Source organism: Acinetobacter sp. I-MWF, from assembly GCF_025433935.1.
In the GTDB taxonomy this organism is placed as follows: domain Bacteria; phylum Pseudomonadota; class Gammaproteobacteria; order Pseudomonadales; family Moraxellaceae; genus Acinetobacter; species Acinetobacter guillouiae.
On the sequence record NZ_JAMBAR010000001.1, the window covers coordinates 3,631,251 to 3,688,921 of the forward strand.

At 39.0% G+C, this 57,671-nt stretch carries 51 protein-coding genes (1 of these 51 only partly in view); 13 read left to right on the forward strand and 38 right to left on the reverse strand.

What is annotated here, in order from left to right; genetic code table 11:
- From M2R48_RS16610 to M2R48_RS16630, 5 genes are all read right to left on the reverse strand, one after another.
- Positions 1 to 141 (reverse strand): GTP-binding protein (locus M2R48_RS16610; RefSeq protein WP_250621677.1); only part of this gene is annotated, 141 nt, incomplete at its 3' end.
- Positions 142 to 234: 93 nt separating this feature from the next.
- Positions 235 to 2,373 (reverse strand): elongation factor G, encoded by a 2,139-nt coding sequence (fusA, locus tag M2R48_RS16615; protein ID WP_004723654.1) that lies wholly within the window; start codon positions 2,371 to 2,373, stop codon positions 235 to 237.
- A gap of 187 nt (positions 2,374 to 2,560) precedes the next feature.
- Positions 2,561 to 3,031 carry a 30S ribosomal protein S7 gene (gene rpsG, locus M2R48_RS16620; protein ID WP_004655203.1) on the reverse strand — a complete coding sequence of 157 codons (471 nt, stop codon included), beginning with the start codon at positions 3,029 to 3,031 and terminating at the stop codon, positions 2,561 to 2,563.
- Between the two features lie 179 nt (positions 3,032 to 3,210).
- Positions 3,211 to 3,585, reverse strand: coding sequence for a 30S ribosomal protein S12 (gene rpsL, locus M2R48_RS16625; protein ID WP_004648013.1), 375 nt, complete (start codon positions 3,583 to 3,585; stop codon positions 3,211 to 3,213).
- Positions 3,586 to 3,732: 147 nt separating this feature from the next.
- Positions 3,733 to 5,214, reverse strand: a complete 1,482-nt coding sequence (locus M2R48_RS16630) for an EcsC family protein (protein WP_262086808.1) — start codon at positions 5,212 to 5,214, stop codon at positions 3,733 to 3,735.
- A 313-nt stretch (positions 5,215 to 5,527) separates the two neighbouring features.
- Here M2R48_RS16630 and M2R48_RS16635 point away from each other — a divergent pair, with 313 nt between their 5' ends.
- The 7 genes from M2R48_RS16635 (at position 5,528) to hemJ (ending at position 18,791) form a co-directional block, all read left to right on the forward strand.
- Positions 5,528 to 6,619, forward strand: coding sequence for an ATP-binding protein (locus tag M2R48_RS16635; protein WP_262086809.1), 1,092 nt, complete (start codon positions 5,528 to 5,530; stop codon positions 6,617 to 6,619).
- A 2-nt stretch (positions 6,620 to 6,621) separates the two neighbouring features.
- Positions 6,622 to 9,273: a DUF5682 family protein gene (locus tag M2R48_RS16640; RefSeq protein WP_262086810.1), complete on the forward strand. Its 2,652-nt coding sequence runs from the start codon at positions 6,622 to 6,624 to the stop codon at positions 9,271 to 9,273.
- Complete coding sequence (locus M2R48_RS16645) at positions 9,270 to 10,454, forward strand: VWA domain-containing protein (protein WP_151956472.1); 1,185 nt, start codon at positions 9,270 to 9,272, stop codon at positions 10,452 to 10,454. The genes M2R48_RS16640 and M2R48_RS16645 overlap by 4 nt, the downstream gene beginning before the upstream one ends.
- Entirely contained in the window at positions 10,451 to 12,604 is a 2,154-nt protein-coding gene (locus tag M2R48_RS16650) for a hypothetical protein (protein ID WP_262086811.1), read from the forward strand. Before M2R48_RS16645 ends, M2R48_RS16650 begins: the two co-directional genes overlap by 4 nt.
- 129 nt (positions 12,605 to 12,733) lie before the next feature.
- Complete coding sequence (locus M2R48_RS16655; RefSeq protein ID WP_262086812.1) at positions 12,734 to 16,576, forward strand: DUF4132 domain-containing protein; 3,843 nt, start codon at positions 12,734 to 12,736, stop codon at positions 16,574 to 16,576.
- A gap of 448 nt (positions 16,577 to 17,024) precedes the next feature.
- The gene (locus M2R48_RS16660; protein WP_004723663.1) at positions 17,025 to 18,257 is read left to right on the forward strand and encodes a beta-ketoacyl synthase N-terminal-like domain-containing protein; all 1,233 of its coding nucleotides are present in this window, start codon (positions 17,025 to 17,027) and stop codon (positions 18,255 to 18,257) included.
- A gap of 81 nt (positions 18,258 to 18,338) precedes the next feature.
- Positions 18,339 to 18,791 (forward strand): protoporphyrinogen oxidase HemJ, encoded by a 453-nt coding sequence (gene hemJ, locus M2R48_RS16665; RefSeq protein ID WP_004723664.1) that lies wholly within the window; start codon positions 18,339 to 18,341, stop codon positions 18,789 to 18,791.
- A 35-nt stretch (positions 18,792 to 18,826) separates the two neighbouring features.
- Here hemJ and M2R48_RS16670 read toward each other — a convergent pair whose 3' ends face one another.
- The 6 genes from M2R48_RS16670 to M2R48_RS16695 form a co-directional block, all read right to left on the reverse strand.
- Entirely contained in the window at positions 18,827 to 19,348 is a 522-nt protein-coding gene (locus tag M2R48_RS16670) for an SMI1/KNR4 family protein (protein WP_262086813.1), read from the reverse strand.
- A 5-nt stretch (positions 19,349 to 19,353) separates the two neighbouring features.
- On the reverse strand, positions 19,354 to 20,463 hold the full coding sequence (locus M2R48_RS16675) for an acyltransferase family protein (RefSeq protein ID WP_262086814.1): 1,110 nt from the start codon (positions 20,461 to 20,463) through the stop codon (positions 19,354 to 19,356).
- Positions 20,464 to 20,716: 253 nt separating this feature from the next.
- Positions 20,717 to 22,147, reverse strand: coding sequence for an amino acid permease (locus M2R48_RS16680; RefSeq protein ID WP_004723666.1), 1,431 nt, complete (start codon positions 22,145 to 22,147; stop codon positions 20,717 to 20,719).
- A 185-nt stretch (positions 22,148 to 22,332) separates the two neighbouring features.
- Positions 22,333 to 22,704, reverse strand: a complete 372-nt coding sequence (locus tag M2R48_RS16685) for a RidA family protein (RefSeq protein WP_004723667.1) — start codon at positions 22,702 to 22,704, stop codon at positions 22,333 to 22,335.
- Positions 22,705 to 22,714: 10 nt separating this feature from the next.
- Positions 22,715 to 23,839 carry an alanine racemase gene (gene alr / locus M2R48_RS16690; RefSeq protein WP_262086815.1) on the reverse strand — a complete coding sequence of 375 codons (1,125 nt, stop codon included), beginning with the start codon at positions 23,837 to 23,839 and terminating at the stop codon, positions 22,715 to 22,717.
- 84 nt (positions 23,840 to 23,923) lie between these two features.
- Positions 23,924 to 25,183: a D-amino acid dehydrogenase gene (locus M2R48_RS16695; RefSeq protein ID WP_004723669.1), complete on the reverse strand. Its 1,260-nt coding sequence runs from the start codon at positions 25,181 to 25,183 to the stop codon at positions 23,924 to 23,926.
- 139 nt (positions 25,184 to 25,322) lie between these two features.
- Between M2R48_RS16695 and M2R48_RS16700 the strand changes: the two genes are divergently transcribed.
- Positions 25,323 to 25,787 (forward strand): Lrp/AsnC ligand binding domain-containing protein, encoded by a 465-nt coding sequence (locus M2R48_RS16700; protein WP_004723670.1) that lies wholly within the window; start codon positions 25,323 to 25,325, stop codon positions 25,785 to 25,787.
- Between the two features lie 328 nt (positions 25,788 to 26,115).
- On the opposite strand, the gene M2R48_RS16705 is transcribed toward M2R48_RS16700, so the two are convergent.
- On the reverse strand, positions 26,116 to 26,763 hold the full coding sequence (locus tag M2R48_RS16705; protein WP_410004166.1) for an HAD-IA family hydrolase: 648 nt from the start codon (positions 26,761 to 26,763) through the stop codon (positions 26,116 to 26,118).
- Positions 26,764 to 26,865: 102 nt separating this feature from the next.
- On the opposite strand from M2R48_RS16705, the gene M2R48_RS16710 reads away from it, so the two are divergent.
- Together M2R48_RS16710 and M2R48_RS16715 are read left to right on the forward strand one after the other, a co-directional pair.
- On the forward strand, positions 26,866 to 27,633 hold the full coding sequence (locus M2R48_RS16710; RefSeq protein WP_262086816.1) for a hydroxymethylpyrimidine/phosphomethylpyrimidine kinase: 768 nt from the start codon (positions 26,866 to 26,868) through the stop codon (positions 27,631 to 27,633).
- 104 nt (positions 27,634 to 27,737) lie between these two features.
- Positions 27,738 to 28,283: an XAC2610-related protein gene (locus M2R48_RS16715; RefSeq protein WP_262086817.1), complete on the forward strand. Its 546-nt coding sequence runs from the start codon at positions 27,738 to 27,740 to the stop codon at positions 28,281 to 28,283.
- 108 nt (positions 28,284 to 28,391) lie between these two features.
- Here M2R48_RS16715 and M2R48_RS16720 read toward each other — a convergent pair whose 3' ends face one another.
- The 4 genes from M2R48_RS16720 to M2R48_RS16735 all read right to left on the reverse strand — a co-directional run bounded on the left by M2R48_RS16720 (position 28,392) and on the right by M2R48_RS16735 (position 30,347).
- The gene (locus tag M2R48_RS16720) at positions 28,392 to 29,048 is read right to left on the reverse strand and encodes a nuclease-related domain-containing protein (protein WP_004723674.1); all 657 of its coding nucleotides are present in this window, start codon (positions 29,046 to 29,048) and stop codon (positions 28,392 to 28,394) included.
- 35 nt (positions 29,049 to 29,083) lie between these two features.
- A complete protein-coding gene (locus tag M2R48_RS16725) occupies positions 29,084 to 29,566 on the reverse strand; it encodes a methylated-DNA--[protein]-cysteine S-methyltransferase (protein WP_154129607.1) in 483 nt (160 codons plus the stop codon).
- Between the two features lie 36 nt (positions 29,567 to 29,602).
- Positions 29,603 to 29,920: a quaternary ammonium compound efflux SMR transporter SugE gene (gene sugE / locus M2R48_RS16730; RefSeq protein WP_004723676.1), complete on the reverse strand. Its 318-nt coding sequence runs from the start codon at positions 29,918 to 29,920 to the stop codon at positions 29,603 to 29,605.
- Positions 29,921 to 30,029: 109 nt separating this feature from the next.
- Positions 30,030 to 30,347 carry a DMT family transporter gene (locus tag M2R48_RS16735; protein ID WP_004723678.1) on the reverse strand — a complete coding sequence of 106 codons (318 nt, stop codon included), beginning with the start codon at positions 30,345 to 30,347 and terminating at the stop codon, positions 30,030 to 30,032.
- 218 nt (positions 30,348 to 30,565) lie between these two features.
- On the opposite strand from M2R48_RS16735, the gene M2R48_RS16740 reads away from it, so the two are divergent.
- Complete coding sequence (locus tag M2R48_RS16740) at positions 30,566 to 31,057, forward strand: DUF6985 domain-containing protein (RefSeq protein ID WP_262086818.1); 492 nt, start codon at positions 30,566 to 30,568, stop codon at positions 31,055 to 31,057.
- Positions 31,058 to 31,107: 50 nt separating this feature from the next.
- Here the strand turns inward: M2R48_RS16740 and M2R48_RS16745 are convergent, their stop codons facing one another.
- The 13 genes from M2R48_RS16745 to M2R48_RS16805 all read right to left on the reverse strand — a co-directional run bounded on the left by M2R48_RS16745 (position 31,108) and on the right by M2R48_RS16805 (position 44,357).
- Entirely contained in the window at positions 31,108 to 32,034 is a 927-nt protein-coding gene (locus M2R48_RS16745; protein WP_262086819.1) for a copper resistance protein B, read from the reverse strand.
- Positions 32,021 to 33,883 (reverse strand): copper resistance system multicopper oxidase, encoded by a 1,863-nt coding sequence (locus M2R48_RS16750; protein ID WP_262086820.1) that lies wholly within the window; start codon positions 33,881 to 33,883, stop codon positions 32,021 to 32,023. Before M2R48_RS16750 ends, M2R48_RS16745 begins: the two co-directional genes overlap by 14 nt.
- Positions 33,884 to 33,938: 55 nt before the next feature.
- Positions 33,939 to 34,349, reverse strand: coding sequence for a hypothetical protein (locus M2R48_RS16755; protein ID WP_262086821.1), 411 nt, complete (start codon positions 34,347 to 34,349; stop codon positions 33,939 to 33,941).
- 409 nt (positions 34,350 to 34,758) lie between these two features.
- On the reverse strand, positions 34,759 to 35,445 hold the full coding sequence (gene rpe / locus M2R48_RS16760; protein ID WP_034613857.1) for a ribulose-phosphate 3-epimerase: 687 nt from the start codon (positions 35,443 to 35,445) through the stop codon (positions 34,759 to 34,761).
- Between the two features lie 290 nt (positions 35,446 to 35,735).
- Positions 35,736 to 36,860: a M48 family metallopeptidase gene (locus tag M2R48_RS16765; protein ID WP_262086822.1), complete on the reverse strand. Its 1,125-nt coding sequence runs from the start codon at positions 36,858 to 36,860 to the stop codon at positions 35,736 to 35,738.
- A 20-nt stretch (positions 36,861 to 36,880) separates the two neighbouring features.
- A complete protein-coding gene (locus M2R48_RS16770) occupies positions 36,881 to 37,987 on the reverse strand; it encodes a YjgN family protein (protein WP_004723692.1) in 1,107 nt (368 codons plus the stop codon).
- Positions 37,988 to 38,146: 159 nt separating this feature from the next.
- Positions 38,147 to 38,983 carry an S-formylglutathione hydrolase gene (gene fghA, locus M2R48_RS16775; RefSeq protein WP_004817613.1) on the reverse strand — a complete coding sequence of 279 codons (837 nt, stop codon included), beginning with the start codon at positions 38,981 to 38,983 and terminating at the stop codon, positions 38,147 to 38,149.
- Between the two features lie 122 nt (positions 38,984 to 39,105).
- The gene (locus M2R48_RS16780) at positions 39,106 to 40,524 is read right to left on the reverse strand and encodes a C13 family peptidase (protein WP_262086823.1); all 1,419 of its coding nucleotides are present in this window, start codon (positions 40,522 to 40,524) and stop codon (positions 39,106 to 39,108) included.
- A 121-nt stretch (positions 40,525 to 40,645) separates the two neighbouring features.
- Positions 40,646 to 41,464 (reverse strand): class I SAM-dependent methyltransferase, encoded by an 819-nt coding sequence (locus M2R48_RS16785; protein WP_410004167.1) that lies wholly within the window; start codon positions 41,462 to 41,464, stop codon positions 40,646 to 40,648.
- Positions 41,458 to 42,282 carry an undecaprenyl-diphosphate phosphatase gene (locus M2R48_RS16790; RefSeq protein ID WP_004817618.1) on the reverse strand — a complete coding sequence of 275 codons (825 nt, stop codon included), beginning with the start codon at positions 42,280 to 42,282 and terminating at the stop codon, positions 41,458 to 41,460. The genes M2R48_RS16785 and M2R48_RS16790 overlap by 7 nt, the downstream gene beginning before the upstream one ends.
- 32 nt (positions 42,283 to 42,314) lie before the next feature.
- Positions 42,315 to 42,980 carry a tRNA (adenosine(37)-N6)-threonylcarbamoyltransferase complex dimerization subunit type 1 TsaB gene (gene tsaB / locus M2R48_RS16795; protein WP_262086824.1) on the reverse strand — a complete coding sequence of 222 codons (666 nt, stop codon included), beginning with the start codon at positions 42,978 to 42,980 and terminating at the stop codon, positions 42,315 to 42,317.
- A gap of 169 nt (positions 42,981 to 43,149) precedes the next feature.
- Entirely contained in the window at positions 43,150 to 43,683 is a 534-nt protein-coding gene (locus M2R48_RS16800; RefSeq protein ID WP_262086825.1) for a gamma carbonic anhydrase family protein, read from the reverse strand.
- A gap of 59 nt (positions 43,684 to 43,742) precedes the next feature.
- Positions 43,743 to 44,357: a CoA pyrophosphatase gene (locus M2R48_RS16805; RefSeq protein WP_004817626.1), complete on the reverse strand. Its 615-nt coding sequence runs from the start codon at positions 44,355 to 44,357 to the stop codon at positions 43,743 to 43,745.
- A 125-nt stretch (positions 44,358 to 44,482) separates the two neighbouring features.
- Here M2R48_RS16805 and M2R48_RS16810 point away from each other — a divergent pair, with 125 nt between their 5' ends.
- Positions 44,483 to 45,031, forward strand: coding sequence for an NUDIX hydrolase (locus tag M2R48_RS16810; RefSeq protein ID WP_034613876.1), 549 nt, complete (start codon positions 44,483 to 44,485; stop codon positions 45,029 to 45,031).
- Between the two features lie 103 nt (positions 45,032 to 45,134).
- On the opposite strand, the gene M2R48_RS16815 is transcribed toward M2R48_RS16810, so the two are convergent.
- From M2R48_RS16815 to M2R48_RS16840, 6 genes are all read right to left on the reverse strand, one after another.
- A complete protein-coding gene (locus M2R48_RS16815) occupies positions 45,135 to 47,081 on the reverse strand; it encodes a hypothetical protein (RefSeq protein ID WP_262086826.1) in 1,947 nt (648 codons plus the stop codon).
- 10 nt (positions 47,082 to 47,091) lie between these two features.
- A complete protein-coding gene (filE, locus tag M2R48_RS16820; protein ID WP_262086827.1) occupies positions 47,092 to 48,384 on the reverse strand; it encodes a putative pilus assembly protein FilE in 1,293 nt (430 codons plus the stop codon).
- Positions 48,384 to 50,048 carry an OmpP1/FadL family transporter gene (locus tag M2R48_RS16825; RefSeq protein ID WP_262086828.1) on the reverse strand — a complete coding sequence of 555 codons (1,665 nt, stop codon included), beginning with the start codon at positions 50,046 to 50,048 and terminating at the stop codon, positions 48,384 to 48,386. The genes filE and M2R48_RS16825 overlap by 1 nt, the downstream gene beginning before the upstream one ends.
- Positions 50,049 to 50,061: 13 nt before the next feature.
- On the reverse strand, positions 50,062 to 51,285 hold the full coding sequence (locus tag M2R48_RS16830) for a hypothetical protein (protein WP_262086829.1): 1,224 nt from the start codon (positions 51,283 to 51,285) through the stop codon (positions 50,062 to 50,064).
- Between the two features lie 53 nt (positions 51,286 to 51,338).
- Entirely contained in the window at positions 51,339 to 52,172 is an 834-nt protein-coding gene (locus M2R48_RS16835) for a C39 family peptidase (protein WP_262086830.1), read from the reverse strand.
- 209 nt (positions 52,173 to 52,381) lie between these two features.
- Entirely contained in the window at positions 52,382 to 53,290 is a 909-nt protein-coding gene (locus M2R48_RS16840; protein WP_262086831.1) for a DUF6160 family protein, read from the reverse strand.
- 264 nt (positions 53,291 to 53,554) lie between these two features.
- Here M2R48_RS16840 and M2R48_RS16845 point away from each other — a divergent pair, with 264 nt between their 5' ends.
- Positions 53,555 to 54,898, forward strand: a complete 1,344-nt coding sequence (locus M2R48_RS16845) for an anthranilate synthase component I family protein (RefSeq protein WP_262086832.1) — start codon at positions 53,555 to 53,557, stop codon at positions 54,896 to 54,898.
- Here M2R48_RS16845 and hisC read toward each other — a convergent pair.
- From hisC to M2R48_RS16860, 3 genes are all read right to left on the reverse strand, one after another.
- Complete coding sequence (gene hisC, locus M2R48_RS16850) at positions 54,895 to 55,992, reverse strand: histidinol-phosphate transaminase (protein ID WP_262086833.1); 1,098 nt, start codon at positions 55,990 to 55,992, stop codon at positions 54,895 to 54,897. The two genes, M2R48_RS16845 and hisC, sit on opposite strands and share 4 nt — an antisense overlap.
- A 175-nt stretch (positions 55,993 to 56,167) precedes the next feature.
- Positions 56,168 to 57,469, reverse strand: coding sequence for a histidinol dehydrogenase (hisD, locus tag M2R48_RS16855; protein WP_262086834.1), 1,302 nt, complete (start codon positions 57,467 to 57,469; stop codon positions 56,168 to 56,170).
- Positions 57,470 to 57,597: 128 nt separating this feature from the next.
- On the reverse strand, positions 57,598 to 57,671 hold the end of the coding sequence (locus tag M2R48_RS16860) for a DUF4272 domain-containing protein (protein ID WP_262086835.1). The gene runs 589 nt beyond the window's last position; only the last 74 of its 663 coding nucleotides appear in the window; its start codon lies beyond the right edge, outside the window — the gene reads right to left on this strand; its stop codon occupies positions 57,598 to 57,600.

Genomic DNA, 57,671 nt, shown 5'->3' on the forward strand with positions numbered 1-57,671 from the left:
GTAGTCTTTAGCTTCACCGCCGTAAGTTTTTGCACAAATTGTTGCAATTGCAGCAGTTAAAGTTGTTTTACCATGGTCGACGTGACCAATTGTACCCACGTTTACGTGTGGCTTATTACGTTCAAACTTAGCCTTAGCCATGAGAGCTTCCTTTTTAAACTACTCATGCAGGGTCACTGCATGAGCACTTGGTTTTTAACTATGAATTAGTTTGGGCTTATAGTAATCGAAAGATTACTCGTCGTCACCTTTTTTACCGCCAGACTGGAATTTAGAAATGATGCCTTCAGCCACGTTACGTGGAGTTTCAGCATATTTAGCAAATTCCATAGAATATGTCGCACGACCTTGAGACATAGAACGCATTTGAGTTGCGTAACCAAACATCTCAGCAAGTGGAACTTCAGCACGAATTGCTTTAGTACCGCCAGGTAAGTCGTCCATACCCTGAACCATACCACGACGACGGTTTAAGTCACCCATGATATCGCCCATGTAGTCTTCTGGAGTTTCTACTTCAACTTTCATGATTGGTTCAAGCAAGATAGGATCTGCTTTCATGAAACCATCACGGAATGCGTAAGAACCTGCCATTTTGAACGATAATTCGTCAGAATCGACATCATGGTAAGAACCATCAAATAATGTCGCTTTGATACCCACAACTGGGTAACCAGCCAATACACCATTCTTCATACGTTCTTGAATACCTTTGTCAACCGCACCGAAGAATTCTTTAGGTACTACACCACCTACAACTTCTTCAGCGAATTGGTATTCTTTACCAGCTTCTTCAACATCCATAGGCTCTAAACGAACATATACATGACCGAATTTACCTTTACCACCTGTTTGACGTACGAATTTACCTTCTTGCTCAACACTCTTTTTGATTGTTTCGCGGTAAGCAACCATTGGTTTACCAATGTTCGCTTCAACGTTAAATTCACGCTTCATACGGTCAACAAGGATGTCAAGGTGAAGCTCACCCATACCCGCAATAATCGTTTGACCAGATTCTTCGTCTGTGCGTACACGGAACGATGGATCTTCTTTAGCCAAACGACCAAGAGCGATAGACATTTTTTCTTGGTCAGCCTTAGTTTTAGGCTCAACAGCAAGAGAAATTACTGGCTCTGGGAATTCCATACGCTCTAGTGTAATGATGTTTTTCTCATCACAAAGCGTATCACCAGTTGTTACGTCTTTAAGACCTACACATGCAGCGATGTCACCAGCGCGAATTTCTTCAACGTCTTGACGATCATTTGCGTGCATTTGTACGATACGGCCAATACGTTCACGTTTAGACTTAACTGGGTTATATACTGGGTCGCCTTGTTTAAGAACACCAGAATAAACACGTACGAAAGTCAAGTTACCTACGAACTTATCGTTCATGATTTTGAACGCTAATGCAGAGAACGGCGCTTCATCAGATGCTTCACGAATCGCTTTAGTTTCAGCTTTGTCGTCAAGAATACCTTCGATAGGCTTAACTTCTGTAGGCGATGGTAAGAATTCAATTACAGCATCCAACATACGTTGAACACCTTTGTTTTTGAATGCTGTACCACAAAGCATTGGTTGGATTTCGCCAGCCAAAGTTTGCGTACGAATACCTGCAACGATGTCTTCTTTAGAAAGATCACCTTCTTCTAGGTATTTGTCCATCAACTCTTCAGATGCTTCTGCAGCAGCTTCAACCATATTGGTGCGCCATTCTTCAGCAGATGCTTGAAGATCAGCAGGAATATCACCATATTCGAACTGCATACCTTGAGAAGCTTCGTCCCAAATGATTGCTTTCATTTCGATCAGGTCAACAACACCTTGGAAATTTTCTTCAGCACCAATTGGAATCACTACAGGTACAGGATGAGCACCTAAACGAGTACGCATTTGTTCAACAACGCGGAAGAAGTTTGCACCAGTACGGTCCATCTTGTTCACGAATGCTAAACGAGGCACTTTATATTTATTTGCTTGACGCCATACAGTTTCTGACTGAGGTTGAACACCACCTACAGCACAGTAAACCATGCACGCACCGTCAAGAACACGCATAGAACGTTCAACTTCGATTGTGAAGTCTACGTGTCCCGGTGTATCAATTACGTTGATACGGTGTTCAGGGAACTGCTTGCCCATACCAGACCAGAAACAAGTCGTAGCAGCTGAAGTGATTGTAATACCACGTTCTTGCTCTTGTTCCATCCAGTCCATTGTTGCTGCACCGTCATGTACTTCACCAATTTTGTGAGATACACCTGTGTAGAACAAAATACGTTCAGTAGTTGTAGTTTTACCGGCATCAATGTGCGCAGAAATACCAATGTTACGATAACGAGAAATTGGGGTTTGACGAGCCATGATTTCTTGCATTCCTAAATTTTGTTGTTTAAAACAGGACGCATCAATGAAGCATTGATGCGTACGGATACTCGATACGTAATGGGCAACTTAAATACCCGCAAATCCCCCACTTTGGTAGAGGGCGATGTTAAATCGTGCTGCAGTACGCATGAGTATTCTCCTGATTAGGGACTGTTTTAGCCGCTTAGAAGCGGTAGTGAGAGAAGGCTTTGTTAGCTTCAGCCATACGGTGCACATCTTCACGTTTTTTGATCGCTGCGCCTTTACCTTCAGCTGCATCAAGCAACTCACCAGCAAGACGTAACGCCATAGTTTTTTCAGAACGCTTAGCAGCAGCATCTACCAACCAACGCATAGCTAGGGCAGTACGACGGGATGGGCGTACTTCCATAGGTACCTGATAAGTAGCACCACCAACACGGCGTGCTTTTACTTCGACCATAGGACGAACTTTTTCAAGAGTAGTCTCGAAAAATTCAACTGGGTCTACTTTATTTTTTTCTTGAACGCGGTCTAAAGCACCGTAAACGATACTTTCAGCAATAGACTTTTTACCATCTTGCATTACGTGGTTCATGAATTTAGCGATTGTTTGGCTACTGAACTTAGGATCCGGAAGGATTTCACGAGCAGCGACTACGCGACGTCTTGGCATTTTAATCTACCTATAAATATGACACTTCAGGTTTATCCAGCATCAGCACAAAGTGTCGTGTGCTATTCGCTGGCCTTACTACACGTCGCTTGAATTTCACAAAATTAATGCAGAAATCAGACAAGCGAGACGATAAAGGATTGCGGCTCTATATTCTTAAGAAGCTAATCTTTAAAAGATTATTTCTTAGGACGTTTAGTACCGTATTTTGAACGAGACTGGTTACGATCTTTAACACCAGCACAGTCCAAAGAACCACGAACGGTATGGTAACGTACACCTGGTAAGTCTTTAACACGACCACCACGGATAAGAACAACACTGTGCTCTTGTAGGTTATGGCCTTCACCACCGATATAGCTAGAAACTTCGAAACCTGAAGTTAAGCGAACACGGCAAACTTTACGCATTGCTGAGTTAGGTTTTTTAGGTGTAGTTGTATAAACACGTGTACAAACACCACGACGTTGTGGACAAGCCTTCAACGCAGGAACTTTTGATTTTTCAATCAAAGTTGTGCGACCCTTACGGATCAACTGATTTGTTGTTGCCATATGGCAATTCTCCCGTTAATAAAAAGCCTCAAAAAATTACCACTTTTTGAGGGCATGCAATTGTAAGCCAAGAAGTAAAAATGGTCAACATTCAACATGGTGTCAAATATTGACCATTTCAAGCTTTGGCTAAATGAATGATTTAACTTACTCAGGCTTACTTTCTGATTTTGTTTCAGTAGCTTCTTGCGTTTTTTCAGACGCTTTTACCGCATTTTCTGTAGCAGCTTTGGCTTTCACTGGGGTGCGCTTTTTTGTTACAGTTTTTGCAGTTGTCGATGTTTTCGCCACATCAGTTGCTTTCGCTGTAGTGGTCTCCACTGCTGCGACTTTCTTTTGCGCGGTACGTCGAGGTTTTACGGGCGTCGCTTTGTCTTGCTGTTGAGTTGCATGTTTATCTTCAATGTGCGTTTCAGCCAGTTTTTGAATTCCCTGTCCAACTTTTTGCTCAGCATTGGGTTCATCAACAGTTTCACTGGTTTTTTCTTTCACTTCAACATGAGTAATTGCTTCATTTTCAACCTGAGGCTCGACTTTCTCTACAAGCATTTCTGCTTTGCTGTCTTCTAAAAGCAAGGGGTGTGCATCTGAGATCAATTGACTAAATTTTTCATAAGCATCTAATACATCAATTTTTTCATCAGAATGCTGTAGCAGATATTGCCTTGCGCCAGAAAATACGATTTGAGCTCTATCGGTTGCATCATCGACCAGTTTCCAGCTATATGCAGCGCTGATGCCCATCGTGGCTAAGGGGGTGAGTCGTGTCAACAGGCTAAAATGTGGAAGATTATTCATCCATGGCAACTTAAATGTGCCATCCTCATTTGCCACCCATTTTTTTAACAGCTCTATATCATTGCTTGAACCTAATAGCTGTTGCAATTGGCTCACATTGTGAGTTTGCAACACCCCTGCAAAAGTTCGTATTGCCGCCATCAATGCGTGTTTTTCAGCAACAGTGCCTAGATCAATTTGTTTAAAAATGTATTCAACAACAGCATGATCTTTTGCATTCAACTCAAAACCATGCGCTCGCCCAGTGTGATAAACACTTCGGAGTGCCAAAGCCAGTGAACTAGGTACATCAAGAATTGCGCCTAAGCCGCCAAACGCACCTGTCACTGTACCTTGAATTGCAGCAATAATTTTATTCTGATTCGCCAGCGCTGTACTGATCCGTTGTGAACGTTCAGGATCCTTAGCCAATTCTGCCAAGCTTTTTGCACCCACTTCTTTTAGAACAGCTTCTACAGAAGTCAGTTCTGAAACAAACTCATTGAGCTTATCAAAAATAAAATCAGACAATTTATCGTTTAAATCTGGTGAAATAAACGAAGCGACATTATTGATTTTTTTATAATGTTTCCCCAAAAGCTGCCCAGTTACATTAGGTAGATGTTCCCGTAGCATTTGTTGAGGATTTTCATATTGTTTACGTTCAAAAGCACTTTTTTCTTGAGCAGTACCTTGTACAACGGATTCATCTTTAGGACTGTGGCTCAATTTACTCACCGTACCAGGAGCAACATGATTGATCACACTTAAGCCTGTTTCGCTTAACTTTTTGGCCACGCCAAAAGCATTTGAAATAAATCCGCCTGATTGTTTTTTATTAGAATTTGCCATGTGCACCCTCGTAACTGTGGTTTTTCAAACACTAAAGCTTGTATTAAATAGTTTCTCAACGCTTACATTAATGTACTGATTCACGAATCAATACAATCACTATTTCACAAAATTTCAATACAGATCATCATACTATACAATTATAAACAATCTAACCCTAGTTCACTTGCAATTACAGCACTCAATTTACTTAAAAATACTTTTTATAACAAACAGATGTCACAATTTGTCGCGAACAACTTATGTACCAGTGGTCATCTCAGCCTTTGCCAGTTATGATAGATTCATTGGATAAAATATATATAGAATCATTATGAAGCAAAATTTTCAAAATCAAATTAAGCACAGTTCAGAACAAAAATATCAAGCGGAACTAGAACGCTTAAAAGAACAAGATCAACATAGAAAACCAGCAGGTTGGCAACTTTCTGCTTACGCTGTTCGCTCATTTATCTTGGGTGATGCCAAACTGGATATTCAAAAAAAGTTTTATGGTGATGATGCCTTAGTTGATCGTGCCTTGGTTACGTTGATGGGCAATCAGGGTTTGATGCTAGTGGGTGAACCAGGTACAGCAAAATCGATGCTTTCAGAGCTATTTAGTGCTGCCATTTCAGCCAATTCTCAGCTCACAATTCAAGGGACAGCAGGGACAACAGAAGACCATATTAAATATTCTTGGAACTACGCACTCCTTTTATCGGAAGGACCAACAGATAAATCACTGATTCCCTCCCCGCTCTTCTATGCCATGAAAAACGGACAAATTGCCCGCTTTGAAGAAATCACCCGTTGTCCACCTGAAATTCAGGATGTGTTGGTGTCTTTACTGTCTGAGAAGCAAATGATGATCCCTGAAATGGGACAAGATTTTAGTTTGCAAGCTACACAAGGATTTAACATCATCGCAACAGCAAACTTGCGTGATCGTGGCGTACATGAAATGTCAGCAGCATTAAAGCGCCGCTTTAACTTTGAAACAGTAAAACCAATTCGTGATCAAAAATTTGAAATCGAACTGGTGGGATTACAACTTAAGAACCAGCTTGCTGATTTATACAGTGAAATCCAAATTCGCCCAGAAGTTATCGAACTCTTGGTGACCATTTTCAATGAACTCAGAACAGGACAGAGTCTGCAAGGCGCAACACTTAAAACGCCTGATGCTGTTATGTCTACGGCTGAAGCGGTCAATATTGCCCATGCGGCGGGTCTACAAGCGATTTATCTCAGTGATGGAAAATTAAAAGCAGAACACCTCGCACAACAATTGATTGGGGTTGTGTTTAAAGATAATCCAGATGACGCTAAACGCCTACGTTACTATTTGGATACTGTGGTGAAAGAGCGTGCACGTAAAGATGCCGACTGGAAAAGTTTCTATGAAGCCAGCCGAGAGTTTTAATCATGCAGCTGTTGGATCGAAATATAGAGAGAGGTGAAATGCCTGAACGCTTAAAACAGGCATTTCAACTGAAACAGCAAATGGCGGAGCAAAACATTTTTTTTGCGCCAATCCGCCATCATAGCCCCGCTTGTGCATACGCGTTAAAACAATATATCGATGAACTGAAGCCCACTCACATTTTAATCGAAGCACCAACAAGTTTTGAGTTTTTAATTGAAAGCTTACAGAACCAAGCCACTCAGCCTCCTGTGGCTATATTTGCACAAGCACAACGCTCTTCAAATAAAACCTCTCCCAAAAAAGGCGCTGCAAATAAAGAGAATGCTCGCGAAGAACATGAAAGTGATGATGATGTTCAACCAGAAATCTTTTCTGCCTACTTCCCTTTTTGTGAATACTCCCCTGAATGGGTCGCCATCCAACAGGCAAAACTCATTCAAGCAAACATTAAATTTATTGACTTGGATTGGGCAAAACAAAGTGCCTTAAAAACGCAACCGTCCGATTTGGACTGGCAACAAAAAAGTTTGCTGTCTGAACGTTATTTTGCACATAGCCAATATATCCAAAAACTTGCTGAAACCATGCATTGCCGAAATCACGATGAACTTTGGGATCATTTATTCGAGCTGCAAAATGTTGAACAACTGCAACATGCTCAAACATTTTTTGATGATGTTTTTGCTTGGTGTTCATTGGCACGTCTGGATTATGAGCGTGAGGTACTCTTACAAGATGCTTCATTACATCGTGAAGATGTGATGTGGAATTGCATCCAAGACAGTATTGATCCCAAACATAAAATTTTGGTGATCACGGGTGGCTTTCATAGTCTTGCCTTAATTGAAAATCTAGCAGCCCCACAGCAAGCAGAACGTTTTATTGTCCAAGATCAAAAGCAAAACTGGCAAGAGCAAGCTTGGCTGATTCGCTATAGTTTCGATCGTTTAGATGCTTTAAATGGCTATGCTTCGGGTATGCCCTCACCTGCATATTATCAACAACATTGGCAAAATTTAAAATCTGCAAACAATCCAACGGTTGAACAAACGCAACTGCAATTTTTTCAATATTTAAATGAGTTATGCCATTTTTTAAACCAAGAAAATGCACTGGATGTAACGCCTTATATCGCACTAAAAAATACCGCTGAACTTGCTTGGCAATTGGCTTGCCTTCGAGGGCATTATCAACCGAGCCGTTATGACCTCCTCGATGCCTTACAATCCGCCTTAATCAAAGGGGAAATGGATGATGGACAACAGCATTTATTTACCCTGATTTTTCAGTTTTTAAGAGGGCAACAGCTTGGTAAGGTTGCTCAAAATCAGCACAGCCCTGCATTATTACAAAATACCTATCAACAGATTAAAGTCTATCGTTTTAATTTAAATGACACCATTTTACGCAATCGAAAACTCGATATTTATCGTAAACCTTTACATCAGGACATTAGCCAATATTTGCATTTACTGGAATTTGTCGGCTGTAATTTTGCTCAACGTATTTCAGGTCCAGATTTTGTACAAGGTGCCAGTCTGGATTTGCTGTTTGAGGAATGGCGTTATGCATGGACACCCAGTGTCGAAGCGCGTTTGATTGAACTGGCAGAAATGGGCAATCAACTCGAACAAATTGCACTGCTTAAAATTATTAAACTACAGCAAGAAAATGAAGCAAAAGGTGTCGGGCAATCTGCCTTTGAAACTGCCAAATTGCTGGCTTTGGCGTGTCGCTTAGGATTAAAACAACAATTAGAATTGCTCAGTCAACAACTCGATACTTTTTTAGAAAGTGATCAAAACCTTGCCTCGGTGATTGGTGCAGCACAGCAATTGTATTATTTGTGGCATGGTCACAAGCTGTTAAATTTACCCGAAAATATCGTGATACAAAGTTTAAGTTTTGCCGTCTATCAGGCCTGTTTTTTACTTGATCAAATTTACGATACCCATGAAGAAAAAATTGAACAAAATCTTAGCAACTTAAAAACCTTGCATGAACTGATTTTAAATATTAAACAACGAAATCTTTCACTACAGCATGCAGTTGTAAATGCACAAGATGTAGATTTACTGGAACTGATGTATAGCCAAATTGATCTGACAAAAATTGATGAATTTCATCTTAGTTCACTCAAAGGTGCGCTGCATACTTTGCAGTTTTTAGATCATCAAATTGAGCAAAATCAGCTTCAACAACAATTACAACTGGCTTTTGCAGTGGGAAGTGATCCTGAAGATACTGTGCAATACCTACATGGCATGTTTTTTATCGCGCCTGAAATCTTTGTGCAATCCAAGGTTGCAATTGATGCACTTCACCAATTGGTCAGTCATTGGACGGAAGATACCTTTATTCGGATTTTACCTGATTTACGCTATATCTTTAGTCAGCTCACCCCAAAGCAAAGCACCAAAGTATCGAAAATTATCGCAAAAACCACAGGACTTGGCGAGGATGTCATTCTCGATCAGGTGCTCAGTCATATTGGGGAACAGGATGTATTCCAAGGCATACAACTTAACCAGCAACTGCAAAAAATATTTGAATATGATCACTTAGATCGCTGGGCAAGCAATCGCTCAAAACAACTGAATCCAGAACAACAGCTTGAACAGCAATCAGAACAACAAGGAGTGAATAAATGAGTCAATTACCTCCTGAACCAAATCTTGATGAAAACTCAGATACCCCCGCTTCTCTTGATGCAATGGATCAAGCACGCCGTTGGCGCTTGATGCTCGGTCGCTATGCCGACCAGAATTTATCAGCAGCGGCATTGTCAGGCGATCAACTAAAACTTGAGCGCAACCTCGATTATCTCTACCAAAATGAATATAAACGTCGTGGTATCCAACAAGGGAAAAATCGCCATGGCGGTTTGGAAGCCTCGCAGCTTAACGCGATTAACTGGCTCAACCAAAGTCGAAAACTGTTCCCTAAATCGACCTTTGAACGTATGCAAAAACAAGCCATAGAACGCTATGAGTTAACTGAGTTATTTAAAAACCCAGAGCATGTAAGACAACTTGAACCCAACCCTGCAGTGGCTAAAGCTTTGCTGAGTATGCGTGGTCGTTTAAGCAATGAAATGAAAGATGCTATTCGAGAATTAATTCAAAAAGTCGTGGAAGAACTCTTACAAAAAATCCGCACACAATTTTTAAAAGCGCTACAAGGTCGTCGTAATCGTTTTAAGCGTTCACATCTTAAACAGGCACAAAACTTTGATTGGAAACGGACCATTCAAGCCAATCTCAAGAATTATCAGCCTGATTTACAAAAACTGATTATCCAAACCCCTTATTTTAATGCCCGTGTACAGAAACATTTGCCATGGGAAATTGTACTGTGTGTCGACCAAAGTGGCTCGATGATGGATTCGATCATGTATGCAGCAGTATGTGCCAGTATTTTGGCAGCTCTCCCTGCGGTCAATATGAGTCTGGTCCTGTTTGACACCCAAATTGTTGATTTAAGCCATTTGGCACATGACCCAGTTGAAGTCTTACTGACCATTCAACTCGGTGGCGGAACCAACATTGGTCAAGCTTTGCAATACTGTCAAAAGAAAATTAAACAACCCAATCGCAGTATTTTAGTCTTGATCAGTGACTTTGAAGAAGGTGCCTCCGTTCAACAAATGCTCAACACCACCAGCCAACTCAATCAACAAGGCTGCAAATTACTTGGGCTTGCTGCGCTGGATCAAGCAGCCAATCCTGTTTATGACATCAATATGGCACAAAAACTCCAAGAACGCGGTATGCAAATCGCAGCAATGACCCCTGAACATTTGGCAACATGGTTTGCAGAGGTGATGCAATGAGTTGGCATGTTTATACCCAATACGATGAAGACAGCCTAACCATGCACAGTAATGCTGGTCTTTTACGTCGTGCCCGTAAATCCTTAGATGCTGTTGAACTACTGCAACAAGAGCACGATCAACTGGTATTTAAAGTCGAAGAATGTGAAGTTAAACTGCCCCTTGAAGGCATCACCAAAGCACTGTGTAATTGTTCAGCACAAGGCTGTTGTAAACATATTCTCAGCAGTATTTTATGGGTTCAGGAACATGAAACACTACTGGCTACCGCAAATAGCCCAAGTGAAAATACCCCTAACAATAATCTAGAAAATGCAGTACCACTGACTCAACAGGAAACATCTCGACACAGTAAGATATCTGAGCAAGCAACAACATCAACCCTTGAAACTGTTTTAGAATTTGATCCAAGCAAAATCCAAAAACAAGCAGGCAAAGCCAATATTCGTTTGGCCTATGAATTTGTACAAAATTGGTTGCTGCAACCTGAATCCTGTCAAATTGATATTCAAGAACATAAAATCACGTTTCAAACCGATTTAAGTCCCAATCCAGTTGTTCTCTACCCTGCAACAGGGTTTGAAGGCATATTGTCAGAAATTGCAGACAAACAAAAAGTTGCGGGGCATTTGGCATGTATTGCTTATTTATTTCTGAAAAATGCCCCTGAAAAATGGCAATGGTCAATTGATACAACAGCGCAACAACACAATTCTACGCAGCAACTTTCGCCTGATGATCAGGTACTGATCCAAGAACTTAAACTCATTTGTCAAAACTTTATTCAGCAAGGTTTGTCACATCTGGCCAAAGAAATGGTCATGTCACTGCATATTTTAAATATGCAAGCACGCGCACAAAACTTACCACGTTTAGGGAGCTTATTGCGTGCCCTACATGGCTCAATGAAGCAGTTTTTGGAAGCAGATGTACAGGTAGATGAGCAGCAGATTTTTAATCAATTGGCACATTTGTATGCCTATTTGGCTGCACTGTCAGAAATTGAGCATTTAGATCCAGATGTTCAAGCCGAAGCATTGCGACAACTTCGTGGTGCTGTACAACGTGACTATCAACAAGAAAGCATAGCGCATCTGATCCCTCTTGGTTGTGAATGGTGGAATACAGAGAGTGGTGCACATGGTCTAACAGTGTGCTTCTGGGATGTAAAAGAGCAACAACTCAAAGAAGTGACTCAGGCACGTGCCAATCATTTTGATCGTACCTTTGATATGCACAGTGCAGCCAATACTGGAATTTGGGGAAGTTCTCTCAGCTTTTTACTCCAACATCAACTTGAATTAACCCATGCAAAATCCAGTTCAGAGACACAACTTAGTGCCAGCACAGATACTCGTTTTTTACCAAAAGGCTTGTTCAATGCACTTAGCCAATCTGACTTAGAACAAATGAATATTGGCATTTCAACATGGCAATCTTTACAGCAAATGCTTGTTCCGCATTCAAGCCTAGAACAGCTTAAATCACGTTATGTACTGCTTCGCCATAAAAGTATCACAGCACCTGAACTCAACGAACTAGAGCAATATTTTGAATACCGTATTACTGACGATGAAAATAGAGCACTCAAACTGGTCATTCCAATAGAACCAGAATACCGTGCACGAATTAAACATCTCACCCAACTGATTCATAATGAAAAAATTATCGCAACGTTGGTGCGTATCGAAGCAACACAGCAACAGATTCAATTCATTCCATGTAGTGTGTTTTTAACAACGCCAAAAGGTTTAAAAATATTCAGTCTGGATTATGATCATCCTATACAGAAGAAAAGTAGCTTGGTTGAGCTGATTACTGGTCGAATTGAAAAACTGCTCGAACAAAAAAAGCAATGGAAACATCAGCAACATTTATCTGCATTAGACCTTTTGATCTTGGAATCACAAGCCGTGTTTGAATTCTATGCAAATACAGGTCGTTCAAAACTGGATACGGATGATCTGGTTAAGCTGGATGATTTTGCTGAAAAGTTTGCAGATTTGGGGTTAAGCTTTATTCAAAACTCACTTAAATCAGATTCCACACAGCACAATTTAGCCAGTCAGCTTTTAAAATGGCGACATGTTTTATTACAACTACAACGCCTAAATCATAGAATCGCTTTAGAAGGACAAGTTACGTCGTGATAAATTAAGCTTGCTATTTAAATTGATGATATTTTTCTATAATTTTAGTGAACTACCAAGCACAGTATTAAAGCCTAAAGTATTAGCGCCTATAGAAAAGCAACAGCGAGTTGCTCAAAAGGAATACAGATGTTAAATAAACTTTTTTCAAAAATTGAGTCGATGTTTTTAAAGCCTGAGGATAAGGCAGTGAAAACGCAACAAGTAAACTCAACCGCTGATCATGACCACATTCAAAAACATAATGAAGATTTAAAAAATAAAGTTGAAAAACTCTACCATATTTTCCAGCCTTTGGCCGTCATTGAAGACCAACTTGATCAAAATGTGGTTTTGTTTATTTTGGATGGAGAAAATCCAGAAATATTACTTAAATTACAGCAATACCCGAATGAAAAAGCACTGCTTTTACTGGGAAAGCCAGGTACCTATAGCTGGTATTGGCCTCAAAATAATCAATCACTGGATAAAAAAGAAAATAAGCTTGCTGAAGCAGCACTAAAACTACGCCGACGTTATTATGGTGAGATCTTTGAAGAATTAGAATTTGAACAAATCATTCGTTTTGCCAAAGTGCTTGAAGCGGCAACACAACAGAAAAATTTTACCAATATTTATGAAAAAGTGCCCGCTTGGTTTATTTATCTCACGGTAGATACATTTATTACCGCTTTTGACAGCCAGCATTTTAGCGAAGCAGATCCGAATAAGTTGTTAAAGCAAAATTGGACCCAACAGAAACTATTTGATTTGCTTGAAAGTGATCAACAGGGCTTAGGCGATGAACTACTGCCTTATTTATTTGAACGCCAAAATATCGACAGTTATCATTCTAGTAAATTAGATAAAATATTATTACTCAAGGACACCCAAGACTTCATTTCAGCCCGATTAGATCAACTCAGAAAACTTATTCCAACACTGAGCATCATTGGACAAGAAAACTTTTTAGACTATATCGCCAAACAAACGGCATTGATCAAACAAATCCCCGACTTGATTGTAAAACTTTCTGTAGGTAAATCTAAAACCATCCGTACTAAAGCCACCAGTTTATTGACGAATTTAAATCCAGAAGATAGCCAAAAATATTTAAATCAAAATCTATTGGAAGGTTCAAGTCAGGAACGTGGCTTTTCTGCAGATCTATTGGCACGTTTAGGTGCTGACAATCTGACAGTACTAGAACAAGCTTTTGCACAAGAAAAACAAAAATCTGTACAACAAATATTACAAATGGCAATTCAGCGCTTAAGATCTGTTGATACTGCACAATTACAGCAAGATTTTGAAGCACCAACCTTTCAACCATTTGTTGAACAAAAAATTCCAGCAAGTTTTACCCAGGTTATTTTAGAAAATTATCAAGAAATTTTGGCAAAAGCTGAACAGAATGCTGCCGATGAAATTGAAGAGAATAAAACAGCAAGTTATAAAAGAACTTGGGCTCAAGATCATTTAAAGCAGCTTAAAAAAATCAATCATCAAACCTTAACGTCGATTGTTGATCAACTGAACGGTGATGCATCTTTTAAAAATGTCCACCAAGTTGAAAATATTATTACCCATAAAAATAAATATAAAAAATATCCTGAGTTTTCCATTAATCATGCCATGAGAATCATTGCAATACGCAATCGAAATTGGATCTATTGGCCTAATTTATTTGAAATGCTTAAACCTGAAGAATATGCCAATTATGAACTTCGCCATATCGTTCAGGCCTTAGATGCGGCTAAATTTAATAATCCAAAACGTAGAGTGGCTCAAGGGATACTAGCGGGATCATCCTATTATCAAAGTTTACAAGATCATATTTATGAAAAAGATAAAATTTGGCCATTTTTTGCGGAAAATCAAGAATATTTAACTGAAGCGCTGGGGCTTTCTCCATCTTTAGAAAAAAATGAATATCAAAGCTTTAACCCATCCGATGCCATCTTTGTACTTAAATGTTTCCCATCCTTACCAGTACAGTTTATTCCGCGCTTACTCGAATTTGCATTGGGTGAAAATAAGCGTTTGCGTTATGAAGCGCAAGAAACCTTACAGCACCTTCCTGACATTCATCAACGTGCCATCGAAGCCCTAGATTCGGGTAAACAAGACATCCGAATCACTGCAATTGAATGGCTAGCACGTCTACAAAATCAAGATGCAGTAAAACCGCTGAATGCTTTACTTAAAAAAGAGAAGAAAGAAATCGTTCGAGCTGCTCTTCTAACAGCATTAGAAAAGCTTGGACAGGATATTAGTGCCTATCTCAAACCAGAAGTGCTACTAAAAGAAGCAGAAGACGGTTTAAAAGGCAAACTTTCAAGCAGTTTTACATGGTTTGATTTTGACACATTGCCAAAAGTGAAATGGCAGAATGGCAAAGAGGTTGACCCTAGAATTGTCAAATGGTGGGTGATATTGGCTGAAAAACTAAAAGAGCCTAGAGCCAATGCCTTATTACAACGCTATAGTGACTTACTCGATCAAAAAGATCAGGTACAACTTGCCAATCATTTATTACACAGTTTTATTCATCAAGATACCTTACAAACACCATTGGATGAAGCAACGCAATATGCAACTACAGAAGCGCCTAGCCGTCTAAGTTCTTATCGGGATTCATACAAACGTTATGGTGAAAAATACCCTGAATATTATGCCAAATATGGCACCATCACCTTAGAAGAAGTGATTGAAGAGATTAAACGCGAACGTTTAGGACTTTATCTGGGTTCCGCGATCAAAAGTAAAGGTATGCTTTCACTGACTGCCAATGCACAAGGAAGTTTTGCAGTAAAACAATTGCAGAACTATATGAAACAACACTACCCTCGTCGCTCACAAATTGAAGCCATGATTAGTGCATTATCAATCAGTAATGATCCATTAATCATCCAACTGTTGCTTTCACTTTCACGTCGTTACCGGACTGCTTCGGTACAAACACTTGCAAACACATTGGTTGCTGAGATTGCTGAACGTAATCAATGGACAAGTGATGAGCTGGCTGACCGTACTATTCCAACAGCAGGTTTAGATGAAAATGCTGTGTTACAACTGCAATATGGCTCACGTAACTTTAGCGCCATTGTCGATGATAAAGACAAATTCATTCTTAAAAATGAAGAAGGTAAAGAGGTTAAAGCGCTACCCGCGGCCCGCCAAAATGATGATGAAAGCCTGATCAAAGAAGCCAAAGCACTATTTAGCACCAGTAAAAAAGAGTTTAAACAAGTCGTTGATATGCAAACAGGTCGTTTGTATGAGGCGATGTGTAGCGAACGTCAGTGGAATGTTGCTGAGTGGCAAGAGTATATCTTTGCCCATCCGATTATGAGACGCTTAATCCAAAAACTGATTTGGCTTGAAATCAAAACCAATGGTGAAAAAATCAGTTTTAGACCAAGTGATGATGGTGCATTACTGAATTTAGATGATGATGAAATCGAACTCAGTGCAGACAGTAAAATTCAAATTTCTCATGCGGTTTTGGTTGGTGAAAAGGAAGCCAAAGATTGGATTGCACACTTTAAAGACTACAAAGTGAAATTCTTATTTGAACAGATGACCCATCACCTACCGAAGCTTGAAGATGATAATGTCACTGAAATTAAGGATCATAACGGCTGGCTTACAGACACCTTTACCCTACGTGGTGTAGTGACAAAATTGGGCTATCAACGCGCCAGCATTGAAGATGGTGGTTCATTCGATCGCTATACCAAGCCCTATAAACAGTTGGGTATTGATGTAGAGATTACATTTAGTGGAAGCTATGTACCAGAGGAAAATATTCCAGCTGTCCTTTATGAACTGACCTTTAGCAAAAAAGCCAGCCGTTCTTGGAACAACAATGAACTTCCACTTAAACAGATTCCACCAATTTTATTGGCTGAGAGCTATGCAGATTATTTAAAAGTTGCTGCATCGACATCAGGTTTTGATCCAGAGTGGGAAAAGAAAACGCCTTGGTAATTCATAAAGACAAAGAAATTTTGTTGAGGCTTGCTACAAGCTATAACAGTTGTATTGCAACCGATATGATTGGTCTTGATGGTCATCATATCGGTTATATGGATAATTCAACTCAGCAGGTAAAGAGAAGACTTGTTCTACAATAGGGATAAAACACCATGCTCATTCCAGCAATTTAAAATTTATTTCAAAAATTAGTGCTTAAAACCATCTCTAGTTAGCCCTGCTTATGGATGGTTTTGCCTAATTGATGTAAATATCCATCATGAATTCATATTATTATAAAAATAATAAATATATTTATTTTCAGTTATTTAATTAACTTTTAAGCATACAATATATTGTTTTAAATGATGCGCAAGAATCAATATCTTTCGCCATTGAACTAAAAAAGTAAACGCGTTTAAATGTAAACATTCATTCTGTATTCTAAAATAAAGGACTTTGCATGAACCGTCGTGTTGTCATCACTGGTATGGGCATTAACTCATGTATCGGTAATACATTGGAAGCTGTTAAGCACTCTTTGGAAAATGGTATTTCAGGGACACGTCATAATTCAACTTACGAAGAACTTAATTTTAAAAGTCATGTCAGTGCCGCAGCAGAACAAGATTTTGATGGTATTGACCGTAAACTCAAGCGCTTTATGGGCGTATGTGCAATGTATGCCTACAATTCTGCGCTTGCAGCTGTTGAACATGCAGGCTTAACGCCAGAGCAATTGGGCGGTAATCCTCGTTACGGTATTGCAGGGGGTTCAGGTGGTAACTCAACTGCGTCTGTTACAGAGATGGTTAAACTTTTAGAAGAAAAAGGTGCGCGTAAAATTGGCCCATTCTTCGTACCACGTAATATGTCAAACACCATTACTGCCAATGTCGGTGTTGCATTTAAATTACAAGGTGTTGCTCATTCAATCACCAGTGCTTGTGCAACTTCAGCTGATGCGATTGGCTATGCTTACAACCTGATTCAATTGGGTAAACAAGATTTAATGTTGGCCGGTGGCGGTGAAGAAGATCACTGGTCACAAAGCTTATTGTTTGATGCAATGGGCGCACTATGTTCTAAATATAATGATGCTCCAGAAACAGCGTCACGCCCATACTCAGCTGACCGTGACGGTTTTGTGATTGCGGGTGGTGGTGGTTTCGTGGTACTTGAATCACTTGAACATGCTCAAGCACGTGGTGCAAATATTCTTGCAGAAGTTGTTGCTTATGCTGCAAATTCGGATGGTGCGGATATGGTTGCACCATCGGGTGAAGGTGCGACCCGTTGTATTTTAATGGCTTTAGAAGAAGCTAAACAACATGGCGTAGATAAGGTTGACTATGTCAATACGCATGGTACTTCAACACCTGCTGGTGATGTGACTGAACTTCTTGCGATGGGTCGTGCATTTGGTGAAGGCAATGTTCCACCATTAAGCTCAACCAAGTCTATGACAGGTCACAGTCTGGGTGCTGCTGGTGTTCAAGAAGCCATTTATTCTGTATTGATGATGCAAAATGACTTTATCGCGCCAAACATCAATGTCACTGAACTTGATGAAGGCACAAAAGGTTATGACATCGTACTTGAAAAACGCGATACAAAATTGAATACTGTGATGAGTAACAGTTTCGGTTTTGGCGGTGTCAATGCTTGTCTCATTTTTAAAAAATGGGAAGGCTAAACAAAGAATTGTTGATCATTCAAATTTAAAGTAAGTTTGGATGATCAACTTCTCGCACACTGCCCTTAAAAGGGTAAATTGATGGATGCTCCTTCAGAAGCTTTCCTTTGGGTAAAAGCTTTACATATCATTGCAGTCGTGTGTTGGTTTGCAGCACTGTTTTATCTCCCGCGTTTGTTTGTCTACCATGCCATGAGCGATGACAATCTAAGTCATCAGCGTTTCGAGATCATGGAGCGTAAATTATATCGCGGCATTATGTGGCCATCGATGATCGCAACATTAATCACCGCACATTTTCTTGTAGACTGGGGTGATGCAACACGTCATTACCATGAAGCTTTATGGTTTTATCTAAAAGTCGGTTTAGTTGGTCTTTTGGTGATTTACCACTTTGTTTGTGGCTATTACCGTAAAAAACTGATTGGCAATGCACATTATAAATCGCATAAGTTTTGGCGGTTTTTCAATGAGATGCCAACCCTGATTTTATTTGCAGTGGTGATTTTAGTGGTCGTTAAACCAACATTTTAACTTGTAGATAGAAACCTCCTAAATGGAGGTTTTTTTTATACATCTCGATTGGGTAAAGGCGGATCATAAGCATCACCTAAATATTGAAAATCATCTTGTAACCAATACCAGTATTGCCCTTTATTCATATATAACTGATGTAAAAGCGCAGTAAAGTTCTGGGCAATAATAGGTGAATCACCAATCGTTGCATGGGTTTCAAAAAAGCTATCATAACATTGACCTCGTCTAGCTTGCGCCGTATCAATACTGATATATTGACTCATTTCATCTACCTTTGCGATTAAAAACCAGTCATGACTGATATCATCATTTTCCAATTCCAAATCGGTTGATTCGTCTGAGAATAAATAAGTATTAATCGGTATAAATTGATGACTCGCGACGATTTCAATTGAATAAGCTTCTCGTGGAAAAAATTTTATTCCATTGGTTTCACGATAAAAGATCTTCACATCATCAGGAATATTTTGTGGCAAATCTTGTGCTAACTGTGCAGGATACACCTTACAGCTTGGATCTTGTTTTATGGTTTCTATTAACTGCAATATTTCCATTTTTATCACCCATTTTTAAGTAAAACTTGGCGTATTTTTCTGTTCATCGGTGTTGAATAATACTTTTCAATGGCCCAACTCAATACAAAAACAGCAATAAAATAAATTGGCAATAGCATTAATTTTTCACTTGCTAAGGTTTCTTTAGGAAAATAAAAAACTTTAAATAAACCCAAGATAATCAAATGAAACAAGTACATTTCATAGCTACGTTGTCCAATCCACGCTACACCTTTTGACAATATAGAGCGAGATTCAGTATGTGGGTTCTGAGCAAAACAGAAGATCAGCATTGCTGACAATAGAGCAAAAATACTGATTCCCCAAGTACTGACCTCTTTGATTGGTGCATATAAATAAACAGCGACCATCAACAAGACAATGATTGGAACCACGATTTTGGAAACCTGTATTTTTTGACTCATCCGCTGAATCATTAAAGCAGTTAAGCAACCCATCGCAATTCCGTCAAAACTTGAGAAGTAATGATAAAGATAAGCCCCACTTTCCTCAGCAAAATGCAATGAACGGAAATAAGGTGCATAAATGATGATTGCCAATAAGAATATAATAAAGCCTTTACCACGACCTAATACAACACACAAAATCGGAAATACTAAATAGAAGACTTCCTCAACAGATAAAGACCACAACACGCCAAGTGCATAATTCACCCAGCCATTTTCAATGATCAGGATATTCATCCACAAGGTAAAAGCAGAAAATACAGTTAAGCCGTAAGAAACTTCAATACCGTTTGGCGCTTGATTGATAAAGGGTTTTAGCCCCATTGCACCCAGTGCCGTCACCAGCACCACCAGTAGCACTAAACAAGGCATAATTCGGGCAATACGGCGAATATAGAAATCTTTGAGTTTAATCTGCGCGAGTGTGCCACTTCTTTGTAAAGTATGCTGGGTGATTAAAAAACCTGAAATCACAAAAAATAAGGTCACACCATAATTACCGTTGCGAGCAATTAAAGTACTTAAGCTTTCGCCAAAGATTTGTATACCGAGAAATGTGTCATGCAGTTTATAAGGAATATTAAAATGGTGGAGAAGGACCAATAAAATTGAAATTCCACGTAAGAGATCGATCTTGTTATTGCGCATATATGCTGTTGTTTAGCGTAAATGATACTATTAAACGTGTTTTTTATTTTTATTTCAGTATTTTATTTTGAATAATTTGTTAAATTTTACATTGAATCTATGCAATCCATCACGGGGAAAACCAAAAAAGTTAAGTATCTTATATTTAATCTAAGCGTTTAATTTTTAAATTTAATTTATATCAAAATCTTTCATATCATAGTTATTCAGGAGATGATCTAACACCATCTCCTGATCAATTGAATATTCAACATTAAAGCTGTTGATTACGCTTTTTCATACGCGGTTTATACATCATTTGATAGGTCACCGCTAAAATTATCACCCACAATGGGCTGATGATTAAAGCTTTTAAAGTATCAGGCTCAAGACTTAAAATCACCAAAGTAAAGGCAAGGAAGATCAAAACAAGATAAGACATCCATACACCACCCGGCATTTTAAAGTTTGATTTCTCATGTAATTCTGGGCGTAATTTACGGTAGCGTATATAACACACCATAATAATACTCCAGATACTAATGAATAAAATCACACATAAAGAACTGGCTAAGGTAAATGCTTCAACCGTATTTGGAACAAAATATTGTAGTGCTGCACCTGCCATAATAAAGCCACAAGAGAACAACAAACCTTTTGCAGGAACGGCGCGTTTAGACAGCTCAGCCAACTTAGTCGGTGCTTGCCCTTCTTTAGCCAATCCAAACAACATACGACTGGTTGAAAATACACCACTGTTCATCGATGACATTACCGAGGATAAAACCACCAAGTTCATAATCACAGCTGCTGCACCAATACCAGCATGTAGGAACAATGTGACAAATGGACTTTGATCCGCAGGAATTTCATTCCAAGGGGTTACCGACATCACGATAAAGAGTGCCAATACATAGAACAAAATAATACGGGTCGGAATCGCATTGACCGCTTTAGGTAAGTTCTTTTCAGGATCTTTGGTTTCTGCCGCCATAGTACCGATCAGCTCGACACCGACAAAAGCAAACAAGGCAATTTGGAAACCTGCTAAAAAGCCACTTGCGCCTTTCGGAAACATGCCACCATGCGACCAGACATTGCTAAAGCTTGCAACTGAACCTGTCGGTGCTTGGAAATGGCTCAACACCATATAGCCACCAATAAGAATTAATCCGACAATGGCTAAAATTTTGATCAAAGCAAACCAAAACTCAATTTCACCAAACAACTTTACCGTGAGGAGATTAATACCCAATACCAAGAGTACGCATCCTGCACTAATTAAGGCTTGTCCCATGGGGGTAAAGGCGGTTCCGTCAGGAAGCCAAAAATTAAGATAATTGATAATTGCAGCCAAATCCGCAATACCCACTAAGATCCAACCGAGCCAGTATGACCAGCCAATATAATAGCCAGCACCCGGACCAATTAAGTCATGTGCCATATCAATAAAGGATTTGTAGTGCAGATTTGAAAGTAAAATTTCACCCAATGCGCGCATCAGGAAAAAGAACATTGCACCAATGATCATATAAATGATCAGAATTGAAGGGCCTGCAAGGGAAATGGTTTTCCCTGAACCCATAAATAAGCCTGTACCAATTGCACCACCAATCGCAATTAATTGTAGGTGACGATTGGATAATTTCCGTTGTAGCTCATTTGGCGACGATGGTACGTCATCTGAATGGCTTGAAGTTGTCATAAAAATATCCTTTTTGACAATTTTTTGGAGGTAAAACCCGCTTGTGGCATAAGAACATTCCCGTTCTATTGTTCTACCTAACGCGAACTGGGCCACATGGTTTACATGTGACCAGCTTTAATTCGGGGCAAATACTGCTTTAATTATTGACAATAATCAATTCTACTTTATGACAAGAGATTAATTTATGCCTGCGCCGCAATAACTGCGATCTCAATCAACCAATCTGGATTAACCAAATCCGCTTGAATTGTTGCGCGAGATGGTGCAACACAGCCTTCTAACCAATCAATCCAAATGGTGTTAAAAGTTGCAAAATCATCCAAATTTTTGATGTAAACATGAGCAGACAATAAACGTGATTTATCAGTATTTGCCTCAAGCAATAACTGATCAATCGTTGCCAAGATTTCTTGAGTTTGACCAATAATATCCTGTTGGGTATTTTTAGGAACTTGACCAGACAAATAAACCACTTTATTGAAAATGGTAACTGCACTCATCACTTGATTGCTGTTGAGCTTTTGAATGTCTGCGTGTTGAACGTTGTTTGACATGTTGATGTCCTTATTTTGAAATTTTAAAATTGACCCGTGCAGTTACACCACACATGAGCTCATAACCTACGGTTCCAGAACTTGCTGCAACTTCATCAATCGGCAGTACAGTTCCATTTGACGACTGTCCCCAAAGTACCACTTCGCTTCCAACTCGCGCATCTGGGATATGGGTTAAATCAACCGCTAACATGTCCATGCTGACACGACCAATAGTTTGAGTTCGTACAGAATTGACCAATACGGGTGCATCCGTCGAAATACGTTGGTAACCATCTGCATAACCACATGCCACGATTCCGATTTTCATGGCTTGGGTTGCAGTAAATCTAGATCCATACCCTACTGTTTCACTTGGCTGTAAATCTTGAATTGCAATGATTTCACTGCGTAAACTCATGCTTGGTTTAAGATTCCAATCTTGAATTGAATGTGTTGGATAGTCTGGAGAACTGCCGTACAGCATAATCCCGCTACGAATATAATCTGAACGTAAATCTTGTGAATGTCGGAGAATGGCCGCACTATTTGAAACTGAGCGCTCACCGTCTAAATCTTGAATGGTTTGTTCAAAAATAGCTTGCTGGTAGGCAATCCCAGATTGCCCCAAACGCTCACCATCAGCATCTGAAAAATGCATCATATGCGTGATAGATTTCACCACATCGAATTGCTTTAATCTTTGCCACATTGCCCGATACGCATCAGGTTTAAACCCAAGGCGATTCATTCCTGTATTCATTTTTAAAAATACATCGAATTGCGTCTGTGCTGGATTGTCTTTGAGAGATTGGCTGTGAAATTGTTCTAGCCAATTCACTTGATCTTCATTATGCAAGCTAAAACTTAATTGATACTTTTCACAATCCAATAAATCATCTGTTGAAAAAATGCCTTCTAAGAGCAGAATTGGGCCGGTCCATCCCGATGTTCTTAGGCGTTTTGCTTCATCGATATCCAACAAAGCAAAACCATCTGCGGATTTGAATGCATCATAGACACGTTCAATACCGTGTCCATAAGCATTGGCCTTGACCACGGTAAAAACTTTACTTTGTGGCATAAATTGACGGGCGACATTCAGGTTATGCAACAAAGCATCCTGATGAATGACGGCAGTAATTGGTCTAGGCATTTTATTCATCCCTGAATATGGATTGGCGTTGTAAATTATTTATCGCTAAACAATTTATTTATCACTGTTTTAATAAAGTGGCACTTAAGCAGCGTGTGGATAACGCTGAATAGATAAACCTTCGGTACTGATATCGGTTTGATGATTAAGTACCAAATCACTAATCAATTTTCCTGAACCACATGCCATCGTCCAGCCTAAAGTGCCATGTCCAGTATTGAGGAATAAGTTTTTAAAACGTGTTGCGCCAATAATTGGTGTGCTGTCTGGAGTCATTGGGCGAAGACCGGTCCAAAATGATGCTTGTGCCAAATCACCACCCGGGAATAAATCTTGGGTCACCATTTCCAATGTGCCACGGCGATCCGCATTTAAACCATGATTAAAACCGCTTAATTCTGCCATTCCACCAACACGAATACGTTGATCAAAACGAGTAATCGCGATTTTATAGGTTTCATCCAAAACTGTAGATTGTGGTGCAAATGTTGGATCAACAATTGGAATGGTTAAAGAATAACCCTTCACTGGGTAAACGGGTAAATTCAATTCCAGCGGCTTTAAGAAATCACGTGAATAGCTACCAAAAGCCAATACATAGCGATCAGCAGTTAACACTTCACCATTGACCACAACACCTTTGATTTCATCACCTTCAACCACCAATCTTTCAACATTTTGGTTGAATTTAAACTCGACACCTAAACCTTTGGCTAAATTGGCTAAAGCATTGGTAAATAAATAGCAGTCGCCCGTTTCATCATTTGGAAGATGTAAACCACCGACCAATTTATCTTTGGCATGTTCAAGTGCTGGTTCTACTTTAGCAAGATCATCTTTAAGTAATAACTCATGTGGAACACCACATTCTTTAAGTACAGCAATATCACGCTGAACCATTTCTAATTGAGCTTCATTACGGAAAACTTGCAATGTGCCTTTTGAACGGTTTTCGTATTCAATCCCGGTATCTTTACGCAGTTCTCTTAAACAGTCACGACTATATTCTGCAACACGGGTCATACGTTCTTTGTTGATCGCATAACTTTCTGAGTTACAGTTTTTAAGCATTTGCGCCATCCACTGTAACTGCCACATACTGCCATCGATATTAATCGCGAGTGGTGCATGATGTTGAAACATCCACTTAACCGCTTTAAATGGAATACCGGGTGCAGCCCATGGTGTCGAATATCCTGGAGAAATTTGACCTGCATTACCAAAGCTGGTTTCTTCAGCTGGACCTGCTTGACGGTCTAAAACTGTAACTTGTGCTCCTTGCTGCGCGAGGTAATATGCACTTGCTACGCCAATCACACCACTACCTAATACTATTACACGCATTTCTTATCCTTTATGCATTTACTAGTTTATTTCACTAGTATATTTTTGGTTCAATAGTTTATTTCACTATTTTTAATGCTAAAATTTAGGTGTTTTAATTTATTGTCGTGAAAAATGATTAAAAAAAAGGGAATAATTGATGCGTAAATTAGACCGTATAGATCGAATGATTTTAGATATTCTTCAAAATGAGGGTCGAATTGCCATTAGCGAGTTGGCTTCACGGGTCAGTTTATCGACCACACCTTGTTCTGAACGCGTCAAACGTTTGGAGCGAGATGGCATCATTATGGGCTATCATGCACGCCTAAACCCGAAACATCTTGATCGCAACTTATTGGTTTTTCTAGAAATTAGTTTATCTGCAAAGTCTGGTGATGTGTTTGAACAAGTGGCTAAGGACTTAATGGAAATACCAGAAGTACAAGAGTGCCATCTCATTTCGGGAGATTTTGATTATTTAGTCAAAGCCCGATTAAAAGAAATGAGCGCTTATCGACGCTTACTTGGTGATTTACTTAAAAAACTTCCGTCTTCAGCCTCTTCACATAGCTATATTGTGATGGAAGAAATTAAGGAGTCATTGTATTTGGATGTGCGCTAATTCCATCATTTTACCTTTAGATGGGCTGACTTGGGATGCATTGCAGATTTAAATATCTCTCCACCTTAAAGCCAAGTTTTACTGCAAGTGGATCGTAAATTGAGCGGTGATGGGTTTAAGCGTTTAATGCTTCCACATCATGCAATATCTCTATCCGATTGAGTGAATAACATTAAAATATTACTGGGGATTTAGTCCCTGTTTAAATGTGTGATTACGACTAACGATGTGATTGCGAGTAAAACCCCAACTCAGAGTATGGTTTCTCTATGTTGGGGATGATTAAGGTGAATTGGAATTATCTCAAAAGTCTGAACTAAAAGCAGATTTAGAGCAGGTTTAACAATTCAGAGAACTTTGTAATTCTTGCTTTCGGCGCTGCTTCGTCCAATTCTTGTTTTGAGCCATATCCATACTCTACAGCAATGGTTTCAATCGCATTTTTACGTGCACCAAAAATATCATGTTCCCGATCTCCCACCATCAAACACTCTTCAGGATTTAACTTTTCTTTTTCAAGGATATAAGTGATCAACTCGCCTTTATTGGTGCGTTCGCCATTTAACTCACTGCCATAGGGATAATCAAAATATTTTAATAAATCAAAATGATCTAAGATTTGACGTGCATAAACTTCAGGTTTTGCAGTGGCTAAAAACAGTCGATAGCCCTTACTTTTTAAAGCTTCCAAGGTTTGTGCAACATCATCAAAAACATGATTTTCAAATAGGCCTGTTACAGCAAAACGTTCACGATAACCCAATAAAGCTTGTTCAGCTAAAATATCATTTGCTTCAACATTGAGTAGCTTTGCCAATGATGCCTTTAACGGTGGACCAATAATCCAGTCGATATTTTCACTGTCAGGAATCGGATGTCCAACCTTTGCAAGTCCATAACGTGCAGATGTCGTAATGCCTACTTTGGGGTCGGTTAATGTGCCGTCGAGATCAATTAAAATATTCTTTATCACCATCCAATCCTTTAAATCTGTGTTTGAAACAATTATCAAATTACTATCGAGTGTTCTCGTAAACTTGCCTATACTAACGTAAATTTGTGAATTAAGGACATCATCGTGCGCCCTACTGTACTTTGTTTTTCAGGTCTAGACCCTTCTGGTGGTGCTGGTATACAGGCTGATATTGAAGCGATTGGTCAAAGTAGCGCACATGCGGCAATTGCTTGTACAGCATTAACCATTCAAAACTCTCAACAAGTTTTTGGTTTTGAAGCCAGCTCCAAAGAACTACTGCTTGCTCAGGCCAATGCAGTTGTCGGTGATTTACCTATTAAAGCCATCAAATCGGGGATGTTAGGGACGACAGATAATATTGCTGCGCTGGCTGAGTTTTTACGTGAACATCCAGATTATCTATATGTACTTGATCCTGTTTTAGTGGCAAATAGTGGTGGTTCACTGGGTAATCAAGAGACCTTGGTTAAAGCCTTTATCGAACTAATTCCTCTGGCAACAATCATTACCCCAAATACTGTGGAATTACGTGCCTTAACAGCAGAGCAAGACATAGAAAAAGCCACAGCCAAGCTGTTTGAAATGGGCGCACAAGCTGTTCTGGTAAAAGGTGGGCATGAAGATACCCCAGACTATATTCGCAACGCCTTGTATGTGAATGGTAAAATGATCGCTGAATCTAAATGTCCCCGTTTAGAAGGTGAATACCATGGTTCAGGTTGTTCATTGGCAAGCTTTATTGCAGGACGTTTAGCACTAGGAGATCCGCTTAAAATCGCGGTACAACATGCTGAAACATGGTTATTTGGTGTATTAAAAAATGCCGAAACGCCGATTGAAGGTGGGCAAAAAATTCCAAAGCGCTTTTAAATGTTGAATATTACTCTGCACTTTTGAAAATAGCATCCAAGTTTCACTAAACAGCTGAAACTTGGAAATCCCCTAAAACAATGGGAATGACAACGAGAATAACAATGCATAAAACACTCACGACAATAATGCTATCAAGTTTACTTTTACCCCCATTCACATTTGCTCAACCACAACAACAAACTGTAAATCGCAATATTAACGATGTAGTGAATGGGCAAAAAAACCATTTTATTTTTAAAGATGGCGATGACGAATCAGGTCAACTCATCATTCAAACAGCGGCTAAACAGCAAGCATTTGATCTTGCAGAATTACCATTTGAACGAAAACGACAGATTCATTTTCAAGACTATAATTTTGATGGATATACCGATATTGCTGTGTCTACACCTGATATGGGAATGGGGGTTTATTCTATTTTTGATATTTTTCTCTACCGACCTAAAAGTAAAGATTATCAAGTGTTGGACCAAGAAAAATTTGATTTTAGCCATGCACAATGTTCTGGATTGACGGATCTCAAACTGATTCCCCAGAAGAAACAAATGACCAGCTCATGTCGAGGTGGCGCAAGATGGTGGATCGACACTTACCAATTTAAAAATGGGCAATGGAAATGGTTAAAATCTAAAGCTGCGGATGAGTGATTTTTCCCCTCATCCTCTGCTGATCTTAATGCCACAGTTACAGGATACGGATCCAATCATACAAAAAATATAATTTAATCAGTACGATGTTGATTATGAGTAATATGTTCATTTCTCAGTATATTTATCTTTAAGGCTTTGTATATGTTGGCGATTGGTTTTCCACGACTTTTCTAAAATTTCTTTCTCTAGACGATACTGAATACGTTTTAATTTCATTGGAGAAATGTTGATTTGCTTAAATTGTTTGACATAATCTGTCCAACCTGCACCACGAAAGACATTGTTTGGCATTTGGGTTTTAAATTCGCAATCAGGCATAAAAACCACGATTGAATGGATCTGAGTGGAATCAACAATATCTGTGAGCACACTTTCTAAAACTTTTTGGTGCTTATAATTTTGATGTAATGGATTTTGGAACTTATAGCTCTTTTTATAAATCTTTTGTGTCCAAATCTTTTGACGCTCGCCACCAAATATCCAACCTTTATAATTCTTTGTTTCAATGACAAAAATACCATAAGGACTTAATAAAATATGATCTATTTGGGTGGTCTGATTTTGCTCATCAGGCAGCGTACAATCATTCAATAAAATATAATTTTCTTTGTCTAAATAGAGTTTTACATGGGTGCTGACAGCAAATTCACCTATTTTCCCTTTTAAAAAGGGCTTAAATAATTTAACCAGCGTAATCGCAACCAAAAGTAAAACGATCCAACCTAGATTTGATAACAATGGTGCAAAAATTTGTGCAATCATTTTAAATTGTAATGTAATAATGAATAGCGTTGAGTCTATGGCACTTGTTCAATTTTTAAAAGAATATCCTTATTATCCAACCCACCCGCAAAACCCACTAATTTACCATCAGCCCCGACCACACGATGACATGGCGCAATAATAGAGATCGGATTTTTACCATTCGCAGCGCCCACTGCCCGAACCGCTTTGACATTTCCAATCTGTTCTGCGATCTCTTTATAGCTCCGCGTTTCACCAAATGGAATCGTCAATAAAGCTTGCCAAACTTTCTGCTGAAACTCAGTCCCCGCAAAATCTAGCGGTAAATCGAACTGGGTTCTTTTCCCTTGAAAATATTCAGTCAATTGTTTCGCCGTCTCCAACAAAACAGGATGTGTATTATTTTTAATTAATTCAGCCAAACGGACCCGTTTAGGATTTTCATTTTCCCAAAGCACTGCAACCAAGGCATGATCATGGGCGACTAATTTTAATATCCCGACTGGGGAACTCATTTCCATAAATGAAAGTTGCATATCCTTATTCCCTTTCCAACTCACCAACAGCTTAACTTAGCTTGAAGATAATTTCATCAAAATAAGGCCTGAAATAATCAATACAGCAGCCAACATCCGCATCGCTGAAGCTGCTTCACCTAAAAAGAAAATTCCGACGGCGAAAGAACCAATCGCACCAATCCCTGTCCACACTGTATAAGCTGTACCAAGTGGTAATGTTTTCATTGCATAAGAAAGTAATGCAAAACTTGCAATCATAAAGATGATGGTCAAGATACTCGGTGTCAGCTTGGTAAACCCGTCAGACACCTTCATAAAATATGCCCAAACCACCTCAAACACACCCGCAACTGCCAATAATACCCATGCCATTACACATTCACCATTTTCTATTGGGTGTTTCCACTATTGATTACACCATGAACTACACATAAAAAAAGTGCTATCTCCTACAGAAATAGCACTTAAACATTTCAATAAATTAAGACGAAGAAAGTTTCATTAAAACTAAGCCAGAAACAATCAGTACAGCAGCGAACATACGCATTGCTGTTGCAGGTTCACCCAAAATAAAAATACCAACCAAGAATGAGCCTATCGCTCCAATCCCTGTCCAAATGGTATAAGCAGTTCCCAATGGCAAAGTACGCATCGCATATGCCAATAGACCAAAGCTTAAAATCATGAAAAATAAGGTGACAATACTTGGTGTAAGCTTTGTAAAACCTTCGGACAATTTCATACTATATGCCCAAACGATTTCAAAAATACCTGCGAAAATAAGAAAAACCCAAGCCATGACCAGCTCCAAATTTAAATTAGAATCAGGCCGTCCTGACGATTTTTCTCAAATTGAGGGAGGTCGTTCCTCCTGAAGAAGCCTAATTATATCAACTCATGTTGAGGAATTTATTAAAATTTACAAAATTTGACCTTTTTTACATTTTGAATAATTTTTTTTCATGAGGCTTACTTTATGATCAAGCATGCTAAATATAAAAATCAGGGATCAAAACCATGAAACATGATTATTGGGGTGATATCCACCCGAGCTGGGCTGGGTTTAGTTCAGAAACATTTTTTTCACATTGTTTTTTTAATCAAAATGCTGATCGGGAGATTTTCTTAGGGGAAGAGTTTGATGAAGATGGCGATGAAATCGAAGAAGCGCCCAATCTAGATCAACTCAACGCTTTTGCGAAAGCCTACCAATTATTTATCAACAGTATTGAACAACATATTCAGACCATTCAGCAACATGCTTTTGAACGCTATCAAAAGCTTTATGCACATTATTATGAAAACCCAGAAAAATCAGGTGAGGCTGCATTGAATATTCAGGATGTGGAATCTCATAATCCTTATATACAGACCATGTTAAATTTGCGTGTGAGTGCACCCAATACCTTAACCCTCTCTATTCACTATGATTTAGATACAGAGCATGGAATGGAATTTAAATTTGTAAATAACCAGCTTGAACGTGTTGCTGGCATTGCAGAAACGTAAAAGGTCACTCCCAAAGAAGTGACCTTTTGCTTTATATGAAAAACGAAAGCTTAGAATCTAAAACGCAGACCTGCACCATATAACCAACCTGATTCGGAGTCGGTTGCAGTTTGCCATGCGGTCTCTTTGTTACCTTTAGAATATGCATAGGCCACACTTACATAAGGCATCACCTTTTTTGTGATTTCATAACGGGTTTCTAAACCTGTTTTAATACTGTTTAGCCCTGTTTTTTGGGCATAACGTGAATCATCGCTAAAGACCACATTTAAATCTAAATAAGGCTTTAAAATCAGCTTTTGTGTCAGTAGTAAATCACGTTCAGTTTCTAGGCTAAATGCAACCCGACTGTCCTGTCCGAAATACAGATAAGCATCTGTTTCAAAAAAGTACTGCGCCAAGCCGTGTAAACCCAAAGCCGCATCTATACGTTCCTGATCAGTGGTTCGTTCAGGATTATCACTGTAACGCACACCCGCCTGTACATCCCAAAAATCAGCAATGTTACGGCTATAGAGAGCACTTAGATCATATTCTATTTTGTCTGATTCAGCCTTACTGGAGTTCCCTTTAATGAATAACTTATTTTCATCAGTACCTATGCGTAACTCTAAAGATGAATCTAAAGTACCTTTTCCATCTTCATCCAGCATCCAAGCATTATCAATAGTCACTCGCTGATAAACCTGTGCACCATGTTCTTTACGGTGATCATGGGTACTATGCGAAGCTATGCTCTCCTCTCCCGTAGTGGTTGTAATCGCTTGATGCTGTGTATGATCTACAGCATTGCTTTTCTCATCCAACTGATTCATTTTTGAATGATCCATGCTTGAATGATCAGTCACGACAGCGGAGTCTGTCGCAATACTCACATCATTTTGCATCTGATGCCCTTCATGGGCCAAAGCCAAACCACTCAGCATAAGTAATGAACTTGCCAGAACTGATTTAGAAAAAAGATTAATGATTTGCATGTTCGTCTCCTTTCACTTCAGCCTTTTGAGTGGTATTTGTTGTTTGAACTGGCTGGGTGGACACTTTGCCATCACTCACATTGGCAACAATCAATTTATTCATCATCCCTGCACTCATGTGGTAGAGCAAATGACAATGGATTGCCCATTCACCCAATTCATCAGCGGTTAATAATGCTGTAACTGTTTTTGCAGGTGGTACAACAATGGTGTGTTTATTAGGCATATCTACAGCAGGCTGACCATTTTCCAATTGCATAAACATGCCGTGTAAATGCATTGGATGCGCCATCATACTGTCATTGATAAATTTAATTCGGATACGTTCGCCATATTTCACTTTGAGTGGTTCAGCATCACTGAATTTTTTACCATTAATCGTCCAAACGTAGCGTTCCATGGTTCCGCCTAAACGAATCACCAATTCACTGGTGGCATCCCGAGTATCGGGTTGTGGGGTTAGTGATTTTAAATCACTGTATTGCAGTGCTTTATCTCCTTGTGGTGTCGAGGCATTTGCCCAACCATAAACCACTTGATCATTTTTTTGCGCTGCTGATGAATTGCGATGCTGTGAATGATCCATACCCTGCATATCTTTCGCATTCGTTTCTGAATGGTCCATACCCTGCATATCGTCAGCATTCATTTTTGAATGATCCATGCCTTGCATATCGTTGGCATTCATTTTTGAATGATCCATACCTGACATATCACCCATACTCATCTTAGAGTGATTCATCCCTCCGCCACCATGACCTCCCATATCTTCCATAGTCAGCACAGCACGTGGACGAGCAGCAGGCATATGAATAGCAGCACTTTTTGCTGTTAATTCATTGTGAAGTGTTCCAATCGCAAATCCTGAACGATCAATAGACTCTGCTTCAATCTGATAATGACTGGTTTTTGGTTCAACAATTACATCATAGGTTTCAGCTGTACCAATACGAAACTCATCCACATTCACTGGCTTTACAGGCTGTCCATCGGCACTGACCACTGTCATTTTTAACTGAGGGATACGTACATCAAAAAACGACATTGCTGATGCATTCACAAAGCGCAGTCGAACTTTTTCATTTGGCTTAAACAGACCTGTCCAATTTTGTTCAGGGGTTTTTCCGTTTACAAGAAAGGTATAACCCGTCACATCAGACATATCTGTTTTTAGCATACGCATCTGATTCCACATTTTGCGATCAGACCACGTTGCTTTTAGACCATCACGTTGTAACTGTTTCCAAACATCCCCTAGTGTTTCACGTCGATTCTGATAATATTCTGCGGAAACCTTTAGATTTTTTTGAATCTGGTCACTGGTTTGCTCATGAAAATCCGACAACATCACCACATAATCACGATCTGTGCGTTCATGCGCTGCCAGCGGTTTTTTATCCTTTGGATAAATCACTAAAGAACCATATAAACCATCCTGCTCTTGGCCTTTCGAATGGGCATGATACCAATAGGTTCCACTCTGACGAACTTTGAACTTATAGACAAATTCTTCGTTGGGTTTGATCCCGTTATATCCATTAAAGCCAGGTACACCATCCATAATGCCGGGCAATAATAGACCATGCCAATGGATCGATGAATCCTGATTCTTTAAATTATTTTTCACTCGAATCACAGCTTCATCACCTTCTTCAAATTCTAAAAGTGGTGCGGGGAACTGGCCATTTACAGTAATTCGTTTTACGGGTTTACCTGTTACATTGACAATTCCTTCATCAATGCTGAGTTGATATTCTTTGATTGCGGCAATTCCCCAAGTTGAGGAGACCAAGCACAATGTCGCAATCAAGCTTTGAGCTAATCGCTTTTGAGATAACTGAATAAACATAACTTAACCTAAATTTTAACAAACAATTTTGAATAAAAAAGTGTCTAAAATCAGATTAAGCTTTTGGAGGGCGTAGGATTTCTTGCCAATGCCCTGCGAGGTGCTGAGCTTGGTAATTGATTTGATAGGCTTGAGTATTGTGCAGATGATCGGGTGCAATCAATTTGGGAATATCAGGATTGAACCAAACCACTGAAGATTGGCATGAGAATGCAGCACAATCTGGGCATTTGCTCTGCTGCGTATCTTGAGATTGAACCTGTTGGTTATGGCAATCTTTTAGATTTTGTAGCTGTTGCTCATGATTGAGATGCGAGTTTTGATCATTTTGTTTTTGTTGTATATCGACACAGTGCTGTTTCATTTCTTGTACAACACTATTTTCCATCATCGATTGATGTTCATCTAAAAGTGATGAATTCATCATTTGCTCATGTTGCATCACATTTACAGATGCAATAGACACACTGCTCCACCCTATGGCAAAAACCATAAGACAAACAAACCAAAGCTGTTTGTGCAGTTGTCTAAACAAAACTAAAACCTATGTTTTAATCCATGATGAAGCTAAGAGCATAGCCAATAATGATGAGTTTGGCAAATATCACGTGGAAAGATTACCAATACCACTGAATAATTTTGCATCAACTGCACTTTGAATAAAAAATGAATAATTAAATCGATGAATAGCGGATGATTCTTATAACAAAAGAGCCCGTTTGGGCTCTTTTTAAACAGAAATTGCATGTATGATAAACGATTGATCACACTTTGATTAATCTATACCCAGCTTATCCATATGCTTATCAACATGGTTATCCATATAGTTATCATCAAAGTTATCCACAATTCACACAATACATGTGTGGAAAAGTTTAAGCCGAAACTTGTCCCACTTTTGCTAACTCAGCGCGCATTTCATTAATCACAGCTTGATAATCAGGCTTACTAAAAATCGCCGAACCGGCAACAAACATATCAGCTCCTGCTTCAGCAATTTCACGGATATTTGCTGGGCCAACACCGCCATCAATTTCTAAACGAATGTCACGACCTGAAGCATCAATAATTTTACGCGCCTCACGTAATTTATCCAAAGTGGTAGGAATAAATTTTTGACCGCCAAAGCCAGGGTTTACACTCATTAAAAGCACTTGATCTACTTTATCTAAAACATAGTCGAGATAATGCAAAGGTGTTGCTGGATTAAACACCAAACCTGCTTTAGCACCACCATCTTTAATCAATTGTAATGAACGGTCGATATGATGCGTTGCTTCAGGATGAAAAGTAATAATATCTGCGCCTGCTTCTAAGAAATCACCAATCATACGATCAACAGGTGAAACCATAAGATGCACATCAATCGGAGCTTTGATCCCATATTTCTTTAATGCCTTACATATACCCGCACCAAAAGTTAGGTTTGGCACATAGTGGTTATCCATGACATCAAAGTGGACAACATCTGCACCAGCTGCCAATACATTTTCCACATCTTCACCCAGACGGGCAAAATCAGCAGATAAAATTGAAGGTGCAATCAGATATGGCTTGGACATGAAACAACCTGGCAAAGATAAAAATTTTTCCCATTATAACAAACTTAGCCTACAGGGTTGTTTTAAAAAGCAACAGTTTTACTTATCTTGTTTACTTATCTAGGTCATTTATCAGGTCATAACAATCAATCTGGTTGAATCAGCGGCTGTCTCTTACTTGATGATATGGGTTTTAAAGAGTGGTCTGATCTTTTGAGAAAAATACAAAAAATAAAGGGCTTCATTAAGCCCTAGATCCAGTCACCGCCACCTTGCACAATCTATAGATAAACATCGCTTATCTACACTATTTAAGATTTAGCCTGTTGTTTTTTCTCAAAATCGCGAACCATTTTAACGCGTTCTTCAGTTGCAGGATGTGAAGACAAGGCATCAAAAATCTCTAAAGAGCTCTCTTTTTCACTAGACTCATTTTGAGGTTGTTTTTTATTTGGGTCAGCTTTTTTATCAGCTTCAGCCGTTTTGCCCGCTTGCTTTGGTTTTTCTTCCAGTGCAGTTTCATCACTTAAGCGTTGTAAGAAATTCGCAAAATGAGACACTTCAATGCCTTTACGATCCATCAATTTCAGCGCATACATATCCGCCTCAGCTTCAAATTTGCGTGAATAATTCGCACCAATCATCGCGGCAGGTAACGAGGTCAATAGGTCTGAGCTGTCTCCCGTCATGGCAATATACAACACACTCAACCCCAAACTGGTTAAGCCTTGTTGTAAGCTATGCCGTTCCACCAAATGTCCTTGCTCATGTGCCAATACACCTAAAATCTCTTGGTCACTATGCGCCATTTCAATCAGCTCATCGGTAACAATGATCGTATTGTTGGGTAAAGCCACTGCATTGGCCCCCAATCGCCCACCTTCACGAAAGACCAATTTTGCGGGTTTTCCTTCAGCGATGGTACTTAGATATTGCTTAGAAATTTGATCTTTTTGACCTTGTGCCAAATGACTAGGATTAGTCCAATTGTTCAATACATATTTTTCCGCTTCATCACCTAATTTATTCAAACTATTTTCAGGCAGCTGAAAAGCAACATAATGTGATGCTGCTGGAACACCCCATTTCACCAAAGCAAAAACAAAAGCCACCACAAAGATGATACTGAATACAATTAAACTTGGAGAACGTTCTAATTTCCAGATCGAATGCTGAACATTTTTAGTCCCAAAATTAAACCATTCTGGTAAAGCCCCCTGAAACTCAATCCTAGCGTCATCTTTAAGCTCAATCGCAGGATTTAATTGCCCCAGCGCGCCAATTAATTCCATATCGCGATATGCATAACGGCGTTGATGTTCTAAACGTTCACCATACTGAATCAATACCTCGGACTCAGATTGAGCGGAAAGTTGGGCATGGTGTGGTTTAGACACCACACCATCATAGAAAATGACTTCTATTGGTCGTGACATAAATTATTCAACTCATATCATTATAAAGAAACATCAATGTCGAAGATGTCACTAATTTCTTCAGCTAAAGCACTTTGCTCTTGCTGTGCAAGATTCATCATTTGATCTGGATCATCATGCAAAATTAAACTCATCGAATCAACTTGATATTTGTGAATACGAATTGCCGCCCATGCAGACATTAAACCAATGCTTAGAATTTTAACCAGCCAATTTGATGCCACAATCCATGCATAACGCCATTGATTACAATCTGTTTTAAATTGGCTGCTTCCAACCGTTGTATTGTTCCATGTGGTAATAAAAATACGTGCCGCGATCAATGGATAAATAAACAATCCTGCCACAGCGTACATCGCAAAGACACCAAAGATAAAAAAGTTTGGCGTATACCCTGCAATAAAACCGATAATACCGAAATAGATAATGCCAAATGCCAGCATAATTCCAAAAGACATAAAAATTGGAATGTAAACTGCTGCCATATAGGCTGACCAATCTGCATTCAATTTAAAATCCAACTGCCCTGCATATAAATGATCGATGTAGTATTTTTTATACAGCCAGATCGCAACAGGAGCAAATATCCCTAAACTAAAAATATAAATTAAGATACTGAGAAAAAAGACTTTATAGGATTCTTTTGTGGTTCCCGCAAAATAAAACCGACTGTTGCCAAATTTACTGTTTCTTGCAGTAAAGCGCATTGTTGCCCGAATCAGCCATGGTACTGCTGCATACAACACCACTAAACCAACTACCGTCGCAATCATGGAGTACTGCGAGGAAATTGAAAAGGCGGCATAAATACCCAATGCAATCAAACGTCCAACTAAAATTTTGGTAGGAATACCAGTAAAGTCAAAACGTCTTTTAAAGAATTCAGTATTACCATAAAAATAACGTAAACGACGCACTTTCGCCCAAGGCGCATACAAACTTAAGGTAATGATGGTCAATAAGATATTCACAATCCATATACCAAAATATTCCATCGCATCACCGTGAAATTTAAAACGGTGAATTCTAGGATATTGCTGGTCTGCGGGCTGCTGTATTTCTGGTGGTGTAGCGCCTTTTTCCAAACTCAAATGACTCGGAAATGGAGGCGGTATTTGTTCTTGCATATTCTTCTCTTTATTCAAATTATTTGATGACAATCTAAAATGATATGAAATAAAAAACCTCAAAAAGCAGTTTATATTTTTTCTGCGCTGAAAGAAATAGAGTAAAAGCAAACAACGATTTACTTTTACTCAAAATTCAGTTTTTGTTAGACGATTCAATTATTTTTGTAGTTGCAAAGCATGAAATTGTAAATGGTCATCAATAAAACTTTGAATGAAATAATAACCGTGATCATAACCTTCATGAAATCTTAATGTGAGTTTTTGCCCAACTTTATGACAGGCTTGTTGGTATTTCTCAGGGTTCAATTGACTATAAAACTGATCTTTTATACCTTGATCGATAAGCACTTCGTCAAATAACTGACCTTTAGAAAGCAGTAATTGGGTCGCATCATGCTTTGCCCATTCAGACTGATCAGCGCCTAAATAATGTGAAAAGGCTTTTTCACCCCAAGGGCATTCTGTTGGTGCACAAATCGGGGCAAATGCTGATACTGATTTAAAATAATTTGGATATTTCCAAGCCAGTGTTAATGCCCCATGCCCGCCCATACTATGACCAAAGATTCCTACAGCTTCAGATTGAATCGGTAAACTTTTTATTAGCAATGGATAAAGTTCATCTACTATATAACTTTCCATCTGAAAATGTTCAGCCCAAGGTGCTTGAGTTGCATTGAGATAGAATCCTGCACCCTGCCCCAAATCCCATGAATCGCCTTGTGCAACCTGTTCACCACGAGGTGATGTATCTGGTGCGATTAAAATTAGACCAAGCTGAGATGCTAAGCGCTGTGCATGCGCTTTGATAATAAAGGTTTCTTCCGTACAGGTCAGTCCCGCTAAATAGAATAATGCAGGACATTTCTGCCCTTTTAATGCTTGAGGCGGAAGATATGTCGCAAACTTCGTTGCCCCTTTTAAATAATTTGACTGAATTTGATAAATTCTTTGTTCACCATCAAAACAGATATTTTTACTTAAAAGTTCCATCAGCGCATCACTCCACATTTTGATCTTTAAATTGTTTAGGGCTACCGTCTTATAACATCAACAGATTCAACTCAATATAAATTAAAGCGCTTTTGCTTTCGCATTTAAAGCGCCGTTATTTATTATGGCTTTTGTTGTGTATCCAGTTTTACATTTTGGGTTTGCGCAGTAGTAATAACGCCTTGTTGTGGAAATAAATGTTGTTCCAACTGCGGTAACATCATTTCCATATTTTTCCCAATCACCCATTGCGGTTCAGATGGATCAAAGCCTTGTGCATTTTCCCATTTCGCAACTGTTTCAGTCGCTTCTTTAAATGCAGCTTTGAGAGAACCTTGTTCACGCATTGCCTGATCAAAGAAAGCTCGACCAAAATAAGTATAATCAGCTTCATTTGAACAACCAAATGAAGCACGGTCTGCGGCAGAAGCAGTAATAATCAAAGTGTCTGGTGATTGGAGTGCTGAAACAAAGCTACCCGAATAACAGGCTGAAATTACGATCACTTTCCAGCGAATACCTGATTTATCGAGGGTTTCTCTTAACCATTTTGGATCAACATCATCCAAATTAATCGGTTCATTTTCGAGTTCAAAACGATTAGGCAAGCCATGAGAAGTCATATAAAGAAACAATACATCACTTTCGCGATTCATTTGCTGGCCAATACGGCGTAAAGCCAGATCTATACTGGTTTTAGATGCAATAGGAGTGTCTCTAATGCTCTGTGGGTTATTGACCAATTCAACAGAACGCCCAAAGGTTCCAAAGCGGGTATCAAATTGTTCTTTAATTCGATCTATTTCAAATTTGAACACGTCTTGATAACTTGCACCAGCAACACCTAAAAAGTACCAATGCGTTTGAGCAAACTCACCAAACTGAACCTGTTCCAATGCCTTATTGAGTAAATGGCTTTGTGCATAAAAAGCACTTTCACTAATACTTGGCGGAACATCTTCTACTTTCCAAATCGGCTGTTCCTTAATCGAAACCTGCCAAGTAAACAAAGTGGCTACAGTCGCAAACATGATCAAAGCACGTTCCCACCATGGCCATTGTAATTCTCTTGAAAATACCCACACTACAGCAAGACTTTGCCAAATAAACAAAGCAAAAAACAGCAGTGGGATCACATCATAAGTGAAATAAGGCAGCAGATCTTGATTGCCCAAATATTGCAGCAAGCATTGAAACAACATGATGTGCGTATCAAGTACCAACCATAATAGTGCTGGAACCAACATCAAACGTGGATTATTGGTCCGTTGTGATAGGAAAATCCCCACAATCAAGGCAATAAAAGGCCACAATGCGTAGCTGACTAGACCTTGTCGATTAAACACACCACCATCACCAGCAACTAACCAGCTAAACAGTGTATTTGCACCTGCACCCAACAGTCCCCAAAAAATCAATTGAAGAATCGATGGACGAACAATTTGTAAAGACTTTCGCGAACCTAAGAATAACCAAATCCCTGCACGTTGGTTACTTTTCAAATCATGCCAAAAGTTAATCGAGGGTTTAAGATCTATCATAAAGATTCTGTTAAGGCAGTGGCTTCAATCAGCCTATCTAGTTTAGGCTTGGCTAAAAAATTATCAATGTTTGATTTAACTATATATCAATAATTCGACTATTATTGAAACAGTTACCAAATTACTCAATAAGATTGCTGTTAAAATAGGCATCAAAACGACAAGCATCACCTTGCCACTGATGATCGGTTGCCTGATCATTTAAAAATACAGCCAGTCTAGGACGTTTTACCACAACTCGCTTGGCAATTTGCCTTGCTAAGACTAAAAGATGATCGCCTAAATCCATTTCACCATCTTCAGGTAAAAGCATGTGTAAGAGCTGCATTTGCTTTTTCACTTGCGCCTGTTTTTTAATGGCTTGCTGATTTTGATCCCGTTGCGGAAACATCGGATCTAAATAAACCACATCGACAGTTTGATGCGTGATGACCAATTGTTGTAAATATTGAGCTGAATCAGAAAAAACCAAATCAATACGCTCAACAACTTTGGCTAAAAACGGATCATTTTCCAATTGTTTTTTTGAATCTTCCAATAAGGTAAATAAAATTGGATGACGTTCGATCAGGGTTACTTTCGCCCCTAAGTGCGCCATCAGTAATGCGTCATGCCCTAGACCAGCAGTTGCATCAATTAAGTTTGGTTTTTCTGAAATATTACATGCTCGTGCAATTATTTCAGATTTTAAAGTTGCACGTTTTAAACGAGGGATCTCAGCTTTCCAATCAGGCTGCATTTTCATGCCATTGGCACACAGGCTTAACCCTTGTTCATCAACACACAAGGCAAGTTCAGGATTCAGTCTTAAGAACCGTGCATTGAGTTTTTCAATCGTTGCAATGTTTACCACGACACCACGTAAAGAAAGCACAGTTTGGTAGGACTGTGCTTTCTCAAAAAATGTGGATTCAGTAAATAAGCGAATTTCGCTTACCATAATTTCCAACCTGTTAATGCAAACAATAAAATCAACAAACCTGAAGCAATACGATACCAAGCAAAGACCATGAAATCACGCTTAGAAACATAAGCCACCAAAACACGGATCAAAATTAAAGCAGAAACAAAAGAAACAATTAGCCCCACAAAGAATACGGTCCAATCTTGAGTTGTTTCATAAATATGGTAATTTTTAAAAAGATCTAATAAGCCTGCACCAACAATAACAGGTATACCGAGGAAAAACGAAAATTCGGTTGCAGCCTTACGCGATACACCCAGCATCATGCCACCAATAATGGTTGCACCTGAACGTGAAGTCCCTGGAATAAGCGCCAATACCTGAATTAAACCAATATAAATCGCTTCTTTAATCGAGATATTTTCCACTTCCACTGCATTGACTTTTGGCGGATTTTTTTCAACCCACCAAATGATTAAACCACCGACGATTAAACCAATCGCCACAGAAATATCATTAAACAACAACTCTTTTACGATATCACCAAAGGTTAAGCCAACCAGCATAATTGGAATAGAAGCTGCAATAATACTGACTCCAAGATGACGCCCTTTCGGCTCACCTGAAAATAGACCGATTGCTGCACCCCAAAGCTTGCCCCAATACTCATAAATCACCGCAGCGATTGCACCCATTTGAATAGCAACGACAAATAAGTCACTCTTTTCTTTGGTCCAGAAATTCATGAGCTCAGATGCAAGAATTAAATGCCCTGTACTAGAGATAGGTAAGAATTCGGTAATACCTTCAACAATACCCATAATGGCTGCTTTGAGTAGCAGTAAAAGATCCATTGTGAAATCCTAAAAATTAAAGCGAAAAACGATTATGGTTTACCTTGTTCTGGAATTTTCTTCCATGCATTATCACGTAAATATACAGGTAAGGCTTGTTCTGCACTGAACCATTGCTTTTGCAGTGCATTTTGACGCGCAATTGTGGCGATATCATGGGCAGAAGCAGTAATCTGCTGAAACGCGATTGCCTCTACATTCACCAAAGCTGAACCTGAACCGATCAAGGTATATTTTTGATATTCTGCAGCGTGTTGATAGTCTAATAATTTTTCTTCGTCTACAAGTTGCATAATGTTATTTGGGTCAAGCTTAAAACTTGCCATATAAACTTCTTGCATACGTGCATCTAAAACTGCGGTAACTTCAGTCAATTGGGCTTGCTGATAAGCAGCTTGCGCCAACGCTTGCAAGGTTGAAACTGGAATCACAGGAATATCATTTGCCCAGGCTAAAGCTTGAGTCACTGCGGCATTGATACGTACACCACTAAATGAACCCGGCCCACGGCTAAATGCAATTGCAGTCAAGTCTTTACTGGAGATTTGATTTTGCTCAAAACCTTGCTCAATCATCGGCAAAATGGTTTGAGTTTGTGCTTTTGCTCGCGTATCAAGTTGAAAATAGAGTGTTTGAGTTTCATCAACAATCGAAACGGAACACTGCTCATTGGCAGTTTCCAATGCCAGCAATTTCATGCACAACCTTACTGTGTTAAAAATGCTGCCTATGATACTCCACTCATTTCAATAGCGCGAGGACTTAGAGATAAAGCCAGTCAGATAAAATCCATTAGACCAAAATAATCCATAAAAATGCCAAGACATTGTGCTTGGCATTTTTATGGATTATTTTAAAACCACGACTTTAATCAAATTTAAATTCTTCTAAATCAATAAAATTCTTGTAATGAGAAGCATAGTGCAAAGCACTCATTTTTAATAAATTCTCCGCATTCTCATCCAAAGTTCGCACGACTTTACCCGGTGAACCCACCACTAAGGAATTATCGGGAATAATTTTACCTTCTGGAATCAAACTATTTGCACCGATGATACAATTTTTACCTATCACAGCATGATTTAAAACTACGGCGTTAATACCAATTAGACTGTTATCGCCTATCGTACAACCATGCAACATGGCTTGATGCCCAATGGTTACATAATCACCAACGGTTAATTCAATCCCTGTATCTGTATGTAAAACGGCATTTTCTTGAATATTACTAAAATTCCCAATATGAATTTTGGCATTGTCAGCACGAATGACTGCACCAAACCAAACACTGACTTGTTGCCCCAGTTCAACCTGTCCAATTACCGTTGCATTATCCGCAATCCAACCATCAAAAGGTGCATGCAACGCTTTTGGCACAAAACCTTTAAATTTATACATCATGGTATTACATTCCTTTGAAATATTTTAAGAGCATTGGCTTTGAACATAGCTTTTCAGCATTATTTTTTATTGAATATCTGTGATTTAAAAGATGGAGAGTTCAATAAAAACGGCCAATTTTTTTGATAATCCAAACCATATTTAAATAACGAAATCAGAATTCTGGCGGTTAGACCCCAAATGATTTCGTTTTCAATTCTTAGACTTGGAAAATACACCGATTGATGTGCCAAACGCACCTCATAAGGAATAGGCTGTGATTCCATCATTTTTTTAATCGGGGCATAGAATATACGATCAATTTCACTCGGCTGAGCAATCAACTGAATATCTGGAGGAATTAATCCAACTACAGGTTTTACTGTCAACCCACTTTTCGCCCGCTCCATGGGTAAATCACCAATTAGCTTAACATCAAAGGGATTGAGTGCGGTTTCTTCCCATGCTTCTCGCAAAGCCACAACAATATTACTGGTATCATTTGGATCACGTTTTCCACCTGGAAAGGAAACTTCTCCTGCATGATTTGATAAGTAGGCAGAGCGTCTCGTCAGTAAAATTTTAGGATCAGCTTCTTGAGTAATTGCAATCAGTACTGCGGCATTGGCCGGATAGGTTCTTTTGCCAAAACGTAATCGATTTTGCAATACTTGGGTTAGCTCATCATCCTTCATTGATCTCACTCTATCTTTTTTGTTCTCGTTCTATCATATAGGAAATTTTATCGATAAGGCTATAAATGATGCGAAAGTAGAATTTTTCAGTTATGCTGAGTTATCTCACATTTTTAATGAAGCTTATGAGTTTTTGCAGTGCTTGTGGTCATCCAACCATAGAAAAAATTCCTTTAGGTGATCAAAAAATCCGTAAAGTTTGTACACACTGCGGCACCATTCATTATGTTAACCCTAAAGTGATTTGTGGCGCTTTGGCGATCTGGGAAAATAAAGTTTTACTATGTCGCCGTGCAATAGAACCACGTTATGGACTATGGACCTTACCTGCTGGTTATATGGAACTTTTTGAAACCATGGAACAAGGTGCAGCACGCGAAACACGTGAAGAATCTGAAGCTGAGGTTGAAATTGAACAACTTTACTGCATGTATAATATTCCACGTATCGGGCAAGTTTATGTTTTATTTAAAACACAAATAAAAGATGGTGTATTTGGTGCTGGTGAGGAAACCATAGAAAGTCGTTTATTTGAAGAACATGAGATTCCTTGGAACGATTTAGCTTTTCCAAGTGTAGAACGCACGTTAAGACATTATTTTGAAGACCGTAAAACCAATACCTTTCCAATGCATCTAGAAACATTAGGCACCCGATTAGATCAGACAGGATAATCACAAATAGCTATTGCTTCGACCAATGGTTGAGCATTAAAAATATGAGCACAAAAAACCTCAATTCAAATGACTTGAATTGAGGTTTTTTAATTAAGATAAATTACTTGGTTTTAATGGTATAACACTGCGGTAAGCTTACAGTTAAAGTCCCTGATAAACGCTTTGCTAGCTCTTTTTGCTCAGGTGTAACTTTCTCTTTATTGGCTTCTACATTGTTATAAATTGACTGATAAACCGCATGTAAATTCACCCAAGTCGCTGGCAATGTCGTGTTCCCCGACCAACTGGTAATGTTTACACCACTGGTAGTGTTTTGTTCATTAATTAATCGTTGCAGGTTTAAACGTATACCACCAGAGGAAACAGAAGCATCGGCTATTGCTTCTGGAGTTGTATCTTTGGGTGGACTAACAACTAATGTTTCATTTAAACCTGCCAATGCACCATCAAGATTACCAAATACAGGGTTTGCAAGAATCATACGCATTGTAATCGATTTTTCAACATTGCCATTAATATAAGCTGTACCCGTGGTTCCAATACGATACTGTTGTACCCCTGTTTCTTTGTCAATATAAGTACTTGGATCTACATCAGCACATGTAGTTGAATTTAGCGCATTATTTTTACCTAAATTGGTACGAATATCACCATTTTCATCAATCACAATACCGAGTGTTTGTGTATTTGGATTAACTTCTTTGTTGTCAAAGGTAAATGTAATATTCGCATACAGTGGGAAATAATATTTTTCACCTGTTTTAACGGTATTTTTAGTCAGGAAAACTTTTCGATCTAAGTAATTGGCAGGATTAGTTTTATAGATGTCGATCCACCCAGAAAGCTGATCACCATTTAAAGTTTGACGCCACTTCCCATATACCGTTGGATCTGTAGGTGCCGTGGTTGCACCTGTTACTCGCTTATACATATATTCAGTACCTGCAACACTAGTATTATTTAGCAAAGCACCCTGATAAATTTCAAGCTTATCCGTCGAACTTTGATCTTTTTTAAACACAAGTGGAGAGGTAATTTTACGGGTTAATGGATTAATCCAACCTTGTTGGCCATTTACATTGAGTTTTTGTGGCGCAACTTGATTGAGCAATAAAAATTTTAACAGTGAATCTGCAAGGGTACTACCTTCTAGTTTTTGAGGTACGCCAACCCATTGCATTGCATAGCCAGAGGTATAACCTTGACGGTCAGTCACGACATACATATTGGCAATAGATTCATTCTTGGTACTTAACTCACTTTTACCTGTAAAACCTTGAATATCAACATTCGCCCCACTGAAAATAAGGAAGTTTGTTGAATAAATATTAACCAATGACTGTTGAACCAAGCGTTGTGCAGTCTCTCTCGCAGAAGTTTCATCAACTGCCTCTACATTGACCCATGGTTTTAGTTTTGCAACATAACCACCATTAATAAAATCGCTTACAACAATATCGGCATCAACTGCTTTTAAATTATTTTTGATATTATCTGTTAATTCAATTGGTTGTACATCGCCAATCTGATTAGCATCTTGCTCCAATCCAACCGCTTGGAAAACGCGAACCAACCCAACCATAACCTTGAATGTATCATCACTCATGGTCATACTGGTTGGTGGTTTGCCAGTCATGGCAGTTGCAATATCAATCAAGCCAATTGCTGCTGGTTGCCCACGCACTTTTAAAGGACGAATTTTTGCAAGATCAACATCACCTAAAATAATTTTTCTTTCCGATTGAGAGCCTTGTATAAAGAACTTCGCTTTATCACCAATTAAACAGCCACCGAGTGCTAAGCCACCCTCGAGTTTAGTTACATAGTGATTTTTAGTATCCGTGCTACAGTCAAAATTTAGACCATCCACAGGATAGTCAACATAAAAACCTAAACATTTTTCTGTAGAATCTGCATCACAACCATTTGAATAGGTTTTGATACCTTTATACGGGTCTTCATTGACTGTTGAGCTTTCACCACCACAACCTGCGAGCGCTAAACCTAAACTGGTTAAAACCAAAGGGGCGAATAATCTTTTTTTCATATTTTCATCCTTACTGAATTACACTCAGCTTAATTTGTCCATGATTTGTTAACTGCTTATTTTCCACATCTAATGCTGAGGATAATGGTGTTAAAAATAGATATACAGCTTGATCAGGTTTTCTTAAAACGCCTTCCATCGCTGCGTATTGTAAATTATTGTCGTGAGATTCTTCACTTTTAAAACCGCTCACGCCTTCGAGGACACAGCCTTGTCCATCTAAAAATACCACCAAAGGCCAATAATAACTTTGAACCTTTGAAGACGATGCATAGGATGTTAATAATACATTTTGAACTTTTGGGTCTAACTTCACCACTTCATAAGCAAAATTTTCTTTAATGGGGGCAACTGGCCAAAGTCCAACTTCTTGGTTTTTGATTGATAAATCTTTTGCTTTGACTATTTTTTTACCAGAGAAGCACGCCTGCTCTAAGTTTTGAACAACCTCATCTTTAGCTAAGCGGAAATAAGTTGAAGATAAAACAACAGGCTTTTTTTCTTCAGATTCTGAATTACCACGAATACGGTTCAAAAGACTCGCACTTAAACCTTTTTGTCGCTCAATGGTTTCATAGCGTCCATGCACTGCACCAATCTCTGGCGTCATATAAAATCTTTTTTTACCTTCTAAATTAAATTCACGATCTTCTAAATACTCATTATTGACATATTTTTCACCATCAATGACCGTGAAATGCTGATCTTCTATAGTTTGAGTGCTTTTCGGCACAACTTCTTCTTTATTGGTCTTGACCGCAGTTTGGTCTACTGGCGTTATTTTGTCTAGTTTCTCAACCTTATTGGTTTGCTGAGTAATATCAGTGGACTGCTGTGGCGGTTTTTCCACAACAAATTGAGGCACTATTTTCTGTGATGCTGGTGCTAAAGATTGTTCCGGTACCTGAACAGGACTTTGAGTTTTAGCTTTATGCTCCATTAAAGCGGGTTGACGTGTAGGCTGAGCAGTAGTAACCGTTGATGGCACATTTTTAGGCTCGATCTCTTTTTGACTTTGTTTAACAATGGCTGGAGCTTCTACCACTTGTACATTAGGCTTGGCAACTTGAGTCTCTTGTATTTGTTGAGTTTGCTGTAATGGTTTTACTTCTTGTACCTTTTTATCTTTTTGCTTTACTACTACTTTTGGAGCTACTTCAGGCTTCTGAACAATCATCGGGTGCCCATCTGGGCCAATAATTGTATAAAAATTGGCGGCATAAGAAACCGATGTGGCTAGACTAAAACTTAAAGCTAACCACAAAGAAGTTACGACTATTTTTTTATCAACGTTCAAACGCATTACCATCTCGTTCTGTAGTTAAGCCCTAGAATTGTAACTTTTGTATTGGTTTTTACATTTAAACCAGCGTATGGGTTGAGTAGTAAGTTATCTACTCCTGTCTTGTTCGCTAAACTACTGCTGTTTGCAGGGATATTATCTCGGCTACGTAAGAAACCAATCGATAAATCTATATCACTATCTTCATCAAAACGATAACCTAAACCTAAACCAAATAATTGCGCATTGTTAATTGGCACCATGGTATTACGTTTATCATCTGGGATCGCACTAGCACGAGGTTCATAACCTGCACGAAGTTTTAGACGATCATTTGCTGAATACTCAATACCAATTCCCCAACTCCACGGTGATTGAAAGCCTAATGGAAAAGCCAATGAGGTATCAGTGACTTGATTGGATAATAATTTGGCAATTTTTAATGCTGAAATTTGTCGATCAAATTCAAACTGAAACTTTTCCCATGCTTTAAAGTCAGTCCAACCTACATCGAAGTTTACCTGTAAATCAGGTAAAATTTTATATTTTATACCAGTTTGAAAATGAGCAGGATATTCCAAATCCATTGAAATCAAACCTGATTCAGTCGGCGGGATAGAACCGGGAAATCCTAAAATTGCCGCAAGAATTTGCCCTGTTGCTGAAGAGTTTAAACCTTTTATAAGTTCTCGCGGTGCGTTGGCATTATCGATAAAATATTTACCTTTCATACGCATTTTAGCCGAGCTTTGATAAACCATACCAAAACCAAAGTTTTCCGTAGGCTCCCACATTAAACCCAAGTTATAACTTGGACTTAAACTCTGCTCAAGACTGACCTGCATCTTCCCGAATTGACCGAATGGGTTCATACCCTCATCAGCATTACAAATACCAAATAGTAGAAGGTCAGTAATTACATTTGAATTATTTCGGAAAGGTCCACAAACCGATTCATCAATCAGTCGTAGAACACCAATCATTTCATTTGGAAATCTTAGATCGGTTTTTAATGCCATTGCGTTGTATGACATCCCGATCGAAGCACCAATAGACAATTCATCACTGACTTGGTATGCAATAGATGGCGACAAATAGGTTATACGTTCAATAGCAACTTGTTGCCCCATGTAATTACCAGGGTTACCGTCTTCTGAGCCAAAACCAGCCACCATTGGCGCATATACAGCAGTTGCATAGGTCAGTTTTGAGCCAGGTGGGTTATAGGAAATTCCCCCCGTTGGTGCTAACACTGGCCAGCCAGGCCCTAAATCTACAACTTTTTTTAGAATAGGGATATATAAACTTGCATATTCTACATCCCCTCGCACTGAGTCTTTATAATCTGTACAAAGGCCCGAAGGATTGTCTGGCGCATCATTACAAATCAGCGGATCATCAGAATAACCAAATACGTTATAACCAGGCGGCGCAGAAAATTCACGTTGTATATCAAAGTTTGCAACAATCCCTTGTACGTCAGTTTGTAAACCTTTGAGTTTAGTTAATGCTGCGGGGTTAAAATGAATCGCACTAATTCCCGGCGGGTCTGCAGTTACTGCATTCCCCATGGTCAATGAGCGTATATCTACCGATAGGTTGAGTCCTAGCGCCGCAAATACTTGAGTTGAACACCCTGTTAATAAAATCGCTGTAACTATTGGGCGCAAACGTATGTTTTTCATACTTTACATCCCTTTAGTGAGCTTTCTTCTTACCGAAGCCTAAAATATCCAACGGGAAAGATAGACCAAGCGAAATATCTGGTGAGTCTTCTGTTAAACCAATCCCCAAGGTACCATTGACAATCGTATCTGGATTGACACGTACACCTAAAGCAATAGAAAACATCCCACTGGATTGGTCTGCTGCTTTATAGGAATCTGCAAGTCCTTCTTGAGCCCTATATTTAAATGAAGTATTCATATTAAATGATTGTTGATATGACATGGTCATCGAAACATCATAGTTAAATGAATAGGCAAAACCAAAAGAGAAACCACCGGTCATACCTGGATCAAACTCTTCTAAAACGCGTTGATAAGTCTGATCGCCACCTTGTCCATTGGCATTACCACCACCACGCACTTGATTTAAACCCGTTTCTTTAAATCCATAATTGGCAGAAACCGATGCAAACAGTACAACAGGGTCGATATATTTACGAGTACTTGCACCGACACCCACAGAGTAATAGCCTTTACCTGTGGAAAGATCTTTTTCAGGGTTTATCTCATATGGGCTATCACCGGTTTTGGTCGATAAGCTACCAAATAAAATAAGCGGTAAACGACCTGCTTTCAGCGGGAAAGGTTCCCAACGTGCACCAAAGTTAATATCCCCTAGACCCGCAGCCGTGGCATCTTTTAAGCTATCTGATTTAGCAATAAATGGAATAGATGCGGTAAAGGTTAAATTATCACGTATCCCATACTGTGCAGTAAATGTATTGCTGATGGTATGGCTGGCATCCTCATCAACACGAAGTTGATAAGCTGTGCCTTCGTTGATTCCTAAATTTAATTGCGAATCACGATAGTAGGAATAATCTAAATCATAAAAAGTTGAAAATTCACCTTTTTTAATTAAAGAATATTGACGTTCATTTGAAGTAAAGACTTCTTGTAAATTGGTTTCTTGAGAAGCATCACCTTCTTTCTTCTGTAATGCTTCTGCAGCCTGTGTACCAGGTTTAGGTGTTAAAGATTTTGTTTCATCTTTATTAATTTTTACTTCTTCTGTAGCTTGTACCGCCGCATCTGGAGCTGTTTGACTGATATTTGCAGAACTGGCTTCATCTGTACTTGTAGCCTGATCTGCTGCTACATCAGCACTTGTCTCTGCTTCAGCTGCATACAAACTTCCAATTGCAAACTGAATACTCACTGCAAGTAAAGTTCGCTTCATCCATTGATTATTCATATTATTCCTATTCCAAAAAATCCAATTCAGTTATCTAATTTTTAATCCATCTTTTACTTACGTTTATAATAGAGTCGCATATAAGATGTAATTGGCTGATTGTATGTCGCAGACTTGGTATCTTGGTCAATCACCTTACGCATTGTCGAAGCCTTATCTGCTAATTTATTGGTATAATCTGTTGAATATTGCGCTTCAACTAAGGCATAACGGTTGATTGTTGCATCATCTACATGACGCATATCGGCATCTTGTAATGCCAACAAGTTACGTTGCTGATCTTTTGGCGCGTTGATCACAAATAAGGTATTATTTTCCCAAATTTGCTTAAATCGCTCTTGATCAAAACTAATATTCCCCAAGGCTGGATCTGCCACATAAACACGACCATCTTTATAAGCTTTAAACACAACAAAATGTTTAAAACCCGCATAAGAAATTGGCACAATCACCGGTTGATTTTGATTGATTAGGTCTGTGAACTCGCCTCTATAGCCACCGCTTTCATATCCAATTGCAGCAACAAAGCGCTTCATATCCAGCAATGAAAAACTTCGCCGTTCAATAATGCGGTTGTATTCTCCAAATCGTAATAAGCCTTCCATGGTTTGTTGTTCGGTTAAATTTGTCCCAACATAGCCATTTAATAGTGTTGTTAATGCAGCTGAACCGCAACTATAGTCATATCCTTGACGTACAATTCCACGGAATTGATTTTCTAAAGCAGGTTTAACATGCACCATTTCACGATGATTGCGTGTAAATGACTTGTCTCTGGAATCCGCAAGCTCAGCGTAGTAAATCGCATCCTTTGGCTTGGGTTTCACATCTAAGGCGTGGTTGGCAAAATAATACATTAATGCCGAACCTAAAGTAATTTCTATCATAATTTTAACTATCAAGTATCGGCAGTATTTTGCCTAAAGTGCTGATTTTATTTTTAGAGTGAACACTCTACGTCCCTGTGATTATGAAGATAACGGTTTTTGAAAAAAAAAACAGTCTTTTTTTCAACTTTTGTCGCTTTTTCTCAGCTTTTTTGTAAAAAAAAGACGCATGCTTTGCATGCGTCTTTTCTGAAATTTTAATTCTAGGCTTAGTGACCAGAAATCGTCAGTTTTACACCATTTGCTGTTGCTGAACCACCGTTATAGAATTTCATGCCTGTAATCGCAACATCACCAATTGAGCCCGAACCTGTTCCTGTACCTGCAGTTCCAGGTGTGCCTGGTACAAAGCCAGTACCACCACCCAATACAACTTTAGTTAGATAAATATCTGTACCTGTTGTACTTTTCATTGCAGTTACAGCCAAACCTTTCGTGGTAACAGCAACATCAGCATCTAAAGCCAAATTAGCTGAACCACTGTCAGTCACTTTAATACCACCCAGTACGATATAACCACCGCCTGCTCCAGAAGCATCTTTCAAGGCTAAGTTACTGATTGATAAACCACCAATCATCGAACCATTCAGTTTAATCATTGCACCTTGAGGTGTATTACCCAACTGAATATTTGCTGTCGTAGCACCAGTATTGATTGTCAAACCACTTAAAATCTCAGCAGATCCAGCATCAGGCTTATATGCACCAGCTGTTCCAGTAACATTATTTACTTCAATTTTACCTAACTCAATTTTCAATGCATTAATTGCAGCAGCAACGTTTAAGAATGGCGTACCAGTATTACCAGCGGTAGCACCACCGTCAGTATCAATGACCAAATCAGCTAAGTTACCTGTACCTGTTTTGGTTACAACCACGTTATTTAAAGTAATCGCACCCGCTTTACCTGTACCACCTGTCGTTGCATTTACTGCCAAACCATCACCATCAAAAACATGTAGTTTTGCAATTTCAATTTTATCTGCATCAATACCAATACTGATACCATCCTGACCAGTCGTTGCACTCAGCGCGGCATCATCCATTGCTTGCATCGCCATTGCGTTTGAACTCATAGCCACTGCAGAAACTAAAGCAAGTTTAGTAAATAATTTCATAATCTGTACTCTCCCAAGAGCATTTTTTTTCATTTTTAACCACTCTCCATAGTTCCCTGTTGTTTTTAGTTGTTTTACAACTTAGAACACCAATCCTTGAGTAGTCCGTTTTGCCCTTTTAAATTAACGGTATGTTACTTTTTGTTCAACTGCTGTTTATCAAAAACCCAATTAAACCGATAAACGGTAAACACTTTTATAAGTGCTATTTTCAGGTAGAATAGTGCGTTATAAACCCTTTTCGCACTTGAGTTAATCCTCCCTATGTTACGGAAGTTATTAGATTTTTCATCAAATAGCACTGCAGATTTATTACACTGTCTTGACTCATTATTCGGTTGTATCTATTTAAAAAATGCGGGTGAAGATATTGTTGCTTTTTCACCTGAACAATACTGTATCTCAACCCAGCAACAACTTTCTTGCTATACCAGAAATCATTTTACCCATTATCAAAAAGATAAAAGCGATTCTCATTTAAATCACCTCTTTAACTTCACCGCTCAATCTGCACCAAAACAGCATAGTTTTCAGGGTGGATATATGGGTTTTATTGATTACAACTATGCCAGTCAACAACACATTGATGCTAAAATCAAATCTCAACCCAATTTTTACATGGGTGTTTATAAAACATTTATCAAACGAGAAAACGAGCAATTCTTTTTTTATAGCATGGAAGCCTGCGCAGAAGAGTTTTTCAACTTTATACAAGATTTATTAACCATACCTTCCACACAAAATCAAAGCTTTAAACTTTTATCAAACTGTACTGCGACATGGACAAAGCCACAATATGATCATGCATTTACACAAGTTCAAGAATATATTAAAGCGGGTGACTGCTATCAAATTAATTTAACTCAGGAATTCACTGCAAAAGCACATGGTTTACTTTTAGATACCGCTGAAAAGTTTTGGACACTCACGGATGCTCCCTATTCGGGTTATTTAAAAATCAATGATTTTGAATTACTGAGTTGCTCACCTGAGTTATTTATTGATTTCGAAGCTGATCATAAAATTACCACCAAACCCATAAAAGGGACAATGCCGCGTTATGACGACCCAACTTTAGATGCACAATCAAAAAATACTTTGATTCAGTCTAAAAAAGATCAGGCAGAGAATGTCATGATTGTGGACTTATTACGCAATGATCTCAGTGTCTATGCTGAAACTGGTTCAGTAAAAACCCCAAAACTGTTTAATATTAAATCCTTTAACCAAGTACATCATATGGTGAGTGAGGTGACTGCTATTCTAAAACCAGATATCAATCCATTTGAGGTTTTATTTACAGCATTGCCAGGCGGTTCAATTACTGGTGCACCCAAAATTCGAGCCATGCAAATTATTGAAGAACTCGAAAGTGCACCAAGAGGCGCCTATTGTGGTTCACTGGGCTATTTTAATTTTGATGGAACTGGTTCTTGGAACATTTTGATTCGTTCAATTCAAAAATATCAAGATGAAGTGTCATTGTGGGCAGGCGGTGGAGTTACTATCGCTTCAGATTGTGATGCAGAATATCAGGAATGTTTTGATAAAGTTACTGCCATGCTTGACTTACTCAATACATGGCATCAACCTCAACATGAATCCTAGACTAAAATCTCATGTTTTAGTGTATCAACAAGGCGTTGATTTTGTTCATCTGTACCAATAGTGATACGTAAGAATTGATCAATACGTGGTTTATTAAAGTATCGAACAATAATGCCACGTTCACGCAACGCTTTCGCCAATTCACCAGCATCTTTTGAGGGTAAACAAGCAAAAATAAAGTTAGCTGAAGATGGTAATACTTTAAACCCAAGCGCCACTAAATCTGCAACCAGTTTGTCACGACTTACAATGACTTTTTGACATTGTGCTACAAAGTATTCTTGATCTTCAAATGATGCGACAGCTGCAGCTATTGCAAAACGATCAATTGGATAGGAGTTAAAACTATTTTTAACAGCTTCCAATGCGGCAATCAAATGTGGTTGTGCAATTGTAAAACCAACGCGTAAACCAGCTAAAGAACGCGATTTTGAAGTCGTTTGGCAAACCACTAAGTTTTCGTATTTCTCAACCAGACTCACAGCTGACTCAGCACCAAAATCCACATATGCTTCATCAATCACAACCACCGAATCAGGATTGGCTTGCAAGACCTGTTCAATTGCCGACAGCCCCAATGCAATACTGGTTGGTGCATTAGGGTTGGTAATGATAATCCCACCATTCGGCTGTTTATAATCAGCCACGTCAATTTCAAAATCATCATTTAACGGCAAGATTTTAGTTTGGGTTGAAATTCCAAAAAACTGACTATAAACAGGATAAAAGCTATAGGTAATATCTGGGTATAGAATCGGCTTATCTTGAACAAAAAATGCTTTAAAAATATGGGCTAAAACCTCATCAGACCCATTACCAACAAAGACATTTGCAACATCTACATGTTGTTGTTTCGCAATCGCGTGTTTGAGTGCCGATGCATCTGGATCTGGATAAAGTCGCAATACATCTGCTGAATCTATAAGTACAGACTGAACCGCTGCAACCACTTTTGGCGATGGTGGATATGGGTTTTCATTGGTATTCAGTTTTAATAAGTTTTGGATTTTAGGCTGCTCTCCTGGGACATACGGTTCTAATTCACGTACTTCAGGACTCCAAAAACGCATTTGCTCAGGGCTAATATTTGGCATTTTTATCTCGTATTTTTTCTCACTTGACTTACTTTATATAAGCGCTCTCACTCTAGGAGAGGGTTTGGGCATGTCAATATGAATCCCCAAACTAAGTCAATTAAATTTTTACACCCTCATCCACACCCTCTCCCTAAGAGAGAAGGATTTTTACGGATACTGGGCCATTAGTGAATTACTGATAACGATATCTTGCTGATCTAGCATGCGCATCTAAATTTTCTTGTTGTGCAAGAATATCTGCGGCCTTGGCAAGCGATTTTACGCCTTGCTCAGAACACATAATCAAACTTGAACGTTTTTGAAAATCATAAACACCCAAAGGTGATGAAAAGCGTGCTGTACCAGAAGTAGGTAGGACATGGTTAGGTCCCGCACAATAATCACCAATCGCTTCTGGTGTATAGCGCCCCATAAAGATTGCACCTGCATGGCGAATACTTTCTGACATCAGCTCAGCATCATCTAAGCACAATTCCAAATGCTCAGGCGCAACTTGATTAATCAAATCAATGGCTTCTTGGCGATCTTTAACCAAGACCAAAGCACCACGATTTGCAATCGAAGTTCGTGCAATTTCAGCTTTGGGTAATGCAGCCAAATGTTCTTCGATGGCTTGCTCAACATCATTTAATAATTGTTCATCAGGCGTAATAAAAATCGCTTGCGCAACCGTATCATGTTCAGCTTGTGACAAAACATCCATCGCTAACCATTTCGGGTCATTATGACCTTCTGCATAAACCAAAATTTCAGAAGGCCCTGCAATCATGTCAATACCGACTTGACCAAAAACAGCACGTTTTGCCGCAGCAACGAAACGGTTACCCGGTCCTGTAATTTTATCCACTGCTGGAATCGTTTCTGTTCCATAAGCAAGTGCGGCAACTGCTTGAGCACCGCCAATTGTAAACACACGACTTACGCCTGCTAAATAAGCAGCTGCCAATACCAAAGGATTTAAATCACCATTTGGCGCAGGTACCACCATAATAATTTCTGCTACCCCAGCCACATGCGCAGGTAAAGCATTCATCAGCACAGAGGACGGATAAGAAGCTAAACCACCTGGAACGTAAATACCAACACGGTCTAAAGGGGTGACTTTTTGACCAAGGGTATTTCCTAATCCATCCACATAAGACCAACCGTCTTGTTTTTGCGCCTGATGAAATGAACGAACCCGATTGGCCGCCAATTCCAAAGCTTCACGTACTTCTACGGTTAACCCCTCAAATGCAACTTTAAGTTGTTCTTGTGTCAGTTCTAAATCTGAAAATTGATGCGCTGGATGTCGATCGAACTGTTGAGTGAGTTTAAGTACATGTGCATCGCCATGTTGGCGTACATCTGCAATAATTTGGTCTACTGTTTTTAAAAGCTCAGGATCACTCACTGTTTCAAAAGCTAACAAGTCAGCAAAGACTTGTTTAAAGTTCTGCTCTTGAGTCGATAAACGTCGCATCAATTTACCCACAAGGTTGTTTAGGAAAGATTTAGTTTACCTTGTTTTGAGTATCTTGTGGGCAACATCACCGCAACATTTCAACTTACTTTAATAGGAAAGTTTGATTGCAAATCACTTTTGACACAGCAAACTTTTATTTAGGTGCTCACATCTGGGTGATCCCAATCACTATCTGCCTGAATCAGCCAGTTCAATGCACCATGCCGTTCCA

What these genes read in the sequence shown, in the direction of transcription:
- fusA (WP_004723654.1), bottom strand. Translation starts at nt 2,373, where the DNA reads ATGGCTCGTCAAACCCCAATTTCTCGTTATCGTAACATTGGTATTTCT.
- rpsG (WP_004655203.1), bottom strand. Translation starts at nt 3,031, where the DNA reads ATGCCAAGACGTCGCGTAGTCGCTGCTCGTGAAATCCTTCCGGATCCT.
- rpsL (WP_004648013.1), bottom strand. Translation starts at nt 3,585, where the DNA reads ATGGCAACAACAAATCAGTTGATCCGTAAGGGTCGCACAACTTTGATT.
- M2R48_RS16630 (WP_262086808.1), bottom strand. Translation starts at nt 5,214, where the DNA reads ATGGCAAATTCTAATAAAAAACAATCAGGCGGATTTATTTCAAATGCT.
- M2R48_RS16635 (WP_262086809.1), top strand. Translation starts at nt 5,528, where the DNA reads ATGAAGCAAAATTTTCAAAATCAAATTAAGCACAGTTCAGAACAAAAA.
- M2R48_RS16640 (WP_262086810.1), top strand. Translation starts at nt 6,622, where the DNA reads ATGCAGCTGTTGGATCGAAATATAGAGAGAGGTGAAATGCCTGAACGC.
- M2R48_RS16645 (WP_151956472.1), top strand. Translation starts at nt 9,270, where the DNA reads ATGAGTCAATTACCTCCTGAACCAAATCTTGATGAAAACTCAGATACC.
- M2R48_RS16650 (WP_262086811.1), top strand. Translation starts at nt 10,451, where the DNA reads ATGAGTTGGCATGTTTATACCCAATACGATGAAGACAGCCTAACCATG.
- M2R48_RS16655 (WP_262086812.1), top strand. Translation starts at nt 12,734, where the DNA reads ATGTTAAATAAACTTTTTTCAAAAATTGAGTCGATGTTTTTAAAGCCT.
- M2R48_RS16660 (WP_004723663.1), top strand. Translation starts at nt 17,025, where the DNA reads ATGAACCGTCGTGTTGTCATCACTGGTATGGGCATTAACTCATGTATC.
- hemJ (WP_004723664.1), top strand. Translation starts at nt 18,339, where the DNA reads ATGGATGCTCCTTCAGAAGCTTTCCTTTGGGTAAAAGCTTTACATATC.
- M2R48_RS16670 (WP_262086813.1), bottom strand. Translation starts at nt 19,348, where the DNA reads ATGGAAATATTGCAGTTAATAGAAACCATAAAACAAGATCCAAGCTGT.
- M2R48_RS16675 (WP_262086814.1), bottom strand. Translation starts at nt 20,463, where the DNA reads ATGCGCAATAACAAGATCGATCTCTTACGTGGAATTTCAATTTTATTG.
- M2R48_RS16680 (WP_004723666.1), bottom strand. Translation starts at nt 22,147, where the DNA reads ATGACAACTTCAAGCCATTCAGATGACGTACCATCGTCGCCAAATGAG.
- M2R48_RS16685 (WP_004723667.1), bottom strand. Translation starts at nt 22,704, where the DNA reads ATGTCAAACAACGTTCAACACGCAGACATTCAAAAGCTCAACAGCAAT.
- alr (WP_262086815.1), bottom strand. Translation starts at nt 23,839, where the DNA reads ATGCCTAGACCAATTACTGCCGTCATTCATCAGGATGCTTTGTTGCAT.
- M2R48_RS16695 (WP_004723669.1), bottom strand. Translation starts at nt 25,183, where the DNA reads ATGCGTGTAATAGTATTAGGTAGTGGTGTGATTGGCGTAGCAAGTGCA.
- M2R48_RS16700 (WP_004723670.1), top strand. Translation starts at nt 25,323, where the DNA reads ATGCGTAAATTAGACCGTATAGATCGAATGATTTTAGATATTCTTCAA.
- M2R48_RS16705 (WP_410004166.1), bottom strand. Translation starts at nt 26,763, where the DNA reads ATGGTGATAAAGAATATTTTAATTGATCTCGACGGCACATTAACCGAC.
- M2R48_RS16715 (WP_262086817.1), top strand. Translation starts at nt 27,738, where the DNA reads ATGCATAAAACACTCACGACAATAATGCTATCAAGTTTACTTTTACCC.
- M2R48_RS16720 (WP_004723674.1), bottom strand. Translation starts at nt 29,048, where the DNA reads ATGATTGCACAAATTTTTGCACCATTGTTATCAAATCTAGGTTGGATC.
- M2R48_RS16725 (WP_154129607.1), bottom strand. Translation starts at nt 29,566, where the DNA reads ATGCAACTTTCATTTATGGAAATGAGTTCCCCAGTCGGGATATTAAAA.
- sugE (WP_004723676.1), bottom strand. Translation starts at nt 29,920, where the DNA reads ATGGCATGGGTATTATTGGCAGTTGCGGGTGTGTTTGAGGTGGTTTGG.
- M2R48_RS16735 (WP_004723678.1), bottom strand. Translation starts at nt 30,347, where the DNA reads ATGGCTTGGGTTTTTCTTATTTTCGCAGGTATTTTTGAAATCGTTTGG.
- M2R48_RS16740 (WP_262086818.1), top strand. Translation starts at nt 30,566, where the DNA reads ATGAAACATGATTATTGGGGTGATATCCACCCGAGCTGGGCTGGGTTT.
- M2R48_RS16745 (WP_262086819.1), bottom strand. Translation starts at nt 32,034, where the DNA reads ATGCAAATCATTAATCTTTTTTCTAAATCAGTTCTGGCAAGTTCATTA.
- M2R48_RS16750 (WP_262086820.1), bottom strand. Translation starts at nt 33,883, where the DNA reads ATGTTTATTCAGTTATCTCAAAAGCGATTAGCTCAAAGCTTGATTGCG.
- rpe (WP_034613857.1), bottom strand. Translation starts at nt 35,445, where the DNA reads ATGTCCAAGCCATATCTGATTGCACCTTCAATTTTATCTGCTGATTTT.
- M2R48_RS16765 (WP_262086822.1), bottom strand. Translation starts at nt 36,860, where the DNA reads ATGTCACGACCAATAGAAGTCATTTTCTATGATGGTGTGGTGTCTAAA.
- M2R48_RS16770 (WP_004723692.1), bottom strand. Translation starts at nt 37,987, where the DNA reads ATGCAAGAACAAATACCGCCTCCATTTCCGAGTCATTTGAGTTTGGAA.
- fghA (WP_004817613.1), bottom strand. Translation starts at nt 38,983, where the DNA reads ATGGAACTTTTAAGTAAAAATATCTGTTTTGATGGTGAACAAAGAATT.
- M2R48_RS16780 (WP_262086823.1), bottom strand. Translation starts at nt 40,524, where the DNA reads ATGATAGATCTTAAACCCTCGATTAACTTTTGGCATGATTTGAAAAGT.
- M2R48_RS16785 (WP_410004167.1), bottom strand. Translation starts at nt 41,464, where the DNA reads ATGGTAAGCGAAATTCGCTTATTTACTGAATCCACATTTTTTGAGAAA.
- M2R48_RS16790 (WP_004817618.1), bottom strand. Translation starts at nt 42,282, where the DNA reads ATGGATCTTTTACTGCTACTCAAAGCAGCCATTATGGGTATTGTTGAA.
- tsaB (WP_262086824.1), bottom strand. Translation starts at nt 42,980, where the DNA reads ATGAAATTGCTGGCATTGGAAACTGCCAATGAGCAGTGTTCCGTTTCG.
- M2R48_RS16800 (WP_262086825.1), bottom strand. Translation starts at nt 43,683, where the DNA reads ATGATGTATAAATTTAAAGGTTTTGTGCCAAAAGCGTTGCATGCACCT.
- M2R48_RS16805 (WP_004817626.1), bottom strand. Translation starts at nt 44,357, where the DNA reads ATGAAGGATGATGAGCTAACCCAAGTATTGCAAAATCGATTACGTTTT.
- M2R48_RS16810 (WP_034613876.1), top strand. Translation starts at nt 44,483, where the DNA reads ATGAGTTTTTGCAGTGCTTGTGGTCATCCAACCATAGAAAAAATTCCT.
- M2R48_RS16815 (WP_262086826.1), bottom strand. Translation starts at nt 47,081, where the DNA reads ATGAAAAAAAGATTATTCGCCCCTTTGGTTTTAACCAGTTTAGGTTTA.
- filE (WP_262086827.1), bottom strand. Translation starts at nt 48,384, where the DNA reads ATGCGTTTGAACGTTGATAAAAAAATAGTCGTAACTTCTTTGTGGTTA.
- M2R48_RS16825 (WP_262086828.1), bottom strand. Translation starts at nt 50,048, where the DNA reads ATGAAAAACATACGTTTGCGCCCAATAGTTACAGCGATTTTATTAACA.
- M2R48_RS16830 (WP_262086829.1), bottom strand. Translation starts at nt 51,285, where the DNA reads ATGAATAATCAATGGATGAAGCGAACTTTACTTGCAGTGAGTATTCAG.
- M2R48_RS16835 (WP_262086830.1), bottom strand. Translation starts at nt 52,172, where the DNA reads ATGATAGAAATTACTTTAGGTTCGGCATTAATGTATTATTTTGCCAAC.
- M2R48_RS16840 (WP_262086831.1), bottom strand. Translation starts at nt 53,290, where the DNA reads ATGAAATTATTTACTAAACTTGCTTTAGTTTCTGCAGTGGCTATGAGT.
- M2R48_RS16845 (WP_262086832.1), top strand. Translation starts at nt 53,555, where the DNA reads ATGTTACGGAAGTTATTAGATTTTTCATCAAATAGCACTGCAGATTTA.
- hisC (WP_262086833.1), bottom strand. Translation starts at nt 55,992, where the DNA reads ATGCCAAATATTAGCCCTGAGCAAATGCGTTTTTGGAGTCCTGAAGTA.